Source organism: Sporosarcina sp. P1, assembly GCF_002743155.1.
Taxonomy (GTDB): Bacteria; Bacillota; Bacilli; order Bacillales_A; family Planococcaceae; genus Sporosarcina; species Sporosarcina ureae_B.
This window is the reverse complement of record NZ_PDYS01000001.1, coordinates 57549-115219: the sequence shown is the minus strand read 5'-3', so window position 1 is coordinate 115219 and position 57671 is coordinate 57549. Positions and strand designations below refer to the sequence as shown.

The 57671-nt window shown below is 41.7% G+C and carries 54 protein-coding genes and 1 other annotated feature (1 of these 55 only partly in view); of the genes, 2 read left to right on the top strand and 52 right to left on the bottom strand.

Annotated features, from left to right (window positions below):
* From recG to CSV73_RS00565, 3 genes are all read right to left on the bottom strand, one after another.
* On the bottom strand, nt 1-1874 hold the 5' portion of the coding sequence (gene recG, locus CSV73_RS00575) for an ATP-dependent DNA helicase RecG (RefSeq protein WP_099626354.1). The gene continues 166 nt to the left of window position 1, outside the view; only the first 1874 of its 2040 coding nucleotides appear in the window; it begins with the start codon at nt 1872-1874; its stop codon lies beyond the left edge, outside the window.
* A 117-nt stretch (nt 1875-1991) separates the two neighbouring features.
* Entirely contained in the window at nt 1992-3647 is a 1656-nt protein-coding gene (locus CSV73_RS00570; RefSeq protein ID WP_099626353.1) for a DAK2 domain-containing protein, read from the bottom strand.
* 18 nt (nt 3648-3665) lie between these two features.
* Nucleotides 3666-4028: an Asp23/Gls24 family envelope stress response protein gene (locus tag CSV73_RS00565; protein ID WP_029052333.1), complete on the bottom strand. Its 363-nt coding sequence runs from the start codon at nt 4026-4028 to the stop codon at nt 3666-3668.
* 215 nt (nt 4029-4243) lie between these two features.
* Between CSV73_RS00565 and rpmB the strand changes: the two genes are divergently transcribed.
* Entirely contained in the window at nt 4244-4432 is a 189-nt protein-coding gene (gene rpmB, locus CSV73_RS00560) for a 50S ribosomal protein L28 (RefSeq protein ID WP_029052334.1), read from the top strand.
* A 474-nt stretch (nt 4433-4906) separates the two neighbouring features.
* On the opposite strand, the gene spoVM is transcribed toward rpmB, so the two are convergent.
* The 13 genes from spoVM to gmk all read right to left on the bottom strand — a co-directional run bounded on the left by spoVM (nt 4907) and on the right by gmk (nt 17411).
* Entirely contained in the window at nt 4907-5068 is a 162-nt protein-coding gene (spoVM, locus tag CSV73_RS00555; protein WP_099626352.1) for a stage V sporulation protein SpoVM, read from the bottom strand.
* Between the two features lie 15 nt (nt 5069-5083).
* Nucleotides 5084-5737: a thiamine diphosphokinase gene (locus CSV73_RS00550; RefSeq protein ID WP_099626351.1), complete on the bottom strand. Its 654-nt coding sequence runs from the start codon at nt 5735-5737 to the stop codon at nt 5084-5086.
* Nucleotides 5734-6402, bottom strand: coding sequence for a ribulose-phosphate 3-epimerase (gene rpe, locus CSV73_RS00545; RefSeq protein ID WP_099626350.1), 669 nt, complete (start codon nt 6400-6402; stop codon nt 5734-5736). The genes CSV73_RS00550 and rpe overlap by 4 nt, the downstream gene beginning before the upstream one ends.
* Nucleotides 6403-6404: 2 nt before the next feature.
* Nucleotides 6405-7286 carry a ribosome small subunit-dependent GTPase A gene (rsgA, locus tag CSV73_RS00540; RefSeq protein WP_085133201.1) on the bottom strand — a complete coding sequence of 294 codons (882 nt, stop codon included), beginning with the start codon at nt 7284-7286 and terminating at the stop codon, nt 6405-6407.
* 12 nt (nt 7287-7298) lie between these two features.
* Nucleotides 7299-9293, bottom strand: coding sequence for a Stk1 family PASTA domain-containing Ser/Thr kinase (gene pknB / locus CSV73_RS00535; protein WP_099626349.1), 1995 nt, complete (start codon nt 9291-9293; stop codon nt 7299-7301).
* Entirely contained in the window at nt 9290-10048 is a 759-nt protein-coding gene (locus CSV73_RS00530; RefSeq protein WP_099626348.1) for a Stp1/IreP family PP2C-type Ser/Thr phosphatase, read from the bottom strand. Before CSV73_RS00530 ends, pknB begins: the two co-directional genes overlap by 4 nt.
* 28 nt (nt 10049-10076) lie before the next feature.
* Nucleotides 10077-11417, bottom strand: a complete 1341-nt coding sequence (rsmB, locus tag CSV73_RS00525; protein WP_085133198.1) for a 16S rRNA (cytosine(967)-C(5))-methyltransferase RsmB — start codon at nt 11415-11417, stop codon at nt 10077-10079.
* A complete protein-coding gene (gene fmt / locus CSV73_RS00520; RefSeq protein WP_099626347.1) occupies nt 11414-12352 on the bottom strand; it encodes a methionyl-tRNA formyltransferase in 939 nt (312 codons plus the stop codon). Before fmt ends, rsmB begins: the two co-directional genes overlap by 4 nt.
* The gene (gene def / locus CSV73_RS00515; RefSeq protein ID WP_099626346.1) at nt 12349-12840 is read right to left on the bottom strand and encodes a peptide deformylase; all 492 of its coding nucleotides are present in this window, start codon (nt 12838-12840) and stop codon (nt 12349-12351) included. Before def ends, fmt begins: the two co-directional genes overlap by 4 nt.
* Before the next feature lie 29 nt (nt 12841-12869).
* A complete protein-coding gene (priA, locus tag CSV73_RS00510) occupies nt 12870-15278 on the bottom strand; it encodes a primosomal protein N' (protein ID WP_099626345.1) in 2409 nt (802 codons plus the stop codon).
* Nucleotides 15268-16488, bottom strand: a complete 1221-nt coding sequence (gene coaBC, locus CSV73_RS00505) for a bifunctional phosphopantothenoylcysteine decarboxylase/phosphopantothenate--cysteine ligase CoaBC (RefSeq protein ID WP_099626344.1) — start codon at nt 16486-16488, stop codon at nt 15268-15270. The genes priA and coaBC overlap by 11 nt, the downstream gene beginning before the upstream one ends.
* 77 nt (nt 16489-16565) lie before the next feature.
* Nucleotides 16566-16790 carry a DNA-directed RNA polymerase subunit omega gene (gene rpoZ / locus CSV73_RS00500; protein WP_085133193.1) on the bottom strand — a complete coding sequence of 75 codons (225 nt, stop codon included), beginning with the start codon at nt 16788-16790 and terminating at the stop codon, nt 16566-16568.
* Nucleotides 16791-16793: 3 nt separating this feature from the next.
* Nucleotides 16794-17411 (bottom strand): guanylate kinase, encoded by a 618-nt coding sequence (gmk, locus tag CSV73_RS00495; protein ID WP_085133192.1) that lies wholly within the window; start codon nt 17409-17411, stop codon nt 16794-16796.
* Between the two features lie 331 nt (nt 17412-17742).
* Between gmk and CSV73_RS00490 the strand changes: the two genes are divergently transcribed.
* The gene (locus CSV73_RS00490) at nt 17743-19428 is read left to right on the top strand and encodes an Rqc2 family fibronectin-binding protein (RefSeq protein WP_099626343.1); all 1686 of its coding nucleotides are present in this window, start codon (nt 17743-17745) and stop codon (nt 19426-19428) included.
* A gap of 323 nt (nt 19429-19751) precedes the next feature.
* On the opposite strand, the gene pyrE is transcribed toward CSV73_RS00490, so the two are convergent.
* The 36 genes from pyrE to mraZ all read right to left on the bottom strand — a co-directional run bounded on the left by pyrE (nt 19752) and on the right by mraZ (nt 57622).
* Nucleotides 19752-20381, bottom strand: a complete 630-nt coding sequence (pyrE, locus tag CSV73_RS00485) for an orotate phosphoribosyltransferase (RefSeq protein ID WP_099626342.1) — start codon at nt 20379-20381, stop codon at nt 19752-19754.
* Nucleotides 20378-21091, bottom strand: a complete 714-nt coding sequence (gene pyrF, locus CSV73_RS00480; RefSeq protein ID WP_085133189.1) for an orotidine-5'-phosphate decarboxylase — start codon at nt 21089-21091, stop codon at nt 20378-20380. Before pyrF ends, pyrE begins: the two co-directional genes overlap by 4 nt.
* A complete protein-coding gene (locus CSV73_RS00475) occupies nt 21088-22002 on the bottom strand; it encodes a dihydroorotate dehydrogenase (protein WP_099626341.1) in 915 nt (304 codons plus the stop codon). The genes pyrF and CSV73_RS00475 overlap by 4 nt, the downstream gene beginning before the upstream one ends.
* A complete protein-coding gene (locus CSV73_RS00470) occupies nt 21999-22778 on the bottom strand; it encodes a dihydroorotate dehydrogenase electron transfer subunit (RefSeq protein WP_085133187.1) in 780 nt (259 codons plus the stop codon). The genes CSV73_RS00475 and CSV73_RS00470 overlap by 4 nt, the downstream gene beginning before the upstream one ends.
* Nucleotides 22775-25972, bottom strand: a complete 3198-nt coding sequence (carB, locus tag CSV73_RS00465; protein ID WP_099626340.1) for a carbamoyl-phosphate synthase large subunit — start codon at nt 25970-25972, stop codon at nt 22775-22777. Before carB ends, CSV73_RS00470 begins: the two co-directional genes overlap by 4 nt.
* Nucleotides 25965-27065, bottom strand: a complete 1101-nt coding sequence (locus CSV73_RS00460) for a carbamoyl phosphate synthase small subunit (RefSeq protein WP_099626339.1) — start codon at nt 27063-27065, stop codon at nt 25965-25967. The genes carB and CSV73_RS00460 overlap by 8 nt, the downstream gene beginning before the upstream one ends.
* Nucleotides 27065-28342 (bottom strand): dihydroorotase, encoded by a 1278-nt coding sequence (locus CSV73_RS00455; protein ID WP_099626338.1) that lies wholly within the window; start codon nt 28340-28342, stop codon nt 27065-27067. Before CSV73_RS00455 ends, CSV73_RS00460 begins: the two co-directional genes overlap by 1 nt.
* A gap of 1 nt (nt 28343) precedes the next feature.
* On the bottom strand, nt 28344-29222 hold the full coding sequence (locus tag CSV73_RS00450) for an aspartate carbamoyltransferase catalytic subunit (RefSeq protein WP_099626337.1): 879 nt from the start codon (nt 29220-29222) through the stop codon (nt 28344-28346).
* 56 nt (nt 29223-29278) lie between these two features.
* Nucleotides 29279-30565, bottom strand: a complete 1287-nt coding sequence (locus tag CSV73_RS00445) for a uracil-xanthine permease family protein (RefSeq protein ID WP_085133182.1) — start codon at nt 30563-30565, stop codon at nt 29279-29281.
* Between the two features lie 20 nt (nt 30566-30585).
* A complete protein-coding gene (pyrR, locus tag CSV73_RS00440; RefSeq protein ID WP_085133181.1) occupies nt 30586-31134 on the bottom strand; it encodes a bifunctional pyr operon transcriptional regulator/uracil phosphoribosyltransferase PyrR in 549 nt (182 codons plus the stop codon).
* Between the two features lie 227 nt (nt 31135-31361).
* Nucleotides 31362-32267 carry an RluA family pseudouridine synthase gene (locus CSV73_RS00435; protein WP_085133180.1) on the bottom strand — a complete coding sequence of 302 codons (906 nt, stop codon included), beginning with the start codon at nt 32265-32267 and terminating at the stop codon, nt 31362-31364.
* On the bottom strand, nt 32267-32743 hold the full coding sequence (gene lspA, locus CSV73_RS00430; protein ID WP_085133179.1) for a signal peptidase II: 477 nt from the start codon (nt 32741-32743) through the stop codon (nt 32267-32269). Before lspA ends, CSV73_RS00435 begins: the two co-directional genes overlap by 1 nt.
* Nucleotides 32744-32881: 138 nt before the next feature.
* Entirely contained in the window at nt 32882-35641 is a 2760-nt protein-coding gene (ileS, locus tag CSV73_RS00425; RefSeq protein WP_085133178.1) for an isoleucine--tRNA ligase, read from the bottom strand.
* Nucleotides 35642-35746: 105 nt separating this feature from the next.
* Nucleotides 35747-35967, bottom strand: a binding site (T-box leader).
* 42 nt (nt 35968-36009) lie between these two features.
* Nucleotides 36010-36576 carry a DivIVA domain-containing protein gene (locus CSV73_RS00420; protein ID WP_099626336.1) on the bottom strand — a complete coding sequence of 189 codons (567 nt, stop codon included), beginning with the start codon at nt 36574-36576 and terminating at the stop codon, nt 36010-36012.
* 99 nt (nt 36577-36675) lie between these two features.
* Nucleotides 36676-37452, bottom strand: a complete 777-nt coding sequence (locus CSV73_RS00415) for a YlmH family RNA-binding protein (RefSeq protein WP_099626335.1) — start codon at nt 37450-37452, stop codon at nt 36676-36678.
* 69 nt (nt 37453-37521) lie between these two features.
* Nucleotides 37522-37812, bottom strand: a complete 291-nt coding sequence (locus tag CSV73_RS00410) for a YggT family protein (RefSeq protein ID WP_085133175.1) — start codon at nt 37810-37812, stop codon at nt 37522-37524.
* Between the two features lie 65 nt (nt 37813-37877).
* Nucleotides 37878-38375, bottom strand: a complete 498-nt coding sequence (locus tag CSV73_RS00405; protein ID WP_085133174.1) for a cell division protein SepF — start codon at nt 38373-38375, stop codon at nt 37878-37880.
* Nucleotides 38372-39064: a YggS family pyridoxal phosphate-dependent enzyme gene (locus CSV73_RS00400; RefSeq protein ID WP_085133173.1), complete on the bottom strand. Its 693-nt coding sequence runs from the start codon at nt 39062-39064 to the stop codon at nt 38372-38374. The genes CSV73_RS00405 and CSV73_RS00400 overlap by 4 nt, the downstream gene beginning before the upstream one ends.
* A 66-nt stretch (nt 39065-39130) precedes the next feature.
* Nucleotides 39131-39376 (bottom strand): PRC-barrel domain-containing protein, encoded by a 246-nt coding sequence (locus CSV73_RS00395; RefSeq protein WP_158232258.1) that lies wholly within the window; start codon nt 39374-39376, stop codon nt 39131-39133.
* Between the two features lie 851 nt (nt 39377-40227).
* Entirely contained in the window at nt 40228-41013 is a 786-nt protein-coding gene (sigG, locus tag CSV73_RS00390) for an RNA polymerase sporulation sigma factor SigG (protein ID WP_085133171.1), read from the bottom strand.
* A gap of 104 nt (nt 41014-41117) precedes the next feature.
* Nucleotides 41118-41828: an RNA polymerase sporulation sigma factor SigE gene (sigE, locus tag CSV73_RS00385; RefSeq protein WP_085133170.1), complete on the bottom strand. Its 711-nt coding sequence runs from the start codon at nt 41826-41828 to the stop codon at nt 41118-41120.
* Nucleotides 41822-42670: a sigma-E processing peptidase SpoIIGA gene (locus CSV73_RS00380; protein ID WP_099626333.1), complete on the bottom strand. Its 849-nt coding sequence runs from the start codon at nt 42668-42670 to the stop codon at nt 41822-41824. The genes sigE and CSV73_RS00380 overlap by 7 nt, the downstream gene beginning before the upstream one ends.
* Before the next feature lie 179 nt (nt 42671-42849).
* On the bottom strand, nt 42850-44025 hold the full coding sequence (ftsZ, locus tag CSV73_RS00375; RefSeq protein ID WP_099626332.1) for a cell division protein FtsZ: 1176 nt from the start codon (nt 44023-44025) through the stop codon (nt 42850-42852).
* Nucleotides 44026-44074: 49 nt separating this feature from the next.
* The gene (gene ftsA, locus CSV73_RS00370; RefSeq protein WP_085133167.1) at nt 44075-45361 is read right to left on the bottom strand and encodes a cell division protein FtsA; all 1287 of its coding nucleotides are present in this window, start codon (nt 45359-45361) and stop codon (nt 44075-44077) included.
* Between the two features lie 100 nt (nt 45362-45461).
* Nucleotides 45462-45827 (bottom strand): small basic family protein, encoded by a 366-nt coding sequence (locus tag CSV73_RS00365; protein ID WP_085133166.1) that lies wholly within the window; start codon nt 45825-45827, stop codon nt 45462-45464.
* Between the two features lie 4 nt (nt 45828-45831).
* Nucleotides 45832-46551, bottom strand: a complete 720-nt coding sequence (locus CSV73_RS00360) for a DUF881 domain-containing protein (RefSeq protein ID WP_085133165.1) — start codon at nt 46549-46551, stop codon at nt 45832-45834.
* A 19-nt stretch (nt 46552-46570) separates the two neighbouring features.
* On the bottom strand, nt 46571-47296 hold the full coding sequence (locus CSV73_RS00355) for a DUF881 domain-containing protein (protein ID WP_232319166.1): 726 nt from the start codon (nt 47294-47296) through the stop codon (nt 46571-46573).
* Nucleotides 47271-48131 (bottom strand): cell division protein FtsQ/DivIB, encoded by an 861-nt coding sequence (locus CSV73_RS00350; RefSeq protein ID WP_158232257.1) that lies wholly within the window; start codon nt 48129-48131, stop codon nt 47271-47273. Before CSV73_RS00350 ends, CSV73_RS00355 begins: the two co-directional genes overlap by 26 nt.
* A 14-nt stretch (nt 48132-48145) precedes the next feature.
* Nucleotides 48146-49234 carry a putative lipid II flippase FtsW gene (gene ftsW, locus CSV73_RS00345; RefSeq protein ID WP_085133163.1) on the bottom strand — a complete coding sequence of 363 codons (1089 nt, stop codon included), beginning with the start codon at nt 49232-49234 and terminating at the stop codon, nt 48146-48148.
* A 57-nt stretch (nt 49235-49291) separates the two neighbouring features.
* On the bottom strand, nt 49292-50641 hold the full coding sequence (murD, locus tag CSV73_RS00340) for a UDP-N-acetylmuramoyl-L-alanine--D-glutamate ligase (protein WP_099626330.1): 1350 nt from the start codon (nt 50639-50641) through the stop codon (nt 49292-49294).
* Nucleotides 50642-51613, bottom strand: a complete 972-nt coding sequence (gene mraY / locus CSV73_RS00335) for a phospho-N-acetylmuramoyl-pentapeptide-transferase (protein WP_085133161.1) — start codon at nt 51611-51613, stop codon at nt 50642-50644.
* 46 nt (nt 51614-51659) lie between these two features.
* The gene (locus CSV73_RS00330) at nt 51660-53555 is read right to left on the bottom strand and encodes a penicillin-binding transpeptidase domain-containing protein (RefSeq protein ID WP_099626570.1); all 1896 of its coding nucleotides are present in this window, start codon (nt 53553-53555) and stop codon (nt 51660-51662) included.
* Between the two features lie 72 nt (nt 53556-53627).
* Nucleotides 53628-55817 (bottom strand): penicillin-binding protein, encoded by a 2190-nt coding sequence (locus tag CSV73_RS00325; protein WP_232319165.1) that lies wholly within the window; start codon nt 55815-55817, stop codon nt 53628-53630.
* A 32-nt stretch (nt 55818-55849) separates the two neighbouring features.
* Entirely contained in the window at nt 55850-56221 is a 372-nt protein-coding gene (gene ftsL, locus CSV73_RS00320; RefSeq protein WP_085133159.1) for a cell division protein FtsL, read from the bottom strand.
* Nucleotides 56222-56240: 19 nt separating this feature from the next.
* Nucleotides 56241-57173: a 16S rRNA (cytosine(1402)-N(4))-methyltransferase RsmH gene (gene rsmH / locus CSV73_RS00315; protein WP_085133158.1), complete on the bottom strand. Its 933-nt coding sequence runs from the start codon at nt 57171-57173 to the stop codon at nt 56241-56243.
* Nucleotides 57174-57190: 17 nt separating this feature from the next.
* Entirely contained in the window at nt 57191-57622 is a 432-nt protein-coding gene (gene mraZ, locus CSV73_RS00310; RefSeq protein WP_085133664.1) for a division/cell wall cluster transcriptional repressor MraZ, read from the bottom strand.
* Between the last annotated feature and the right edge of the window lie 49 nt (nt 57623-57671).

Below are 57671 nucleotides of genomic sequence, written 5' to 3'. Positions count from 1 at the left end.
TCTGGCATTCCACTTTGCTTCTTACCAAAAATATCTCCTGACCCGCGTAGCTCCAAATCTTTTTCAGCTAAAATAAATCCGTCGTTCGTTTCTGTCATCGATTGCATTCGCATCTTTCCTTCTTCTGTCGACGGATTAGCGAGCAATACACAATACGACTGATCTGATCCTCGTCCTACACGTCCCCTTAATTGGTGTAACTGAGCCAGACCGAATCTCGTGGCATCATAAATCAGCATGAAAGTTGCGTTCGGTACATTGACACCTACTTCTACAACTGTCGTGGAAACAAGGATGTTTAACTGTCCTTCACTGAATTCCCGCATGACTTGGTCCTTTTCAGCTGAAGGCAATCGACCATGCATCAAGCCTACAGTATAGCGACCACCGAAATAATTGTTCAATTCTGCATGCACCTCGACTGCGTTTTGGACATCCAATTTATCAGATTCCTCGATCAACGGACAAATGACGTACGCCTGCCTTCCTCCACGCAACTCTTTTTCCATCTTCTGTAATACAGGCAGTAAGGAGTCTTCTTTTAACCAATGTGTTTCAATTTCTTTTCGTCCTGCTGGTAGTTCATCTAAGATCGAAACATCCATTTCCCCAAATACCGTAATCGCTAATGTTCTTGGGATAGGAGTTGCAGTCATGAATAGTACATCTGGATTTAAGCCTTTATCTCGCAAGACACGACGTTGTTGCACTCCGAAACGGTGTTGTTCATCTGTCACGACAAAGCCCAGTTTATGAAACTGCACTTCAGGTTGGATGAGCGCATGCGTACCGATCAGCAAGTCAATCTCCCCAGCTTCTAAGCGTTCCAACAACTCCTTTCTGGCTTTCGCTTTCGTAGATCCAGCAAGAAAAGCAACAGTTACACCGAATGGTTCGAACCAGTTGGCTAATAATTCAGCGTGTTGTTCAGCTAATATTTCTGTTGGCGCCATCAATGCCCCCTGGAATCCTGCAGTAACCGCTGCATACAGAGCTATGGCTGCGACAGCTGTCTTACCTGACCCCACATCTCCTTGCAGTAAACGATTCATACGCAGTGGTGATTTCAGTTCTGCACATAATTCATTCACCACACGTTTTTGCGCATTCGTTAATTCAAATGGCAACGTACTGATGAACTTCTTTAGCAAATCCAAATCATATTGAATAACAAGTCCTTTTTCTTGTTCTTTGCGTAGTTTTTTCATTCCTTGAATTTTCAACTGAAAAAGTAATAATTCCTCATAAACAAAACGTCTTCGAGCATGCTTAACGTCTTCAGCTTTAGTCGGGAAATGGACCATCTCTAGTGCTTGGGCTATAGAAGGCAGCTTGTATACTTCCAGCATCTCACGCGGTAATGTCTCTTCTATGTCTTGGGCTGTTAAGTCTATTACTGTGCGCATATAACGACGAAACGTTTTTTGATGCATAATCCCCTTCAAACTATAAACCGGCTCAAAATCAGTTTGCTCACCGGCATGTAGACGATTCACCGTAATCGTCTGACGACCACGATCCCATGCTCCGGTAATACTTATTTGCATTCCCGTGTGCAGACGGTCTTTTAAGTAATGCTGATTGAAAAACACAGCTTTCACCAAGTGATGGCCGACCAATAAACGAACTTGCATTCTGGAGCGGTTTTTCCCTGAATAAAACACTGCCGGTTCGGACTCTACTCGGCCTTCTACTGTGACACGCTCACCATGCGGCGTTTCAGTCAAATCTCTCATACGAAAATCTTCATGGCGATACGGGAAAGTATATAACAAATCTTCAATCGTCAAAATTCCTAGCTTTTCGAATTGTTCAGTTGTTGTTTTCCCTATCCCTTTTACTGTACCTACACTATTTTTCAAGATGTTCTCCACGTGAAGAATACCTCCTTCCCATATCTCATTAGAAAACGAATGTTCTTCTTTTTAGTCTACCATGAAAAGGCGGGATAATAAAAACGTTGCCCCTACTTACAGGACAACGTAATGTATTTATTCAACAGAGATAATATATGGATAGAGCGGCTGTTTTCCTGCATACAATTCTATATCCACATGCTCGAATTGTTCTTCGATATAGCTACTAATCTTTTCTGCTTCTTCACGCGTTACATCTTCACCATAAATAATCGTGACGATCTCATCTTCCTCATCAATCATAGAAGAAATGAGGTTCTTTGTCACACCCTCTAATGAAGAATTGGAGCTAGTGATTTTCCCTTGTGCGATTCCCATGAAGTCATCTTTACGGATCGTTACACCATCAATCGATGTGTCACGAACGGCATAAGTGACTTGACCGGTTTTAATAGCAGATGCCGCTTGTAACATTGCTTTCGCATTCTTCTCTACTGTAGCTTCAGGGTTGAATGCCAAAATAGCCGCCAAGCCTTCCGGAACGGTTTTCGTTGCCACAACTGCCGCTTCAATTTCCAATACTTCAGCTGCTTGCTCAGCTGCCATGATGATGTTTTTATTATTCGGCAAGATCAATACTCGTTCTGCACCGATTTCCTGAATTGCTTTGACAATATCCTCCGTTGAAGGATTCATCGTCTGACCGCCCTCAATCACGGCAGATGCTCCGATACTTTTCAAAAGTTCTGCAATTCCTTCACCCATCGAAACCGTAACAATTGCGTATTTATGCTGGATAGGTTTTGCTATTGACGCTTCATCTCGTTCCATAATATCACTGTGTTGTTCACGCATATTATCGATCTTCATCTTCGTCAATGAACCATATTTTTTCCCATAAGATAAAGCATCTCCAGGTTCTTCAGTGTGAATATGTACTTTTACTACTTCATCATCTGAAATGACGAGCAGTGAGTCACCTAGTTCGCTTAAGTCTTGACGGAACGTTGCCTCATCAAATGGTTTGTCGAGCAACTTACCCGAATCCAATTTGACCATGAATTCCGTACAGTAGCCAAACTCGATGTCTTCTGAGTTCATGAAACCTTGTATACTGCGGTGATGCTCTGTCATCACTAAATCATCCATTGAGTGCATAACTACCTTCTCAGGTAAGTCCTCACCTTTTAGACATGCCAAAAATCCTTCATACACATATACGAGCCCTTGTCCACCACTATCTACTACTCCTACCTCTTTTAACACTGGCAGTAGATCAGGCGTCCGTTTCAGCGAAGCTTTAGCTTCTTGCACAATAATTTCTAGTAAGGCTGTTAAATCCGATGCATCTTCTACGTGCTCAACCGCCGCATTAGCTGCATCTTTGGCGACTGTCAAAATAGTTCCTTCTACAGGCTTCATAACAGCTTTGTAGGCTGTATCCACACCGTATTTAAGTGCTTCCGCAAATTGCTTTACGTTTACTTCCGATTCATTCTCAATTTGCTTGCTGAATCCTCTGAATAACTGAGATAAAATCACACCTGAATTTCCACGGGCACCCATAAGTAACCCTTTTGAAAATGCCTGTGCCGTCAAACCGATATGTTCTTGAGCATTTCTTTCTGTTTCCTTTGCACCGGATGTCATGGATAAATTCATATTCGTTCCCGTATCGCCATCTGGCACCGGGAATACATTTAAAGAATCCACATAATCCGCATTTTGATGAAGATGATGCGAACCCATTTCTACCATCTTCGCAAAATGCAATCCATTGATTGAAGTCATTGACTTAAAGGCCTCCTTTTACACGTTCGTTACACGAACTCCCTGAACAAAAATATTTATTGAACTTACTGATAAACCTAACGTGGTTTTCACTATATATTGCACTTTGGATTGTACTTGATAGGCCACTTCAGTAATTTTCGTGCCATAACTCATGATGACGTAGATATCGATATGGAATGCATCTCCCTCGTTACGTACAATCACGCCGCGAGAATAGTTTTCTTTGCGAAGAATTTCTGTAAGCCCATCGCGAATTTGGTGTTGGGAAGCCATCCCCACAATTCCATAACACTCGACCGCAGCCTCTCCGACTACTTGCGCAATTACATCATTTGTAATATCTATCGTACCATGCTCATTTTTCAGTTCGATTGACATTCCTCTTCTCCTCCCCATCTCTAGACACATCATACGTACATTATACGGGAAATCATCAGGAATGAAAGTATTGAAACCGTTAAAATATAGTGTAAAGGAAAAAACCTTGAAAGTATCAAAAAAAATTGTTGCATCGATACGATGCTTATGATAAAGTACTATGGTATGCGAATTGTAACGTGAATCGCTAAATAAATTCACGAGGAGGAACTAAAATGGCTAAACAATGTGTTATTACTGGACGTAAAGCACGTTCTGGAAACACTCGTTCTCACGCTTTGAACTCTAGCAAGCGCACTTGGGGCGCTAACCTTCAAAAAGTTAGAATCCTAATCGACGGCAAACCTAAACGCGTTTGGGTATCTGCAAGAGCTTTAAAATCAGGCAAAGTACAACGAGTATAATAATCTAAAGCTGAAGACGGCGTCTAGCCGCGACAGGCACTGGAAGGCTAGAAGAAAAAGGTGGTTTTTGCCTTTATCTTCTAGCCTGAAGTGTCCCGAGCGGTTGCCGTCTGAAGCTGGATGTAATCTAAAGCTGAAAGCGCCTGGGTAGCCTCGACAGATGTTGGAGGAATTACCAGAAAGGCGCTTTTTTGCCTTTCTGGTAATTTTGAAACATTCCGAGAGGCTGGCGCTTGAAGCTAGATGTAATCTAAAGATGAAGACGGCGTCTAGCCGCGACAGGCACTGGAAGGCTAGAAGAAAAAGGTGGTTTTTGCCTTTATCTTCTAGCCTGAAGTGTCCCGAGCGGTTGCCGTCTGAAGCTAGATGTAATCTAAAGATGAAAGCGCCTGGGTAGCCTCGACAGATGTTGGAGGATTTACCATAAAGGCGCTTTTTTGCCTTTCTAAAAACAAAAAAACACAAAGCACCTTATTAGGCGCTTTGTGATTTTTCTTTTTTGCGTTTTTTTGTCTTGGCGGCTTTTGGATTGGCAGCAACGGTTGTTTTAGTACGGCTGTCCTTTTGGAAAGCTACTGCGCACTTTCTTACAATGTTACTGACAAACTTCGGAAGCGTGAATGTGTATACTCGCAAATCCCCCAACTCCTTTCAGGAATCTGAACTCCTTACCATTAAGCATATGCCCTCACGGAAGGAGATAGTACAAACATCCGCCACTGTTTCATTACTTGTAAAACGTGTTACACCAATTTCTAATCGTTCGTTCACCGTTTCATATTTGAATCCTGTCAACGTCAACCCTGTCACGACGGGGCCGAACGAAAAAAAGGAAGTATACGGATAGCGTGAATCTTTCTTTACACGTCTTACACCAGGAAGCATGACACGGATATCATTCGTAGTATTGTGTATTTTGAACTTCACTTTACGATTTTCTGCTTGCATACGATACAATAAATGCAAAGCAGACTGTAAGTGATCCAAGCGACCACCTGTCACGCCAGTCAAGACGATATAATCGGGTGCATATGCAAGCGCTCGCTGTACAGCCAGTTCTGTGTCTGTCTCATCTTTATCTTCATTCACATGATGGACAATTTCTACGTTCGAGTGAATCTGTTCAAACTGCTCTTTCGTCACAGAATCAAAGTCGCCAACTGCTTCATTGGGCTGAATACCTTTTTCCAATAAATACAACGCACCGCGATCTACACCGATGTACACAGTATCTTCTTGATCGTATTCAGCTAAGTTAACCACTTCATCTATAGGGCCCGCTGCACACACGATGGCATATTTCATTTCGCCATCACACTTTCACCGGCTGCTTTAATAGCTTGAAGTGCTTTTGCACGGTCTTCTTTACCGTAAATTGCCGAACCTGCAACAAAAATAGTCGCACCCGCTTCCACACAAGGCTTAATTGTTTCTTCGTTGATCCCCCCATCGATCTCGATTTCAATAGAAAGATTTCGTTCTTTGATAATATCAGAAAGTTGCTTCACTTTTGGTAGCACGGAATGAATAAACGACTGTCCGCCAAAACCTGGATTGACTGTCATAAACAATACCATGTCAATATCTTCAAGTACATGCATGATTTGCTCAACCGGTGTATGGGGATTCAATACAACACCTGGTTTCGCACCTGTCGATTTAATCAATTGCAATGTTCTATGCAAGTGAGGGCATGCTTCTACATGTACAGTAATATAATCCGCACCCGCTGTCGCAAAGGCCTCGATATAATCGTCGGGATTTTCAATCATCAAATGGACATCAAGCGGTAGCCCCGTCAACGGACGCAACGCTTCGACGACAATAGGGCCCATTGTGATATTCGGTACGAAATGTCCGTCCATTACATCGATGTGAATTAATTCAGCACCTGCTTTTTCGACTTCATTCACTTCTTCACCAAGCTTTGCAAAGTTTGCAGCTAAAATAGATGGCGCAATTTTTATCATAATTAATACCTCGGCTTTCTATCCGTAATTTCTTGCAAGAACAGCAAATAATTCTCATAGCGACCTTCCAAAATTATGCCTTCTTCTACTTGGGCTTTCACTGCACAACCTGGTTCTTTCACATGAAGACATCCTCTAAATTTACAACCTTCACCAGCTTCTGAAATCTCCACAAAATAATCCCGCAGTTCTTCTTTTTCGATATGTTCGAAATCCAGAGAACTGAACCCAGGTGTATCAGCGACCAAGCCATCTGCCACTTCCAATAACTCTACATGACGTGTAGTATGTTTTCCTCGACCAAGCGCATCTGAGATCACACCGGTTTTTAGTTGCAGTTCAGGTAATATCGTATTCAATAACGTGGATTTTCCCACACCTGACTGACCTGCAAGTACGGTAGTTTTACCGCTAAAATATGGGCGAAGTGTTTCAAGCAAAGAATGCTTATTCTCTACATTACGTAGAACGGTATACCCGATATGTCGATAATATGCGAGATTTTTTTCGTTTTCTTCCAACGTCTTAGGGTTGGCGATATCTTCTTTAGAAATATACAAAATTGGTTCTAATTGATGTGATTCAATGACTGTTAAGAAACGGTCTAGTAAACGAAGACTCATATTTGGTTCCACTACCGAAAAAACCAGTAATACTTGATCTACATTGGCAATGGGCGGTCTAACTAACTCGCTTTTCCTCTGATGAACATCTGTAATCGTCGCATCATTGGCTCCGTCAGGTACATACGTAACGAAGTCTCCTACCAAAGGATTAATTTTCTTTAATCGAAAAACACCACGGCTTTTACATTGAATTAAATTCCCTTTATGTTCTACGTAATAAAACCCACTGATCGCTTTTCGGATTTGGCCTTCAGCCATCGAACTCCTCCTCTATTCTAAATCTGCATAGTTGAACTTATCTTCCTCAATCACTGTTTGATCGCGCATGATTTTATAACCTCCACGCTCTCCTTCTAGAAGTTCGATCGTAATCTTACGTGTCGTATCTTCAGTAATCTCAAATTCCTCCATAGGATCATTCATCGTGTGTGTGCGATCCTGTATATAAATCTGGACTTTCTGAGGAATGATTTCCGATTGAGGTTTTGGGTCTGTTTCTGAATCTATTTCATCTTCATCATTTTCAACTGTCGGTTCTTCGGGATAGTCATATGGAATCGTCACAGTCTTTACCAACAATTTAACCGGCTTGGACGCAGGCCCTTTCGAAACCACGACATCCACTCGTTGCCCTTTTTCCATTTTTTCACCTTTAGAAGGCTTTTGTGAAATAACATATCCTTTATCCACTTTATCCGAATGTTCTTCACTGACGATGTGGATCTTCAGTCCAGATGTATTCGCATAGTCTTCTAGTTGTTTAGCGGACATACCTGACAAATCATCAAGAGATTGCAACTCCCTGCCTTTACTTACAGTGAAGATCAACTTAGTTTCTTCCGGAATAACAGACTGTTCTGCTTCAGGTTGCTGGCTGAGAATTGTTCCTTTCGGCTCGTCGGAAAAGACTTCGACTGATTCAATAGGTAAAAATCCGTAACCATCTAAAAAGCGTTTTGTCGCTTCAAAGTTACGACCAGTATAATCACTAAGCACCATAGGATCTTTACCAGCGCTAATAAATAATTTCACGCCGTCTCCCTCTTTACGTTTCTTTCCGGCTTGAGGCACTGTTTTAATGACTTGTCCCGCTGTGTATTCATCGGATGTCTCTTCAAAACGTTCATCTATGACAAAGCCTTCTTTTTCAAGTATCTCTGCAGCAACAAGCTCTTCTTCCCCTACTACTTCAGGTACAATGATTTCTTTCGGTTTCATCATCATCACCAATAGCAGTGTCAGTAATGCTAGTAGCAACAGACTACCCGCTAAAACATATGGCCATTTCTTTTTTTTCTTTTTTACAGGTGCTAGCGGTTCAGGTTTTACGGGATCTACTTTCATTGTGTCTTCAATAACGGTGGATTTTGAAGCATCTTTAATGGCAGGAATAGCCATTGTCTTGTCATCATCAAACGGCAAGGCGAATTTACTTTCATTCAATCGGTCTTGAGATAGGACCGTTAGTAAATCATCATACATATCATCTGCAGACGCATAGCGATAGGATGAATCCTTAGCTGTCGCCTTTAGGATAACATTTTCTACACTTTGAGGTATTTCAGGAAATTGATCCCGGACGGATGGGGTCTCTTCTTGTAAGTGTTTTAACGCAATCGCCACAGCTGTCTCCGCGGAAAACGGTAACTGTCCAGTAAGTAATTCATAAAATACGATTCCGAGTGAATATATATCTGAGCGTTTCGTAGCCATGCCGCCTCTAGCTTGTTCAGGAGACAGATAGTGAACAGTTCCAATAACAGAGTTCGTCTTCGTATGTGCTGTAGAATTCAACGCCATGGCAATTCCAAAGTCTGTTATCTTCACATCATCCTCACCGTTCATCAATACATTTTGAGGTTTAATGTCACGATGAACAATACCGTTATGATGAGCGTGTGATATAGCAGATACAAGTTGCTTCATAATAGACACAGCCTGTTCTGCCGACAACGCGCCATGAGTATGGATATAGTCTTTCAGTGTTTTGCCGGCTATGTATTCCATCACCAAGTAATGGAGTTCATCTTCTTGGCCAACATCAAAAATATTTACAATATGAGGGTGTGTCAGGCTCGTAGCGGAAAGTGCTTCCCGCTGGAATCGTTTTTTTAACTCTTCTTCATTGGCAAAATCATAATGCAATACTTTGATTGCCACATCGCGGTCGAGGATTATATCGTGTGCCAAGTAAACTCTGGACATACCTCCGTCACCGATCACCCGAATAATTTCGTATCGTTTACCGATTCGCTTTCCAATCATACGGGATTCACCTCAATTTCGGGAATAGCCAGTAGTATGACAGTAATATTATCTTCCCCACCACGCTGGTTCGCTAAGTCTATGAACTCATCCGCTTTTTCTGCTAATGAATTTTCATTTAACATAATATCAAGCATAGTTTCTTTTTCGATTTTATTGCTTAAACCATCTGTACAAAGTAATAAAAACGAATGTGACAGTAATGAAAATGTGTAACGGTCAGGTACGATGGATTTCTCCGAACCTACCGCTTTCATAATCCAATTACGTTGCGGATGCACTTCGGCTTCTTGTTCCGTAATTTCTCCGCTATCAATCAGTACATTAACAAAAGAATGGTCTTTTGTAATTTGCCGAATTGCTTTGCCTGTCACTTGATAAATCCGGCTGTCTCCCACATGAAAAACTACACAGTGATCATCCAAGATCAATGCAAGGTCTAGCGTTGTTCCCATGCCTTTATACGTGTCATCTTCCTGCGCAGTAGTATACAAAAACTGGTTAATATCCACTATCGCATCATACAACAAGTCAATCCAATCCTGTTCCGTTACGACTTCTTTGTCGGCAGACATGAATAGCTCGCCTATCATACGCACCGCCGTAGCACTAGCATAATCTCCGCCCTTATGACCGCCCATTCCATCTGCTATGACTGCGAGTATCGTCTGCTTTTCAGAATGAACGAATACGGCTGCTTCGTCTTCATTCACAGTTCGTTTCTGTCCTGTATCTGAGCGTATTTCATATTCCATAGGCTACCCTCCATTCCAATGGGTCTGGTTAGTTGATTCTTTGTAACGTCGCTACAAAGAAACCGTCACTTTGATGGTCGTGCGGTAATATTTGCAAATAGCGGTACTCATGGTCGCCTTCAAGAATATGGAGTGGAACGAGTGCGAAGTCTGGCTGCTTTTTCAAGAACCATTCCACTATCTCTTCGTTTTCGGATTTATCAATCGTGCATGTACTGTAAACTAAGAGACCGTCTTTTTTCACCAACTGACAGGCAACTTCGAGTAGTTCTTTTTGAATGACTGTTAGATTTTCAATATCTTGTATCGTTTTCTTATATTTAATTTCAGGTTTTCTACGAATAACCCCTAACCCACTACACGGGGCATCTACTAGTACTCGGTCAAAAGATTGAGGTTCATATGTTTTTAATAACTCTCTACTATCTCCGCTATTTGTATGAATGGAAGTCAAACCGAGACGCTCTGCATTTTGGTCAATTAAACGTAATTTATGGGGGTGCAGATCATGTGCTTGAATTTCTCCTTCATCTTTCATACGTTCTGCAATATGTGTAGTTTTACCACCAGGAGCGGCACACATATCCAATACTCGCATACCTGGTTCCACTTGTAATGCGATAGCTGGAAGCATTGAACTCTCGTCTTGAATTGTCAGCAAGCCTTGTTTAAACACTTCTGTAGAAGCGAGGTTACCTGACTCTACTTGGATACTGCTATCAGAAAGAGTACCCGCTATTGCAGTAATTCCTTCTTTTTTCAGTAAGCCGATTACTTCGCCTATATTAGTTTTTGTTTTATTGATACGTGCAGTTGTGATCGGCGGCTGATTATTGACAACTGCCGCAGCGGTTGCTTGTTCCATGCCGTATTGCTCAATCCATCTTCGAATCAACCATTCAGGGTGACTTGTCTCAATAGACAAACGAGCGACAGGGTCTTCAATTTCATCTAAAGAAGGTACGCCTTCACGCAAAATTGAGCGCAGTATTCCATTGACCATCGATGAAACACCTTTATGTCCACGCTTATTGGCAATTTTTACTGCTTCATTGACAACGGCATGCTCAGGAATTTTAGATAGGTAAATGATTTGGTAAACGGATAGACGAAGTAGCTGTCGTACCCACGGTTGTAGTTTCCCTCTAACAAATGGTGCTAAATAATAATCCAGTGTCATTTGTTGTTGTAATGTACCGTAAGTTAATTCCGTCAATAATGCTCGGTCTTTTGGTTGAAGGTCATAGATTTCAATCGTTTTATGAAGCAATAAATTACTATACGCTTGCTCTTCTTCAATTTGCATCAACATGGATAATGCCGCATCACGTACATTGCCACGCCAAATTTTCTTTTTATAATTTGTCATTCAAACTTGTCTCCCACTTGCCATTTTGATCCGATTCCATTTAAGAATACGGTAGCTGTCATTCGTTTTTTTCCGGCTGGTTGTAAATCGGTAATTGCCAATGCACCTTCACCTGTCTGTACAATAATACGGTCCTTTTCTAGACCGATGATGTCTCCAGGTGACGCATTGGATGGTTGTTCTTCCATCTGAGTCCACCAAATTTTCACTTGATCACTAGCAAACTTTGTATAGGCAACTGGCCAAGGGTGTAACCCTCGTACTTGGTTATAGATCGACCTAGCTGAACTCGTCCAGTCAATTCGTTCCTGTTCTCTCGATATGTTTCTTGCAAACGTCACTTGTGTCTCATCCTGAACTGTTCGCTCATTCGTGCCATCAATGATAGAAGGTAATGTTTCTTTTAGTAATGTAGTTCCTGCTACAGATAGTTTTGTAAACATCGTCCCCGTATCGTCTGTTTCTTCAATTGGAGTGGTGACTTGTGAAATGATATCACCCGCATCCAGTTTCTCCGCCATGTACATGATCGTGACACCCGTTTCTTTCTTACCATCCATAACCGCCTGATGAATCGGTGCGCCGCCACGGTAGTTAGGTAATAAAGAAGCATGGACATTTATACAACCGAGTTTCGGTGCCTCGAGTAGTTCATTCGGAAGCAATTGACCAAATGCAGCTGTTACTATTAACTCCGGTTTTAGTTCGAGGATTTCTTCCAACTCTACAGAGCCTTTAAGCTTCTCAGGCTGAATGACGGGTAGACCTAAACGCATTGCTTCTTCCTTTACGGGAGGTGGTGTCAAAACACGCTTACGGCCAACGGGACGATCCGGTTGTGTTACGACAGCTAGGATTTCATATCCCTCATTATATAGCATCGTCAAAACACCTACAGAAAATTCAGGTGTTCCCATGAAAATGAGTTTTGTCATTCGTCATCCTCCTCTTCGTCTTCGAATTCAGATGGATCAACGACACGTTGAATCTTTTTATCGAATAGAACACCGTTCAAATGATCGATCTCGTGTAAGATGGCACGTGCTTCATAGCCTTCTGCTTCTAATTCATATAGCTTACCATTACGTTCTTGTGCTTCAATCCTTACATGGAAAGGACGCTCTACTTCTCCAAACAATCCAGGGAAACTTAAACATCCTTCAACTTCTACTTCAGATCCTCCAGTTGCCGTGACGACAGGATTGATCATTTCAATGATATCTTGTCCTTCATCGAAGTCTACAATCGCCACACGAATCGATTTACCGATTTGTGGTGCGGCTATGCCCACGCCGTCATGTTCCATCATCGTTTCATGCATATTATCAAGTAAGACACCCAATTCATCGTCAAATATAGTTACTTCCTTACATGGAGTCGTAAGAATAGATGATGGGTGCTTGATGATTTTCAATATAGTCAAAATAATTTCCTCATTTCTTCGAAGAAAGGTTAAAAGATCGATGTTGGTTCACGGTTAATCGACATGACCAAGCCGTCTTTTGCCCAACTCGTTTTGTAGTGTTTTAAAAGTTGTTGCAGAACCGGTATAAGTGCGGGTTCATGTTTGTATTTTATCAAACTTTGGTATCGATATCTATTGTTGAGGCGACTGATGGCAGCTGCTGTTGGTCCTATGATAACTGTACCTTGTGATAGTCGCTCCGCCATAAATTCAGTGCCTTTATGTGCATAGTCAGCTGCTTTTAATACATCTTCGTGACTAAACTGTACAACCGTCACGTAATAGTATGGTGGATAACCAAGTTGTCTTCTTCTACCCATTTCCATTTCATAAAAAGGGACATAATCCTGTGTTTTTGATAATTCAATCGCGTAGTGCTCCGGATCATATGTCTGAATGACCACTTCACCAGGCAATTGATCTCGCCCCGCTCTACCACTCACTTGTGTCAATAATTGGAATGTTTTCTCGGCGGCGCGGAAGTCGGCCAAATGAAGAGATGTATCGGCTGCCAATACCCCTACTAAAGTTATACGCGGAAAATCCAGCCCTTTGGCTATCATTTGTGTTCCAAGTAAAATGTCTGCTTTTCCTTCGCCAAAATCGTATAGCAAACGTTCATGAGCGCCTTTTGTATTCGTCGTATCGATATCCATCCGGATTACGCGGGCTTCAGGTACTAATTTATATAGTTCTTCTTGTGCTTTTTGTGTTCCAGTTCCGAAGAACCGAATATGCTCGCTTGTACATTCCGGACATTCGGAAGGTACTCGTTCTTCATGACCACAATAATGGCATTTCAAACTCTCGCTTGCTCGATGATATGTCAATGAAATATCGCAATTTGGACATTCGACAACTGTTCCGCAATCACGACAAAGAACGAAACTTGAAAATCCACGTTTATTAAGCAGCAGGACAATTTGTTCTTTTCGTGCCAATCGTTCGCGAATCCCTTCAGCCAGCGCTACAGAAAACATCGAACGGTTTCCTACTTTAAGTTCTTCTCGCATATCCACCACTTCCACACTTGGCAAAGCTTGATTCTTTGCCCGTTTGGATAGTGTTAATAATGAATACACTCCTTTAGAAGCCCGAGCATAAGACTCGAGTGACGGTGTCGCACTCCCTAAAATAACAGGACATTGATAGTATTCGGCACGCCAGATTGCAACATCCCGTGCATGGTACCTTGGTGATTCTTCTTGTTTATAGGTAGATTCATGTTCTTCATCGAGAATCAGTAATCCTAAATTTGTGAAGGGAGCAAATACGGCTGAACGTGCACCAATTGCAACTTTCACTTCACCCCGATGGATCCGGCGCCATTCATCATATTTTTCGCCTGCGGATAAACCGCTATGCAAAACGGCAACTAATTCTCCAAACCGTCCTTTAAATCTGGCCGTCATTTGAGGTGTCAATGCGATCTCAGGTACTAGCACTATCGCTTCTTTCCCTTGTTTCAACACATGATCGATAGCCTGTAAATAAACTTCCGTCTTCCCACTCCCTGTAATACCATGAAGTAAAAAAGTTTCCTGGATGTTGTTGTCACTCGACTGTTCAATAGCGGAAAGAGCGATTTGCTGTTCGTCTGTTAGATGCACCGGTTTTCCGCTATCTTGCATTTGGGGTGTTGCTAATTCACGGTACACTTCCACTTGCGATTGTTCGACTATCGCTTTATCTACAAGTGACTTCAAAACAGAAGCGGTAACGCCAGATTCATTGAGGATCTGACTCGCTTCTATTGATTCTGTCGGATGCAACAATAGCCAACGGAGTAGTTCTTGTTGTTTTTTTGCATTTGGATGTACTTCTTCCAAAGCCATTTCAAGTTGTTTCGCATCCGGCACGTGAATCATTCGAACTTTTTTCATTTTAGTTTTCTGCTGGATCGCCGTATCAATTTCGACAATCCCTAGCTCATTATATTTCTTTACTTCATTTAATAAATTCGCATCTTGAAGTGCTTTTAATGTGACGTGCTGGCGGTTCCCCAAAAATGCGCGGAATGAGTCATCAAGCTCTTCCGGTTTGATCACTGTCATGATCTTTTCATATTTGGCGCGCATAGCTGCAGGCAACATGACTTGCAGTGCATCGATTTCATAGGCAATCGTTTCCGTTGCCATCCACTTCGACAAGGCTAATAATTCTGCAGACAGCACCGGCTCTAAATCTATAATTTCTGCGAGCGGTTTAATTTTATTACGATCTAATTCGCTCTCTTCTTTGATACCTGTCACATAGCCCGCTACTTTTCGTGGACCAAAAGGAACCTTTACCCGTAATCCTGGCTCCATTACATGTTCCCAATCGATAGGAACTGCATAATCAAATGGCCGGTCAATTGGATAGGCTGCTACATCTACAATGACTTCAGCGATCATGCAACTTACTACTTTCATGCTGAAGTATGGTTTCAAATAATCGCTTTGCTAGTTGCACTTTTGGCATTGCAGAAAAAGGAATAGTTTCTCCTTCTCTAGATAGCAATGTCACGACATTTGTTTCACTACCAAAACCGCCACCAGGATCCGTGACATCGTTGACGATAATATAATCTAGATTTTTAGATTCTAATTTCTTTTGTCCGTAGGCAATCGCATCCGTCGTTTCAGCTGCAAAGCCAATCAGTAATTGATTTTCTTTGCGCTTTCCAAGTGTTTTTAAGATATCGGTCGTCCGTTCCAATTCAAGTACATCATCGCCATCTTTTTTCTTCATTTTTTGGTCATGTATGTTTTTCGGCCGATAGTCTGCAACAGCTGCCGATTTTACTACAATGGATGCATCATCATACTGACTGATTACAGCATCGAACATTTCAGCGGCACTTTCTACATTTATCACATGGACTCCAGATGGAACGGATAGCTCAACTGGTCCTGAAATTAGTACGGTATGAGCACCCAGCTGCTGTGCTGCTTCTGCCATTGCGTAGCCCATTTTGCCACTTGAAAAATTAGATACATAGCGGACAGGATCTATACGTTCACGAGTCGGTCCAGCTGTAATGACAACTTTCTTACCACGTAAAGGTTGATAGGATACTTCATTAAAATACTCGCTAATTAACTCGGTAATTTTTTCAGGTTCTTCCAAACGCCCCTTACCTACATAACCGCAAGCTAAAAACCCCTCTGACGGTTCGATAAATTGATAGCCATCCATATGTAATTGTTCAATATTACGCATAACAGCAGGATGGGCATACATATGTACATTCATTGCAGGTGCAATCCAAACGTCTGCTTGAGTTGCAAGTAAAATAGTCGTCACCATATTATCTGCAATTCCATGGGCAAGCTTACCGATCACATTAGCCGTAGCAGGCGCAACGACCACTAAATCTGCCCAGTCCGCTAAATCGATATGCGCAATAACGCGAGAATCTTTTTCATCAAATGTATCAAAATATACATCATTGCGTGACATGACTTGAAAGGATAATGGCTGTACAAATTCTTTCGCGGAATCCGTCATCACGACTTTTACATTCGCGCCGGCCTGACTTAATTTGCTGACGAGTGCAACAGCTTTATAAACCGCAATACCACCTGTTACGCAGAGTAAAATGTTTTTATTTTCTATCTTCATGGAACTCTCGTCCTTTCTAAAAATAATAAACTCCCTGAGAACGGTTGAATTCCAAGGGAGTTGTTTTTTATATCAAATCAAACTTCGTCTTCATAAATAATGGATTCGTCTGCCGCTACGTTGATCAAGACGCCCGCTGCTACTTCCTCGAGAGCCCTACCAACACTTTTTACTGACCGGTATGAATGAAGCGTTTCGTCATGTTTTTCTTGTAGTTCACGCGCACGCTTAGCTGCCAGTGTAACCAGTGTGTATTTAGAATCAACTTTTCCTTTTAGTGAATCAACTGATGGATATAACATAGTTTATTCTCCCTCCAACATTTGTAAGTATCTCTTTTCCACACGTTCTCTTCTGCAATGCTCTGCCGTAACAATCGCATTGATCCGATCACATGCTTTGGAGACCTCGTCGTTCTCTACTACATAGTCGTACAGATGCATCATTTCAAGTTCTTCTCTCGCTTTTAATACACGGTCTGCAATGATGTCAGATGCTTCCGTACCTCTCCCGATCAAACGAGTTTCCAGGTCACTTAAACTTGGAGGCGCTAAGAAAATAAACAGGCCGTTTGGTACTTTCTCACGCACTTGAGCCGCACCGACTACTTCAATTTCCAGGAATACATCACGACCCGCGTCGAGTGTTGCGTTGACGTAGTCGAGTGGTGTTCCGTAGTAGTTCCCTACATATTCTGCATATTCGAGAAGTTTTCCTTCTCCGATCATTTCTTCAAATACTTCTTTTGAACGGAAGAAGTAGTCAACGCCGTCAACTTCACCTTCACGCGGGTTTCTTGTCGTCATGGATATGGAGTATTCGTAGTTGGTGTCCGGACTTGAAAATAGTTCTTTTCGTACAGTTCCTTTTCCGACGCCGGATGGACCAGAAAGGACGATTAGGAGTCCTCGGTGTTTGTACATATAATCCCTCTTTGTTATGTATTCATTAGCACGTCATACTTGTTACGCACCGTTGATTTACGCTTCAGGCGGACGCTTTCCAGGGAAGCCGCTTCCCTCACTTCGTTCAGTCCAGGGTCTCAAGACGCATGCTGTTCCCTTAGGAGTCGCCACCTTACGCTTCAATCAACTAGTAACGCTTCCTAACATTTAACTTTAACAAGAAAGTCCAGAAGATACTAGAATTTTATAGTTAAACTGAAAAGGTCCATGTGTGCAATCTGTTCATATTATACCATAATCATACGATGAGTGCTAAAATGGAACAAAACGAAATGAAAGAGGAATCCGTATGGCATTTGATGGTTTATTTACAAAAGCAATAGTAAGCGAACTGCAGCAACTGAAGACTGGTCGGATTTCGAAGATTCATCAGCCGAATTCACAGGAAATCATTTTTCAAATCCGCGCCACTAATAGAAATCATAAATTATTAGTATCACTACATCCTTCATTTTCACGATTACAGTTGACTGATGAAGTGTTAACGAATCCTTCTGAGCCACCGTTGTTTTGTATGGTATTACGCAAACAACTTGAGGGCGGGATGATTACATCGATTGAACAGCATGAGAATGACCGGATTGTAAATATTCACGTTCAGGCTCGAAACGAGCTGGGTGACCAGATTGAACGGAAATTAGTCATTGAGATCATGGGACGACATAGTAATTTGATTTTACTCGACGCTTCACGCGATATGATTATTGACAGCATGAAACATTTACCGCCTTCTGTTAACAGTTACCGTACTGTTTTACCTGGACAACCTTATATTCCAGCACCTCCACAAAATAAATTAGATCCGTTTGAAGTAACCGAGGCAGAATTCAATACACAGGTAGGTGCACTGCAGGAACCGAAAGATGTAGTAAAACATTTCGCAGGCTTTTCACCATTAACAGCCGCGGAATTATTATATCGTTTAGATGATAATAACCAATCATTTACTGTGTGGCGATCGTTTCTTGAGAGCTTCAGCTCGGGTGCCATGAAACCAACTGTCATAGAAAATGATAGAAAAACTTTGTTTTCCGCAATTGAATTAACTCATGCACAAGGCATAACACAATCGTTCCCTACTTTAGGGGATTTGCTCGACAAAGTCTATTTTGCCAGAGCAGAACGGGAACGTGTAAAATCTCAGGCTATTGATCTAGAACGTTGGTTGTCTAATGAGATTGCTAAATTGGAAAACAAAACAAAGAAACTACAAAAAGAACAAGAAACAGCGCAAGACTTGGATACATTGAAATTATATGGTGAATTATTGACCGCCAACAGCTACATGCTGCATAAAGGCGATAAAGAAGTGACTGTAGAAAACTATTACGAACAAGGCACAACCGTCACAATTCCACTCGACCCAAGAAAGTCACCAATTGATAACGCACAACGCTATTTCTCACGTTACGCAAAAGCAAAAACTGCACTTATTCGGATTGCAGAACAGCTTGAAAAAACGAAAGACGATATCGAATACTTCGAAATGGTCAGACAGCAAGTATACCAAGCTTCTCCAATCGACATAGAAGAAATACGTCAAGAATTAGTAGAACTTGGATTCATGCGTGCTCGTAGAAGTAAAAAGAAAGTAAAACTGAAAAAGCCACAACCGGAAGCCTTCGTATCTTCCACAGGTATCCCGATCTCAGTAGGGAAAAATAACAAACAGAATGACTACCTGACATTCAAACTGGCGGCTCGGGATCACGTATGGCTACACACAAAAGATATACCAGGCTCACACGTCGTCATTCACGACATCGACCCAGACGCCCAAACAATCGAAGAAGCAGCCGGGCTATCCGCATACTTCAGCAAAGCACGTGAATCTTCTTCCGTGCCAGTCGATTACACACAAATCCGCCACGTCAAAAAGCCTTCAGGCGCAAAACCAGGCTTCGTTATCTACTTTGAACAGAAAACCGTGTTCGTTACACCTGACGAGGATTTAGTACGTAAATTACGGAAATAATGCACTGTATGGCTATATGTTTTGAACATCTTAAGACAGAAGTGAATTCCTATTATTATAGGTTTCTGTTCTGACTTTTTTTCTTTAAAAATGCATCATCGTTCCACATTAAAAAACGACACCAGTTGATCGTAAGTGGAAGGCGGCGACTCCCGCGGGAATAGCATGAGTTTGAGACCCTGGACTGAACGAAGTGAGGGAAGCGGCTCAAGCCATGCCCGCAGGAAAGCGTCCGCCTGGAACGTCGATCAACGTTGCCCACCCACTCACCACTCTTTCTTCTAGAAAGCAAAACGGCTCCCATTATGGGAACCGTTTTTTCATTACAGCGTACCAAGCTTCAACTTCGTATGCCATTCCATTAATTCATTCATTGACTCTTCCTTAACCGCGCCTTCTTCCTTCGCAACTTCAGCAAGCGCCACAAAGTTTGTCAAGCTATGGTAAGTTAGTTTCGCCTCCGCAAACTTCTCGTCAGCTTTTTGCAACTCATATGTAAAGATCGAGACGATTCCGCAAACTTCCACGTCCTCTGCAATCAATGCATTCGCTGCATTTAAGCTGCTTCCGCCTGTTGAAATTAAATCTTCAATAATAACGGCCTTCGCATTCGGCTCGATCTTGCCCTCGATTTGACGACTCTTACCATGTGCTTTAGCAGTAGATCGAATATAGACCATCGGCAACTTCAGAATATCTGCAACCCATGCTGCGTGCGGGATACCCGCTGTCGCAGTTCCTGCAATTACTGTAGTTTCAGGATAATGAACGCGGATTAATGCCGCAAGCCCTTCGGCAATTTCTTTGCGCCCTACCGGATCTGCCATTGTTAAGCGGTTATCACAATAGATAGGCGACTCGATTCCCGAAGCCCATGTGAACGGCTCTTCCGGATTAATTGCTACTGCTCCTACATTTAACAGGATGTGTGCAACTTCTTTTTCTCTAGTCATGATGTAATTCCCTCCCACAATGTCTTTACATGTTTGTATGCTTCAAGCGGATTATCGGCTCCTGTAATGGCACGGCCTACTACGATATGTGTAGAGCCTTCCTGCCTTGCTTTTGCCGGGGTTGCCACTCGCTTCTGGTCATGGACATCACCTTGTGCCAAGCGAATACCAGGAGTTACTTTGAAGAAATCCTTGCCGCATACTTCTTCAATAATTTTGGCTTCCTGTACCGAACAAACTACACCGTCCAAATGCGCAAATGAAGTCAGTTTTGCGTAATGCTCCACTGATTCACGAAGCGGTACACTAATTAATTGTTCTTCCTTCACTTGACGGTCATCCGTTGATGTCAGTTGAGTTACTGCGATTAATGCAGGTCGCTGAACGCCCATAGCAGTTCCAGCCTCAAGTCCTTCACGTGCTGCTTCCATCATCGTCTTCCCACCAGCCGCATGTACGTTGACCATGTCCACTTCAAGTGAAGCCAAGACTTTCATTGCCGATTTTACTGTATTCGGAATATCGTGCAATTTCAAGTCTAAAAAGATGGAATAGCCTTCTTCCTTCAATCGTGCAATCATAGCGGGTCCTTCTTTATAGTACAATTCCATTCCTACTTTGACATTGACCGAGTGATCAAATGCTTGTAGGAAATCGAATGTCTTTTCAGCTGAATCAAAATCTAAAGCGATAATTGGGGAGTGGTTCATACACGATGGCTCCTTCCAACCAATTCTGAAATATGATCGATTCCTAGTTCATCCAATTTTGCAGGTAGTTGCTCGATTATTGTTGGACAAACAAATGGGTCAACGAAGTTCGCTGTACCCACTGCTACTGCACTTGCGCCGGCAGACAAAAAGTCCACAACATCTTGGACACATGTAACGCCACCCATTCCAATGATCGGAATATTAACCACTTGGCTTACTTCATAGACCATGCGAATCGCAACTGGCTTAATAGCAGGTCCAGACAAGCCGCCTGTTTTATTCGCAATCACTGGCTTACCTGTCTTTTCATCCAGACGCATGCCGACCAATGTATTAATCATCGTAATTCCATCTGCTCCACCTGCTTCTACAGCCAATGCCATCGCTTTAATATCCGTGACATTCGGTGACAGTTTCACATAAACAGGTACAGAAGAAACAGCTTTTACAGCCGCTGTCAGTTCTTTTGCTATTTCGGGATCCGTTCCAAATAAGATTCCGCCACATTTTACGTTTGGACAGGAGATATTTAATTCAAGCGCATGAACGTTTGAAGCTTTTGAAATTTGTTTCGCCACTTCAACGTAATCTGCCGTTTCGGATCCGGCAACGTTCGCAATAATTGGAACATCAAATTTTTCTAACCACGGTAATTCATTAGTCAGCACGCCTTGTAGCCCAGGGTTTTGAAGTCCGATAGCATTTAACATACCCGAAGACGTTTCAGCTACACGTGGTGTCGGGTTACCATAACGCATTTCTTCTGTAGTCGCTTTAATCATGATTGCTCCAAGTTGGGACAAATCGTACAGATTACCGTACTCCTTACCAAAACCGAAACAGCCAGATGCAGGCATAATCGGATTTTTCAATTCAAGTCCTGGCAATGTAATCGCTAATCTATTCATATTTGCACCACCCCTGCTGGAAATACTGGTCCATCCGAACATACTTTGACATATGCCTGATCTGTCGCATTTTCATTCGTATGACAAACACAAGCAAAACAAGCCCCGATACCGCAGCCCATACGTTGTTCAAAAGATAAGAACCCTTTTTTATGCACATATGCTTTTTGCACAGCATCAAGCATCGGCATAGGTCCACAACTGTAAAACGTTTCAAAGTCATGGGATATCTCACTCATGACGTTCGTAACAAAACCTTGTGTACCGTTACTACCATCTACTGTTGCTATATGTGTTTCACCTAAAGCAGCAAATTTTTCTTCATAGAAAACTACTGGATCCGATTCGAAACCCAGTATATGAATACAGTTAACTCCTTTTGCAGTCAGCTGTTTCGACAACTCATACAGTGGAGGCACGCCGATCCCGCCGCCAATCAATACGGCTGTTTGACCCGCAGTAGTTTCTTCAACTGGGAAGCCATTTCCTAGTGGTCCTAGTACATTAACTGTATCTCCCTCACGTTTTTCAGATAAGAGCGATGTACCTCGACCTTCTGCGCGATAGATGATGGTCATTTCATTTTTCTCAGGATTAATTTCAGCAATTGAAATTGGACGTCGCAATAACGGTTCGAATGAATCCGATACTCGGATATGGACAAACTGGCCCGGAGAAGTAATTTCTCCGACCAGCTTGCCTGTTAATTTCATCTCAAAAATATTTTTCGCAATTTCTTGTTGCGATTCGACGGTCATCAAATCTTGGATGATCATTGAATCACCTGCGGCTGTGGCATTGCATCTGTCTGGAATGTCATGGACTCGATGACGGATAACATAGCCGCAGCTGTATCAATCGAAGTTAAACAAGGAACACCGTTCTCCACTGTTTCTCGACGAATTCTAAAGCCATCACGTGCTGGTTGTTTTCCTTTAGTCAATGTGTTGATAACTAATTGTGCTTGTCCTTTTTGAATAACATCGATCAATGTCGGACCTTCTGTACCAATTTTACCTACTGTTTTCACTTCGATATTTTCTGCTTCGAGTACTTTAGCAGTACCTTCAGTTGCCACAATACGATATCCAGTTTCAATGAAACGTTTCGCGATGTCTACAATTTCTTCTTTATCCTTATCAGAAACTGTCATTAACACCGTACCGTATTCTTTTACTTCCATTCCAGCCGCTACTAAGCCTTTATACAATGCTTTTTCCAATGTTACATCTTTCCCCATTACTTCACCTGTTGATTTCATTTCAGGTCCAAGTGTAATATCTACACGACGAAGTTTAGCGAAAGAGAACACCGGTACTTTGACATAGACACCTGCTGGTGCTTCTGCAAGTCCGTCGGTATAGCCTTGTTCTGAGATAGATTTACCCAAGATAGCTTGAGTTGCGACATTCGCCATTGGAATATTCGTGATTTTACTTAAAAATGGTACTGTACGGCTAGAACGTGGGTTCACTTCGATTACATAAACCTGTCCTTCTGAAATAACGAACTGGATATTCATTAACCCACGGATGTTGAGCCCAAGAGCCAAGCGTTTCGTATAGTCTGCGATCGTTTCAATCATGGATTGTGAAAGGTTTTGTGGAGGATAGACTGCAATCGAGTCACCCGAGTGAACACCTGCACGCTCGATATGCTCCATGATTCCAGGAATCAATACTGTTTCTCCATCGCAAATGGCGTCGACTTCGATTTCTGTTCCTGTTAAGTAACGGTCGATCAATACCGGATGTTCAGGACTAGCTTTTACCGCATTCTCCATGTATTGAAGTAATTCCTCTTCATAGTAGACGATTTCCATTGCACGTCCACCTAATACATATGACGGGCGAACTAGGACGGGATAGCCGATTTCTGTTGCGATAACGACAGCTTCGGGAACTGATAAAGCAGTCTTTCCAAGTGGCTGTGGTACACCGATTTCATGCAATGCGCTCTCAAATTTATCACGATTTTCTGCACGATCGATATCTTCAAGTGATGTACCAAGAATTTTCACTCCGCGTGCTTCCAATTCATCCGCCAGATTGATCGCTGTTTGACCACCGAACTGTACGATGACACCTTCTGGTTGCTCAAGATCTACGATATGCATGACATCTTCAATTGTTAGCGGTTCGAAGTACAACTTATCAGAGATCGAGAAGTCGGTCGAAACTGTTTCAGGATTGTTATTGACGATAATCGCTTCATATCCTGATTGTTGTATAGCCCATACACAATGTACTGTCGCATAATCGAACTCTACACCTTGTCCGATGCGGATTGGGCCTGAACCTAAGACGATCACGCTCTTCTTATCAGTTCTTACAGATTCATTTTCATCTTCGTACGTACCATAAAAGTACGGTGTATCCGATTCATATTCTCCAGCGCATGTATCCACTTTCTTATATACCGGAACTAAACCTTGTTGTTGTCTCCAGTCGTAGACATCACGTTCTGTTGTCTTCCATAACTTCGCAATCGTCACATCGGGGAAGCCAAGACGTTTTGCTTTATAACCAATGGCTGTATCGTATGGATTCTCTTTCAATATCTCTTCATAACGAACGATGTTTTCGAATTTACGCAAGAAGAATAAATCGATTGCGCTCCATTCATGTATGGTTTCGATTGTCACGCCGCGCCGTAATGCTTCTCCGATGAAGAATAGACGCTCATCGCCTGCTTTGCGGATTCGTTGTTCGATCCATTCATCAGACATTTCATTACCACCTGGAAGAGATAAATCGAATTGACCTGTTTCCAATGAACGAACAGCTTTCATGATGGACTCTTCAAATGTACGGCCCATCGCCATTACTTCACCTGTCGCTTTCATCTGTGTACCCAAGTTACGCTTCGCCGATTCAAACTTATCGAAAGGCCAACGTGGAATTTTCGTTACTACATAGTCTAGTGTCGGCTCAAAGCAGGCATACGTATTACCTGTTACTGGATTCATCATTTCATCCAGCGTCAAACCGACAGCAATTTTCGCGGCAAGCTTCGCAATTGGATAACCTGTTGCTTTGGAAGCTAATGCAGATGAACGACTGACACGCGGGTTCACTTCAATAATGTAATAATCAAAGCTATGTGGATCGAGTGCTAGTTGTACGTTACAGCCACCTTCGATTTTCAACTCGCGAATGATGTTCAATGAAACGTTACGAAGCATCTGGTTTTCACGGTCTGTCAACGTTTGACATGGTGCTGTTACGATAGAGTCACCTGTATGGATACCGACAGCATCGACGTTCTCCATATTACACACTACAATTGCATTATCTGCCGAGTCACGCATTACTTCGTATTCGATTTCTTTGAAGCCAGCGATGGATTTCTCTAGAAGACACTGTGTAACTGGGCTATATTTCAAACCACTTGCTACGATTTCTTCTAAATCTTCATCGTTATGACAAATTCCTCCACCTGTACCACCTAGCGTGAATGCAGGACGGACGATAACTGGATAACCAATTTCATTGACGAATGCATAGGCTTCATCAATATTATGGATGATTTCACTGTCTGGAACAGGTTCACCCATTTCATTCATTAATGTACGGAACAAATCGCGGTCTTCCGCTTTATGAATCGCATCAAGCTTTGTACCCAAAATCTCAATACCTAATTCGTCAAGGATCCCTGATTCATGTAATTCAATAGCCATGTTTAAACCAGTTTGTCCGCCTAATGTAGCGAGTAGTGCATCCGGGCGTTCTTTACGGATAATGCGGCTAACGAATTCAAGTGTGATGGGCTCGATGTACACTTTATCTGCCATTTCTGTGTCAGTCATAATAGTTGCAGGGTTCGAGTTGATAAGAATCACTCGGTATCCTTCTTCTTTAAGGGATAAACACGCTTGTGTACCTGCATAGTCAAATTCTGCTGCTTGTCCAATTACAATTGGACCTGAACCAATCACGAGGATGGATTTTATATCAGTACGTTTAGGCATTAGTATTCTCCTTTCGGTTGCTTGCAGTCATCAATTGAATGAAACGTTCGAATATATAGCTAGAATCTTGTGGTCCTGGCGATGCTTCCGGGTGGAACTGGACAGTGAATGCTTCAAACTTCTCACTTCGAAGCCCTTCAATACAATTATCATTCAATGCAATATGTGTCACTTCAAGACCTGTTCCTGCCAAAGAGTCTTCAAGCACTTCATATCCATGACTTTGTGAGGTTAGATCGGTACGATTCGTATTTACGTCTTTTACAGGATAGTTGCCGCCAATATGACTGTTTTTCATTTTCGCTGTTTTAGCACCGCATGCTAGTGCAAATAATTGGTGTCCAAGTCCGATACCGAAGATCGGCTTCTTGCCTAATAATTCTTTGATAGTTTCGACTGCCCCTTCTACATCCTCAGGATTTCCAGGTCCATTTGATAATAGAATACCATCTGGGAACAATGCTAATATTTCTTTTGCCGATATATCATATGGCACAACGATGACATCGCAATCTTTTTTATTTAATTCACGTAAAATGCCATGTTTAATACCATAGTCAATAACGACGACACGCTTACCTAAGCCTGGGCTTGGATATGGACGTTTAGTAGATACTTTCGCCACTAAATCTTTTGGCAGTTCGAATTGTTGAAGTTCTGCAACAGTTGAATCCGTATCGATCTCTTCTCCAGCAGCTGTCAATTTTCCGCGTAGAGCCCCTTTATCACGTAACAGACGCGTTAGTTTGCGAGTATCGATCTCCTGGATGCCTGGAATTCCTTTTAATACGAGCAAATCTCCTAGTGACATGCCGCTACGGAAATTTGAAGGCTCTTCTGTTAGTTCTCTAACGACTAACCCGTTGATAGCTAAGTCGATAGATTCATAATCATCTCGGTTAATTCCGTAGTTACCAATCAATGGATAAGTCATTACGATAATTTGCCCACAACCTGAAGGACTTGAAATTGTCTCCTGATAGCCTGTCATACCTGTTGCAAATACAGTTTCTCCTATTGAGGCATTTTCTGCTCCGAATGCTTTCCCTTCAAAAATGGAACCGTCTTCCAGTACTAAGTATCTTTTTGTCATCATTGACCATCCTTCCATACGATGTTCCCACCGAAAATTGTCATTACAGGCCATCCAACGCATTCTACTCCGTCAAATGGTGTATTCTTACCTTTTGAAACAAATGTCGTACGGTCGATTTTTTGTTGCTTTTCTAGATCAAGTAATACTAGATCCGCTTCAGCACCTACTTCAAGCTTACCGTATGGCAAGTTGAACACTTCCGCAGGCTTTACTGTCATCCAATTAAGAAGTTGTTTGAGTGTCCAATGACCTGGCTTGACGAAATTTGTATATAGTAAAGGAAATGCTGTTTCAAATCCTGTGATGCCAAATGGTGCTTTGGCAATACCTACTGCTTTTTCATCTGCTGTATGCGGTGCGTGATCAGTTGCGATACAATCCAATGTTCCATCCATCAGGCCTTCACGTAATGCATTGCGATCTTCGATGGCGCGTAGTGGAGGATTCATCTTCCAGTCCGCATCGTCTCCAGGTACATCATCTTCTGTCAACAACAAATGGTGAGGGCTGACTTCTCCTGTTACATGAATTCCAGCTTTTTTTGCATCACGGATTACGCGAACTGATTCTTTCGTGCTCACATGACAAACGTGGTAATGGGCGCCTGCCGCTTCCGCAAGTAAAATATCACGTGCAATATGTACCGATTCTGCAATGGAAGGAATTCCTGGCAAGCCCAGTTCTTTATTACGTTTTCCTTCGTGCATTGCGCCACCATAGATTAATGTATTGTCTTCGCAGTGCGCAACAATAGCCATGTCGATCTTCGCTGCATCTTGCATTGCTTCGTACATCATGCCCGCTTCTTGTACACCTACTCCGTCGTCCGTGAACGCGAATGCCCCGTGTTCTTTTAGTTCAGCGAGATTCGTACGTTCTTTTCCTGCTTCTCTGATCGTGATGGACGCATAAGGGAGCACACGAATTTTAGCATTGTCTTTAATCAATGTATTGATTTTTTCAAGATTTTCTTTTGTATCTGGTACTGGACGTGTATTCGGCATTGGACAAATCGTAGTATATCCGCCTTTTGCTGCTGAATGAGTACCTGTTTCAATTGTTTCTTTATGTTCACCGCCCGGCTCACGCAAATGTACGTGTACATCGATGAATCCCGGTGATACAAGTAATCCTTTACCTTCAATCACTTGATATCCGTCTGTCGCTAGCTGATTACCAATTTCCGCAATTTTACCTTCTACGATTTTAATATCTGTTTCGACGATTTGGCCTTCTTCATTTACCATTTGCACTTGTTGAATTAACGTGTTCATATTACTTCCGCCCCTTCAATATAAGTTCTAGAACGGCTGCCCGAATATAGACGCCGTTTTCTACCTGTTTAAAAATTCGTGATTGCGGACTTTCTATTAAACTATCTGCTATTTCTACATCACGATTCACTGGAGCTGGATGCATGATGATCGCATTTTTTTTCATTCTAGCTGCCCGTTCTACAGTGAGACCATATTGCTCGTGATAAGCAGCTTTCGTATACGCCATTTCTGTATTGTGACGCTCGTGTTGTACTCGGAGGAGCATGACGACATCACTCGTTTCAATAACTTCATCCCAGTTGTCGACACTGTCGAATTCTCCCGCCCATTCCGGTGGACAAAGGAACGTGACTTCAGCTCCGAGCTTCCGCAAAGCTTCTGCATTTGAACGTGCCACCCGACTATGTCCAATATCTCCCGCAATCAATACTTTCAGACCTACAAAATGACCGAACTCCTCTTGAATCGTGAAGATATCGAGCAGGGATTGTGTCGGATGCTGACCTGATCCATCTCCTGCATTAATGATTGCAACATTCGTTCGTTGTAGTAACTCTTCATAGAAACCGTCGGCTGGATGACGAATGACTAAGGCATCCAACCCTATTGCTTCCAACGTCCTAATCGTATCATACAAAGATTCTCCTTTTAAGGTACTCGAGAAACTTGTCTCAAAGGGGATGATTTGCGCGCCTACTTTACGCTCTGCCATTTCAAAACTTGTTTTCGTTCTCGTACTAGGTTCAAAAAACAAGTTGCAGACGGTATAAGTTCCAGGCAATTCCCTGAAGCCTAGCCGTTTAAAAATCGCTGCCCTATCTAGTATGAGCATGATTTCTTCCACTGTCAGGTCTTTCATTGAAACTAAATGTTCCATCAGATGTTCCTCCTTTACGAAATGCAAGTATTTCATGCACGAATTGCTTTTTGTTTCTATTCTTCCTTATCCATCAAAGTATCATCTGTTTTACCCGGCAATACTAGGTTCAACAGAACCCCGACAATTGCTGCTAATGCCATACCGCCGATTTGGAATGTTTCACTTATATTGATAGTCGCTCCACCGATTCCGATTACTAGGATGATCGATGCGATGACTAGATTTCGTTGATTATCAAAGTCAATCTTGTGGTCGATGAGCATCCGTATTCCTGATGAAGCGATGATACCAAACAACAGAATGGATATTCCGCCAAGTACTGCTGTAGGAATCGTAGCGATCAACGCCATAATTTTACCGATAAATGAGAAGATTATCGCAAATACCGCAGCTCCCAAGATCACATACACACTATAAACTCGTGTGATAGCGAGTACACCGATATTTTCTCCATATGTAGTTTTAGGTGGTCCTCCGACTAGTCCACTCATAAGTGTGCCCAGCCCATCACCAAGCAATGATCTGTGTAACCCAGGACTTTCAATATAATTCCGGTTTACGACTTTACCTAGTACCAACTGGTGTCCTATATGCTCAGAGATCGTGACAATCGCGATTGGCACCATAATGATCAGAAGTGTCGGTGTTACGACAAATTCATAATCCACACCCGGGATCAGCATATCTGGTACCGCAAACCATTTGGCTTCTACTACTTTACTGAAATCTAGAATGCCGATGAATGCAGAGTAGATGTACCCAACTACGATTCCAATAAGAACTGGCATTAAGCTAATAATTCCTTTAAAGAACATTAAGCAAAATACTGCAGAAGCAAGTGTTACTAGAGCCGCGGAAAAGTGTAAGCCGCTATAAACATCCGCTCCGTCAACATTGATTGTGCTCGCCATATTTATGGCTGTCGGTGCGAGCGCCAATCCAATTACCATAATGACCGGTCCCACTACGATGGGTGGTAGTAACTTCATAATCCAGTGATAACCGGTTTTATAAATCAGTAACGATATGATGGCATAGACCAATGCTACGAACATACTACCTATCATCGCACTGCCGATCCCACCAGATTGTGTCGCCATCTGAATTGGTACAATAAAAGCGAATGAAGAGCCTAGATAGGCAGGGACTTGAAACTTCGTCACGATAATAAATACGATGGTGGCGATCCCACTCGTTAATAACGCGATAGCAGGACTTAAGCCTACAAGTTGTGGTACCAAAATTGTGGCGCCGAACATGGCAAACATATGCTGCAAACTTAGTGCCAGCCAGCGAATAGGCTGCGGTTTTTCATGTACATCTAATACTTTTACATTCATCTATCATTTCCCCCAGCTACTTATAATGTACGTGTGTGAATCTTGACTCCATCCGTTCCGTCTTTTTCTATCATACTGACTACTACCCGCTCTTCATTTGAAGTCGGGATATTTTTACCAACAAAGTCGGGACGAATCGGTAGTTCTCGATGACCTCGATCTACTAATACAGCCAGCTGTATGGAAGAAGGTCTTCCTAAGTCCATAATGGCATCTAATGCAGCTCGTACTGTTCTGCCTGTATACAGAACATCGTCAACCAAGATGACTTTTTGGTCGGCTACATCATGTTCGATGTCGACCTGTTGTACGAAGGCTTCCCCTTGCTGATTCTTTAATTGAAGGTCATCTCGGTACAATGTGATATCCAATTCACCGGTTTTGATAGGTTTACCTTCAATTAGTTCAATCTTATCTGCTAAGCGTTTTGCCAAGATTGCCCCTCTTGTTTTAATGCCAACGAGGATGCAGTGATCAATACCCCGATTTTTTTCAATAATTTCATGGGCAATTCGTGTGACCGCCCGTGTGATTGCTTGTTCGTCTAGTATTTCTGCTTTTTCCGTCATATCAATAAGTCCCCTTTCTTTTTTACCTTTTTTCTATAAAAAAACCCTCCAGTCAGAGTAGACTGGAGGGCGGACGTGCAGAAAAAAGCATACATCGATACTTACCGCAGTAAGCAATCATGTAATTCCGTGCAACCTTCCCAGCCTCACAGGACTGACGTTAAAGGTATCGCTATTCAATTTCTTACTAGAGTATACATCTCTTAATAAGCGTTTGTCAACGCCTATTAAGCACGCAACTCATTTAGCAACTGTTGGTAATTTTCAGGCAACTGGGCAGTAAACTCCATATATTCATCCGTTGTAGGGTGATCAAAACCAACAGTTCCCGCATGCAGTACTTGACCGCCAAAATCGATTGTTTTTCTCTGACCGTATTTTGGGTCACCTACAAGAGGGAAACCAATATATTTCATATGCACACGAATCTGATGAGTTCTCCCTGTTTCTAAGCGGCATTCAACCAATGTATAGGCGCCAAAACGTTCAAGGACCTTAAAGTGTGTAACAGCATTTTTCCCATCATCCACGACCGCCATTCGTTGACGATCACGCTTATCACGCCCGATCGGTGCATCTATTGTGCCGTTATCATGCGGAATATGTCCGTGAACTAATGCAGTATATACACGATTCACTGATTTAGCAACGAGCTGATTAACTAATGAGACATGCGCTTTATCATTTTTCGCCACCATCAATAATCCGGAAGTATCTTTATCGATACGGTGCACGATACCAGGTCGCATAATACCATTGATACCTGATAAATCTTTCACTTGGTACATCAATCCATTGACTAACGTTCCACTTACATGACCGGCTGATGGGTGAACCACCATTCCGACAGGTTTGTTAACAACCAATACATCTTGATCTTCATAAACGATTTCAAGATGTAAGTTTTCAGCTTTGACATCATACTCTTCGATTTCTGGCTGCTCAACAGTGACCTTATCGCCTGACTTGACTTTATAGTTCGGTTTTATTGCAATGTCATTCACCTTAACATGTTCTTCTTTCACCCATTGCTGGATTTGTGTACGTGACCAATCCGGTTGAAGAGTAGCCAATGCTTTGTCTATTCGATTGCCTGTAAGTTCTTCAGTTATTTCATATTCAATTCTTTCCATTACGACACCTTTTTCTTTTTCTTTTTTTCATCAAGCACTACGTGTAACAAAATAAGTATGACAGCGATTGTCAGTGCGGCATCCGCCACATTAAATATCGGAAAATCATAATTTATAACAGGAATCAAGACGCTGATGAAATCCACTACTTCTCCCCTGACTAGTCGATCGATAAAGTTTCCAATCGCACCGCCCAGCAATAGCATTAAACTCATACCTAGTAATCGGTCCTTTTTACCTTCTGTATGGAAAAAGTAAATGATAGCTACTACTACTACAATGGTCACTATAAAAAAGAGCCACATCTTCCCTTCAAGCATACCCCATGCAGCACCACGGTTACGGTGAGATAGCAATGCAATATAGGGATCGAGAACAGAAATATGTTCTCCTAACTCCATATTTTTTACGACTAGCCATTTCGTCAACTGATCCAAGCCGATGACCAGTGCTGCGATTGCATAATAAACGATCACTTCATTACCCTCCATCCAGCTAATTTCTTCTTTAGTTTACCACAAAAACACGTCTTCCATTGTGTTTGTTAGTTCCACTATGCAAAAAAACCATCATCATCCACGAGTGAATGATGATGGCTACGACATCAAAATTGCTTACGCATAGTTTTCTTTCACAACAGTCGCGCATCGTGTACATAGTGTTGAATGTTCTGCATCTTCTCCAACTGTTTTAGAGATTGTCCAGCAACGCTCACATTTCTCACCTTCAGCAGGTTCAACCAAGACCGTTGCATGATCCAGTTTCAATGCATTTGGTAACTCTGCATCTGTACTCTCTTCAAAGTCCGAGACGATGAAGAATTGTGCAAAATCGATATCTTCTGCTTGCAATATGCCACGTTGAACTTCAGGCAACACAACAGTCACTTTTGCCTCCAATGATTTCCCAATTACTTTCGCGTTTCGTGCTTCTTCGAGAGCTTTCAAGACATCATCACGAATCTCCATCAAATTATCAAAGCGCTCACGAAGCTTGTCCGCAAGTTCACCTTTATGATCAGCTTCAGGCATATCCGTCAATTGGACACTATCTTCTTCAACGTACTGAATATTTTTCCACATTTCATCTGCTGTGTGTGGCAAGATTGGTGTGATGAGCTTGACTAGTGTAATCAATGTATCATACATCACCGACTGCATTGCACGACGATCTGGGTGATTCGCAGCTTCGATATAGACTACATCTTTCGCAATATCCAAGTACAGTGAGCTTAGTACGCCTGTACAGAAATTATTGATTGCGTGGTAGACCGTAGGGAACGCATACTGCTCGTAAGCTGTAAGAACTTCCTCAATCAAATCCTGCAACTTCACATAGACGTACTGATCAATTGCACGCATATCATCAAATGCTACACGATTTGTAGTTGGATTAAAGTCGGCTACGTTCCCATGCAAGAAACGAATCGTATTACGGATCTTCCGGTAGACTTCTGATACTTGCTTAAAGTTCGAATCAGATACACGAACATCTGCTGTATAATCTACAGACGATACCCATAGACGGACGATGTCTGCACCAAGTTGATTGATGACTTTCGAAGGAACGATGACATTCCCTAAAGACTTACTCATCTTACGGCCATTTTTGTCCAATGTGAAACCATGGCTCAAGATGCCTTTATACGGTGCAATACCGTTGATGGCTACGCTCGTTGTCAATGAAGAGTTGAACCAACCGCGATATTGATCGGAACCTTCAAGATATAAATCTGCTGGGTAACGAAGATCATCACGTTCATCTAGTACTCCTTGATGAGTAGTACCCGAGTCGAACCAAACATCCATAATGTCCGTTTCTTTCGTGAATTCGCCATTCGGGCTCCCTTCATGTGTATAGCCTTCTGGCAATAGTTCTTTTGCAGAACGTTCGAACCAGACATTTGATCCATTCTCACGGAATAAATCTGCTACATGACTGACTGTTTCATCTGTAAGAATCGCCTCTCCATTTTCCGCATAGAATACCGGAATGGGAACACCCCATACGCGCTGACGGGAAATACACCAGTCACCACGGTCACGCACCATATTAAATAAACGTGTTTCACCCCAAGCTGGTGTGAATGTAGTAGTTCGGATTGCTTCGAGTAAATCATTTCTGAAAGATTCAATAGAAGCGAACCATTGTGCAGTCGCACGGTAGATGACTGGCTTCTTCGTACGCCAATCATGCGGGTACGAGTGAGTGAAGAATGACAACTTTTGAAGTGCCCCGACTTCTTTCAGCTTTTCAGTTACCGCTTTATTCGCATCCTCATAGAACATACCTGCGAAAAATGGTGCTTCCTCCGTCATGACACCTCGATCATCAATTGGAGATAATGCATCGATTCCATATTGCTTACTTACGTAGAAGTCATCTTCACCATGGCCTGGTGCTGTATGGACACAACCTGTACCCGCATCTGCCGTAACATGCTCACCTAACATAACTAATGAATCACGGTCATAAAATGGATGTCTCGCAACGATTCGGTCAAGATCTACACCTTGAATTTCTTTTTCGATTGAGTACTCTTCCCATTCCAATTCTTTTGCCAAATACTCGATTAAGTCTTTTGCTACTACAAATTTCTCATTCTGAACCTTTACTACTGCATACGTAAATTTAGGATGAACGGAAATTCCTAAGTTTGCTGGAATTGTCCAAGGTGTTGTTGTCCAGATCAGGAACTTCTCATCATGCTCCAGTACACCTTTCCCATCCGAGATTGAGAAGCTGACGTATATGGAGGGAGATTTCTTATCCTGATATTCAATTTCCGCTTCTGCCAAGGCAGTTTCACTTGAAGGAGACCAGTAGACAGGTTTTAGTCCTTTATAGATATAGCCTTTTTTAGCCATTTCACCAAATACTTGTATTTGACGTGATTCAAATTCAGGCTTCAGCGTGATGTATGGATTATCCCAATCTCCACGAACACCTAAACGCTTGAACTGCGTACGCTGATTGTCAATTTGTTGAAGGGCATACTCTTCACACATTTTACGGAATTCAGCGGTACTCATTTTTTTGCGATCAACCTTTTTATTTACAAGTGCTTGCTCTATTGGTAAACCGTGTGTGTCCCAACCCGGTACATAGGGTGCGTGGAACCCAGACATTGATTTATAACGAATGATAAAGTCCTTTAGTACTTTGTTAAGTGCGTGACCCATGTGTAAGTCACCGTTTGCATAAGGCGGTCCATCATGCAAAATGAAGAACGGACGGTCCGCAGTACGTTCTTGAACTTGCTGATAGATATTCTTCTCATTCCACTCTTCCTGCATTTTCGGCTCATTATTTGGCAAATTTCCACGCATAGGGAAATCAGTTTTCGGCATAAGTAATGTATCTTTATATTCCATTATAATTCCTCCTTAAAATATGTGTGATTCAATTTATTGTTTAAGAAATGAAATCAGCTAGATCAAGCGCTCTCTTTCTTGAGAAATCAGAAAAACCCCATCCCAAAAAGGGACGAGGTTCATTCTCGCGGTACCACCCTACTTGCAATTGCATAACGCAATTGCCGCTTAGACACTAGTAACGACAGTGTGAGGCCGAGAACCAAGATCTACATAAAGGTTCTAGCTCAGGAGTGATTTTCGTTTCTGATTTACCACCGGGCTTACACCATCCCCGGCTCGCTATGGGCAAAATCAGAAAGTACTTTTTCCGTCAACGCTTCTTCGTTTCAATTTACTTTTCATTATAAAAATGTGTTCGGAAGTTGTCAAGCTTCTTTCGTCTTCGTAACTAGTTCTTCATCCAGACTGTCTACATTCGGAATATCCAACTCTTGCTCAGCTGCACTTTCAACGCTGGATGTATCCAACTCATACTTCAACAAGTCGTTCCAGTCTTCAGTGTTGATCATATCAAGCTGCGCTTCTACCATCATCTTGAAACGGCTTTTGAATACTTTTGACTGCTTCTTCAACACTTCGACTTCTAGTGCAATCTTTCTTGCCTGTGCGAGTGCGTCGTTAACAAGGCGGTCTGCATTCTTTTCTGCTTCAGAAATGATTAACTTTGATTCTTGAATAGCATTTTTGCGAACATCTTCTGCAGCTTCTTGTGCAATCAGAATAGATTTCTGCATCGTTTCTTCTATTAAATTAAAGTGAGTAATCTTAACTTCATTATCAGAAACTGTTTTTTCAAGTTCTTCATTTTTCTTCAGAACGTTTTCGTAGTCTTTCATCAATTGTTCTAAAAATCCATTCACTTCATCTTCGTCATAGCCACGAAATTTCGTGTTGAATGTTTTGTTATGTATATCCGTAGGGGTTAAAGCCATAATACGCTTTCTCCTTTCAGTATGCTTACATAGTTTACAGTGTGATTGTGTTTACTACTTGATTAAACACTACTTTTCTTAATTTATCAAGGATTCTATTCAGACTAGCGCACCGATCATCACGCGAATTTTATCTTTCTTTGTACGCCCTTCGATACTCATAATTCTAAAGCGGCCAAATCCTCTAATTGAGAGTACATCATATTCTTCCACTTCAAATGCTTGTTGATCAATCATAGCCCAATTCACTTTTACTTTTTCCGCCTTAATAAGTGAAGAAGCTTTAGCTCTTGAACTGTTTGTTAATGCTGCTACAACTACGTCCAAACGCAATGAACTAACGATATGCAGTTCTTCCGTCCACTCTTCTTTTACATTAATAAAGTCTTCCGTGGTCAAAACTGGCTCTACTGAAACTTTCACTTTACCGACTTGCGTGAAATGGACATGGATGTATTCAGATACTTCCTCAGCAACCGCAAATTGCACCGCTTCTTCAGTTATTTGTATATCACCAAACCGTGAACGTTCAATTCCAACAGACAGTAAAGATCCAAGGAGTTGGGAATGTTTCATCGTAACGAATTTTTGCGGATAATTCACTTTATATATACTGATTTGAAAATCCTCTTTAATCGGGGTGTAATAATCAGGGTAGATGAGTACACGCTGTCGTTCTGCATCATTAAAGCCACCTTCAGCTGTCAATGTGAGATCTGAATTTCTCACGATTGATTCTGTTATGAACCGCTGACGTGGATCCATAAACTCTGTTAGCTTGGGCGCATATGTATCTTCTACTTCTTTCACCCAACTATTCACTTTTTCAATAAACGGTTGTTCTTCTTTACGAAAATGTTGAAATATTGAATCCATTCTATTTCTTCTCCTTATATAAAAAAATCCCCACCTTGTGAGGATTTCCAAATTCAGTTAAGGTTATACTTAATTTACTAATGCTTGGAAGATCATCAAATAAATCTGTCCAATCCCTCTGCTGATTAATTGTAAGGACAGCAATGCGACGATCGGTGAAAAATCAATCATGCCGAATGGAGGTATGAACTTACGGAAAAAGCCTAAATAGGGCTCTGCTATCTTTGCTATCAGCTGCCCAAATTTTGTTTCTCTAGTAGATGGAACCCATGACATTAAAATATAAATGACCAATAGGATTGAATAGATTTGTAACGCTCCGGATATTAATAAATAAGAATTGTTTAATAATGCGATCATAATAACATGTACACCTCATTCAAATTGTTCAACTTTCAACTATTGAAAGTTCTAAGTTGTGTAGCCTATCGTTCTTGTTGTTCAGATAGAAACTCCGTTATTTTACCGGCTACTTCTACGTTGTCAGGTGCACATAGAAATATATCTGCGCCAATTCGTTGAATGTCGCCACCGAGGGCATAAACTGTCCCACTTAAGAAATCAATGATACGAAATCCTTGATCTCGCTCTATCTGCTGTAAGTTCACAACGACAGAACGGCGATTCTTCAAATGTTCTGCAATATCCTCTACTTCAGCATAAGAACGCGGCTCGAGTAGAATGACTTTTGATGATTTTTGAAGACTTTGTAGGCTAATCACTGGGGCTTGTGTAGATGAAGGTTTTTGCGGTGAGGCTTGAAGTCGACTATTGACAGCCCGTTTCTTCCCTGCTAGCTTCTTCATCTCTTTGCGAGCCATTGCTTGTTCACCTTTTGTTGGTTTGCTTTGGGGTTTCGGTTGTTGAACTAAATCTTCTTCCTGTACCCAAAACATTTTTTCCAATCGTTTTTTGAGGCTCATTCAGTTTCCTCGCTTTCTGATCCGGCCAATGCAGTGCCGATGCGTATATGAGTTGCACCTTCTTCTATTGCAATTGTAAAATCATTGGACATACCCATGGACAGTTTAGTACACGGTGCGTAGGATAATCCTTTTGTTGCGATTCTGTCTCGTAGTTCACGTAAAGAACGGAATGTGTTGCGAACTACAGATTCATCATCCGTGTTTGGTGCCATCGTCATCAGTCCAATTACATGAATGTTTTCGTAAGCCGCTAATTGTTCAAAGAATACATCTGCTTCATCGGGAGTAATACCCGATTTAGATTTTTCACCTGAAACATTGACTTGTACAAAACAATCTAGCGGCTTACTTGCCCGCTTGTTCACTTCATTCGCAAGGCTCATACGGTCAAGCGAATGAAGGCAGTCAATCGTGTCGACTAATTCTTTTACTTTGCGTGTTTGTAAGTTACCAATAAAGTGCCAATTGACTGGACCTACAATCGTTTCTTGCTTATCAAGCAATCCTTCGAGACGATTTTCCCCTAAGTTCCTAATCCCAATATCTAGTAGGGATTGGGCTCTAGCGGAAGATACTTGCTTCGTGACAGCTATTAACGTGATATCATCCGAGCTGCGATTTGACGTTTCACATGCTTCGTTTATTTGATTTTGTATAGTGGCTAGTCGTTGTTCTACTTGTTCCATATTATCACTACTTTTCATTAGCTTTATTTCATTGTATCAATTTGGGCACTATATATCAACGATAAGTCATTTATTGAGCCGTTTATTCTCAATCAAGATAATATCTTTTCCAATCGTCATGACGTCTTTGTAATTGATTTTTTGGACACCTTTTGACTTGCTGTCTGAGAAGAATGAGCGTTCAAGTTCGCCTATATGAAGTTGAGCAATTTCTCCTTTTTCGATGTCGATTGTGGCGTCTTGAACAAAACCGAGGAAAGACCCTTTTTTCAGTTCAATGACTTCTTTTTTCTGTAAGCTGGAAAAACGCATAGTTTCCCCTCCTTCTTTCATACTATGCATAGTGAGTTTTAATGAGAACGTGGAAAAATGCTCGACGAATTAGAAAGTGCCTAGAGAGGGAGACATTGGATAGTGGTTTGGGATTTCCGTTGCAGAAGTGGATGCTTTCCGGGGGTAAAATCTTGAGCCGCTTCCATCGCTACGTGCAAAGATGTGCTCCTAACGCTTCGCTTTTACTCGCAAAAGCCGTACTTCGCAACGGCTCTCGCTCAGTCTAGGATCTCAAGATCGTGCTGATCACCAGGTGTCGCCACCTTTTCCACTACAATCCTACCGTGAGATTGCGATTAGTTTTAAACGTCATTGTTATTGGCAAGTGACTTAGTGGCGCTTTATTACTTATTTAAATTCAAAATCTGTAAAGTCTTGAAGCTCAATGAGCGCTTACAAAGCAAGTATGATCACTTAATTGCTTCTAAGAGCGTTTACCCAATGAATATGATCGCTTGTTGAGATCATTGAGCGGTCGTGAAGTTGCTATGATCACTTAGACGAATCTATGAGCGCTTGCGTATTGGGTTTGGGTTTGGGTTTGGGTTTGGGTTTGGGTTTGGGTTTGACTATATCTCCTCCCATCTATATCCAGAAAAACAAAAGTGAATCGTAGTGGAAGGCGACTCGGGGAGGTTCAGCCCGACAGGTGAGACAACCAAAGGGAGCTACGCGACCTGGTTGGCTCACCGCGGGCCCGCCCGAACGCGTCCGCCTGGAACGCAAAGTAACGTTGCCTTCCCCTCACCCACTCACTTCGCCAACAAAAACAAAAACTGTCCCCCCACGTTTATGTGGAAAGGACAGTCTTTGTATATCAATCGCTATCATTATTTCTTCTGCTCAATTCCAAGCCGAATCTGCTCCATCGCATGCTTTTCAATTCTTGAGATTTGAGCCTGTGAGATTCCGAGCTCCTTAGCAATTTCGGTTTGCGTCTGACCGAGGTAAAATCGTTTGGAAACGATAAGTTGTTGACGTTCGTCCAGCTCGCTCATTTTATCTTTAATGGACACATAGTTCATCCAACGATCCTCTGATACTCTCTGGTCATGTAGCTGATCCATCATATAAATCGGATCGCCGCCATCGCTGTTCATTGGCTCATGCAACGACATAGGGTCCTGTATGGCATCTAAGGCGAAGAGTATATCTTCTTCCGGTATGCCGGTAATCTTCTCGAGATCTGAAATTCTTGGTTCGTGTTGATGTTCGTTGACATATTGTTCTTTTGCCCTGATGGCTTTATAAGCGATATCACGTAACGATCTGGATACACGAACAGCATGATGATCACGAAGATGTCGTTTGATTTCTCCAATAATCATCGGCACAGCGTAGGTGGAAAACCGGACATTATGTTTTAAGTCAAAATTGTCTATGGCTTTCAACAACCCAATACAACCAACCTGGAATAAATCATCAGCCTGCTCTCCACGATAGTTAAAGCGTTGAACAAGGCTAAGTACGAGACGTAAATTCGCAAATACCAATTCATCTCTAGCAAATTCGTCACCGCTTTGCAAACGGATGAATGTCTCTTTCATCACATCGGCAGTTAATAAAGGCAGCTCGGACGTATTGATCCCACAAATTTCTACTCTTGTACGTACCATTGGCTCTTCCTCCGCATTCTATAGGTGAGTGTACAGAGTAGTGTGTCCTCAACTCTTTAGAATATGCGAATTCACGAATCGCCAATTTCTGCCGATAAGCCCAGTTATGAAATTGGTTGATTTAGTCGATCTCGGAGCTCAGAAATTATTTTCTTTTCCAATCTAGATATATACGATTGTGAAATACCGAGAAGATCCGCTACTTCTTTTTGTGTCATTTCATTCGTGCCCATTAGTCCGAATCGTTGTTCCATAATATAACGTTCTCTTTCATCTAAAACTGAAATGGCATCGATCATATATTGACGCTCTAGCTTTTTCTCGACATCGTCTATAATAATGTCTTCATCTGTCCCTAGGATATCCGATAGAAGTAACTCATTACCATCGGCATCCGAATTTAACGGTTCATCAAATGAGATCTCCGAACGAATTCGATTCGTTTTACGCAAATGCATTAAAATTTCATTTTCAATACAACGAGAAGCATATGTCGCCAGCTTAATATTTTTATCTGCTTTAAAAGTTTCTATTGCTTTGATCAAGCCGATAGTTCCTATACTAATGAGATCTTCAATATTCGTGTTCGTATTATCGAAGCGCCTTGCGATATAGACAACGAGACGTAAATTTTTTTCAATTAATGTATCACGCGCAGCAGCATCGCCATTCATTAATGCCGCAATCATTTTTGCTTCCTGCTCCTTATCGAGTGGCTTAGGAAGAGACTCATGTCCACCAATATAAAATATGCCGCTTTTTTGTCTAAAGAATCCCACAATATAAGAAACCCATTTTTTTACTTCTATCAACATATAGCCGTTCTCCCTTCTTCTTTTAGTACATCCATCGCACTCATTTGCAAAATAGCCGCTGCACCTTGAGGGTATTGATGCTGTTCTTTCGTCAAGACGATGTATCCTACAGGCAATAACTCTCCTTCGAGCAACCAGCTATCATACTTGATTCCAACAGCCCACGAAGCACCTTGAACAGTCTGCAATCGTATTAAACGAAGATTCTTTTGATAAGTAGCAGGGAAACTCGCCAAGTCTGGAGATTTTTCAGGATTCCAGGACACTAGTGCTGAAGCGAAGTCGTCTGGCAGCTGATCTTTGATTGCCTGATAGCCAATAAAATGCACAGGATCTCCTGATAATGGTTCTACGCAATGATTACCCGTATCGATGAATACCTTAAGTGGAATGGAATGTCCCCATAAATTCAATTCTGAGTCCAGCGTGAAACTCATTAACTTATTCATCATGCGTGTGTCAATCCATTTATGCTTCACGATGTATAACGACAGATAGGTTAGACCAATCGCTACGAATAAAAAGCGTTGATTTACGCTGATACTAATCTGTGCATAGATCAAGGTCAACATTCCACCTGCGAAGAAAGCCGCAATCAGTACAGCGAGAATCGAACTTTTCCAACTCCTAAACGTTTGTCCAAATGCGATATACGTCATTCCTAAAAAAGTGAAGATCATCGCTGGCAAAGAATACGGGAACAACGTAATAAAGAAGGCACCGAGAAATGCTGCGCTCCATAACCTCCTTTTGCTCGTTTGATGATTTCCAACTTTATTAGTGAATGATAGGATGGCGTAGTTAAAGAGCATGTTGATCCCTATCATCAGTTCTCCATACATATGCCGGCCTCCTTACAAACAGATTATCATGGCTTTAATGAAAAACCTGTCGGGCTTTGGATGGTTTCCTATAAAAACTTCGACATATTTTTAAGTGCGTATAGTCATCGCGCTATGACGAAATCAAAAAAGCTTCCCGCATGAGAATTTCATCTCTTGCGGGAAGCTAGTTCTATTTATTATTTACGACGCGTACGATTACGTAAGAACGTTGGGATATCCAATTGTTCTTCGTGCTGATGCTGCTGATTAACCTGTGGCTGTCTCGGCTCAGCTTGTTGTTCGTAACGTGGTTGCTCTTCATATCTGCTCTGTTGTGCTGGCGGTTGCTGTTGTACAGCTCTTTGTGGGCGAACGCCACCCGTTACCCCAGCACCACGTTGTCTTGATGGAGCTAATTGTTCTTCGTTAAATCCTGTCGCGATGACTGTGACGATGATTTCATCTTTCAAGTCGTCGTTGATAACAGAACCGAAGATCATGTTAACGTTTTCGTCTGAAGCAGTGGCAACAATATCAGCTGCTTCCTGCACTTCAAACAAGCTCAAGTTCGAACCACCTGTAATATTCATTAAGACACCTTTGGCTCCATCGATTGATGTTTCAAGCAACGGACTAGAAATAGCTTTTTTCGCGGCTTCCGCTGCACGATTTTCACCAGTAGACATACCGATCCCCATCAATGCAGATCCTTTGTTGTACATGATCGTTTTCACGTCAGCAAAGTCGAGATTGATCAATCCAGGTACTGCGATCAAATCCGAGATACCTTGAACACCTTGACGCAATACATTGTCAGCTTCTCTGAACGCTTCAAGCATTGGAGTGTTTTTATCCACAATCTCCAGCAACTTGTCATTTGGAATAACAATTAGCGTATCGATTGCTTCTTTCATGCTTGCGATACCGCCAGCTGCTGAAGTAGATCTCTTTCTTCCTTCAAAAGTGAACGGACGTGTAACCACACCTACTGTCAATGCACCAATATCTTTAGCGATTTGAGCGATAACTGGTGCTGCACCCGTACCAGTTCCGCCTCCCATACCAGCTGTAACGAAGACCATGTCTGCTCCACGTAGAGCTTCTTCGATCTGCTCTTTACTTTCTTCAGCAGCTTTTTTACCTACCTCAGGGTTAGCGCCTGCGCCAAGTCCTCTAGTAAGCTTCTCACCGATTTGTAGTTTGATTTCAGCCGATGATAATTTCAATGCTTGAGCATCCGTATTTACCGCGATAAATTCTACACCTTGCACTCCATGTTCAATCATACGGTTGACCGCATTGTTTCCGCCGCCGCCCACTCCAATAACTTTAATTACCGCTAATGCATCTATATTCGTCTCAAATTCAAGCATTGATTTTCCTCCTCTAAATTATCTGTAATTCCCTGTTCAACACAATGGTTTACTCAAAGAAATTGTCGAATACTTTTTTAGCGCGTTTCATGAATCCTTGACCTTTTTCTTTTTTCGGCTTAACTGGTCTAGCTACAGGTTCCGCAACTTCATAAATGGAGTCTGATGATTGAGGTGAACCAACCGGCTCTTCTTCATAACCAAAGAACACATCTTCCATATATGCATAGCGAATCAAGCCAACCGCAGTAGAATACATTGGCTCACGGACACCAATATATTCTGGTGTGTATAATCTAGCTCTTGTTTTAAAGACATCACGAGCCAACTGTAAAATCCCGTCCAATTTAGCTGTACCGCCTGTGATGACGATACCGCCAGGCAAGTCACGGATACCTGTTGCATATAAGTCTTCGAGAATCAATTCGAACAATTCTTCAAGACGTGAACCGATAACATCAGAGATATAACGCTGGCTATATTGATCTTTTGCATCTGACCCTACTACCGGTACTTCAAATAATTCTTCATCTGAAGCATCATCATAATAGGCGTGTCCATACTGATGCTTAATCATTCTTGCTTGTTCTGTAGGTGTTTTTAAGACGATTGATAAGTCTTTTGTAATATGATCTCCGCCAACAGGTAATACAGACGTACTAATCAAACGATTTTCAGCGAACACCGAAACCGTAGTTGATCCTCCACCAATATCGATAAAGGCAGTTCCATGATACATTTCATCTTCAGATAATGCGAATGTACCTGCCGCCAATGGCTGCAAATAAATTTCGCGTATTTGTAAACCAGCTTTTTCTACACAGCGTAAAATGTTATGTAGTTGAGTTTTGGACGTCGTAATTAACGTCGCGTCCATTTCCAATCTTACTCCCATCATACCACGGGGGTCTGTGATTTCATCATAATCATCGACAATAAATTGCTTTGGCACTAAATTGACGAATTCTCTTTCCGGTGGAACATTCATTACTTGTGATGATTTCATAACTCTTTCTAGGTCATCATCTGTGATTTCACGATTTTCAGAGTTCACAGCCACAACACCTTTGACGTTTTGGAACTGAACGCCATTTGCAGGTATGCCAAGAACTACTTCTTCAATTTTCAAGCCTGTCATTCTTTCAGCCTGTTCAATCGCTTTACGGATTGACTGGACAGTGGCATCAATATCAATAATTGTTCCTTTGCGAATTCCAGCAGATTGTACATTTCCTACACCGATTACATGCAGGGCATTTTGATCCATCTCCCCAATTAAGACTTTAATTGTGGATGATCCTATATCAAGTGATACGTAATGATTTGATTTACTCAATTATTGACACCTCCTTAATGTAACTAGTAACTTCCATTCTATTGTATTATGACTGCTTTGTCTAAATATTTTCAACACCCTCTTCTAAAAACATGTAATATTACGCATTTGTGTCGGAATTTTTGTTTCTACCCGTCCATTTTGCGAGCAAGATTCTTCTGATGACCGCGATGTTTTGGAATAATCGTACACCAAAAGCGAAAACTGCTGCCAAGTATAAATCTACACCTAAGTGTACACCGATAAAAGCAAGTGCTGCTGCTAATAGTATATTGAAGAAAAATCCGCTGACGAATATTCGGTCGTCATACACTTGCTGAAGATAGGCTCTGATTCCACCAAATAGTGTATCAAATGCAGCGAGAATCGCAATAGTTAAATAGTTATTATATACTTGCGGGATCTGTATATCCGAGAGCAAACCTAGTGAAACGCCAAGGAGGAGCCCAAGTAAGGGTAGCCACATATTGTCATTCCTCCTTTGTTTGTTCTTTTAAAAACCGATTTTCAAAACCGCCCGTCCAGCCTTGTAACGTAATGTCATCCGTTGGTTCACTAATTGTCAGTATTAAGTCGTCCAAATAAAACTCATCTTGTATGGTAGTTGTCAATAATTGATTATACAACTTTTCACTTTCTTCCTTCGTAGGAGAAACGACTTTAATATTGAACGGTGGTGTGGAAACCACTTCCCCATTGACGGTCAGATTACCATTGATATCCCGGATCCAACTCAATGTAGTAAAACGCTTGCCATCAATCTCCAACTCATTACCTTGTTGTTGATTCACCACATTAATAAACCAAGCCAGCAGTTCAGACGATACTGGCTCTATTTCATAACCGAACGCAATACTTTCAGGGGATGGCGCGACTTCTATTACAAATCCTGGACCAGTGGTCGGCATGAATCCCGCTTGTTTATACAGTTTATCCAACGTGTCTTGCAACACACTTGCTGCATTGGCTTCGGGTGATGCATTATAAGCAACAAGCGTCTGGTCAATTCCCCTGATTTCTTCTAAAAGTTCAGAGTGGATTTTTCTTTCACTCGATAATTCTTTACGAATAGCCCATAAATCTCGAGTGTCTCGTGGAGATGTAGTATTCATTGTGTTGTATTGTAAAGCCAATACAAATCCCACTATACCGAGAATCAACGTGAACTTCCAGTGTATTTTTTGCTTCACTCTACCCCCCCACAATCCCTCATACTTCGTCACGAATCGCAGGTAGTTGAACTTCCTTCATTTCTTCCAATGTGACGACGATATTATCTCGCAACAAACCATCTATAACACTGCCTTTTAAATGTAGCGCTGGAGTTAGCACTTTCGGATCTCCTACTGCTTCTATAATAAAAGGTGCTGGAAACGTTCTGCCATCAACCATAATAACAGGGCCTGTACATTTTATGTACGAATTCGAATTAATCCGTTGCCCATTGATTGTCATTCCTTGCGCACCTGCGATTTTCAATTCATTAATTACACGTAAAACGTGACTTTCATGGACGATATAATCATTCGGATTTTGTATTGAAGGATCATAAGCTGCATCTTCCAGTGTTACTTTTACTCCTGCACCTTTTGACGGAATATCGCCAAGCAATAATCTTAAATCTCGAGCTTTTTCCACAAGAACCGCATGATTTTTTTCTTTATCGGAGAACTCCTGCTCAAACGAATGCACTTTTTTCTGTTTCTCCAATAATTCATTTGTCAATTCCTTATTTCTCTCTTGCTGATCGATTAAATCGGCCCGATACTGTTCTTCTTGCTGAAATAAATTGGTTTGCTGTGAATCCAACACTTGTTGCTTACTGCCAATTGTACGGTAGGAAAATGCAAGCATGAAGCCCAAGACTAGAAATACGATGGATAGCACCAATTGCTTGCCGCGTTTTTCTCTAGTTTTCTTCAGTGTTTTGCTCACTTTTTTCCTCCTTATTCATTTCTACTTCGACCGGCTTGCCCTTTGTTGTGGCTGACTCTTCAGTGGGCTGTGGAATTTCCACATCTATCGGTACTGGTTCTTTGTAGAAATCTGTATATGTTTTAAAATACACGCCAATTTCAATATCTAGCACGCCTTTTTCTTCTTTTGGCAATTGAGCGATGATATCCGGATAGTAGGACATTTTATCAGCGAAACCTAAAATCACTGCATGTACCTCATATCCATCACTCATAAATACGTCAATTTTTTCTTCTCCTTGATAACGAAGCTCTGACAGGAGTTCAAAAACTGTACTATCCATCATTTGTAGTTCACCGATCATTCGTTCCGTAACTTCAGGATCGGTAAAACCAGATAGGATAGGCGCATGAGAAAGGATATCAGGATCGGTAGTTTCTAGGCGATCACCATTTTCCAACAATAAATTATATTGTCCTTGATTCTCTATAAAGGCAACCGGTTCCCACTCTGTAACATGAATGGAAACATCATTATAAAAATCACGACTCACCGTGGCATCTTTCACGCCGGGAATTTTCTTGATATTTTTTTCTATATCTTTAGCACGGAAACCCCATAGTGATTGCCCCTTATACAATCCACTCTGATCTTTATACTCCTCACTTTTGTGTAAAACAGTCTCATTAATGGATATATTCGATACATCGCTTAATGAAGATTGGAAATACAATAAGGCAAGAAGAACAAGGACGAATATCACGACGAGTAGAAGAAAGCTCATATTGGCCTTTCTTCTGCGTTTTTTACGCATAGATGGAATCCGATCTTCAATATCTATTATTTTTTCCACATCCTGTTCTCCCTTCATCCTGCCCTTTTATTCGCAGAGTAGTGTAAAATTGTTCCAACAGCAAGCCAAGTGGTCAACAGCGAGGATCCTCCATAACTTATGAAAGGCAACGTCACCCCTGTCACAGGCAGCAAACCTGATACGACTCCCATATTTAAAAACGTTTGGAAAGTGATCATGGACACCATACCGGTGACAATTAAAAACGAATTCCAGTTGTTCAGCCGAATCGCTATGCCGAATGCAGAAGCGAATAACAAGATAAACAGCAATACGATAGACGCTGCACCGATAAAGCCTATTTCTTCTGCTATAATCGAAAAGATAAAGTCATTTTGAGGTTCAGGCAAGTACAAAAACTTTTGACGACTATTCCCAAAGCCATGACCGAATAATCCACCAGGGGCAATTGCGAATAAGGATTGAATACTTTGGAACCCCGTACCGAGAGGATCGTTCCACGGATCAATATAGGATTTAATTCGATCCAAACGGTACGGTGCAGCTAGAATGAGTGCGATAAAAGCACCGAGTCCTGAGACGAAAAGAAAGATAAAGAATGACAATGGATAGCCTGCCAAGAAAAGAATGACAAAAGCAGATACTATCATGATGACGGCAGAGCCGAGGTCAGGTTGCAACATGATCAAAGTTGCGGGTAATAAAATCCATGCAAAGTGTTGCCACTGCCAGGACTTTTCTTTATGTTTCTTCATACCGCTTGCTAATTTTCCAAGCAAAGCCACCTTAACGAATTCCGCCGGTTGCAAACTAATGGGGCCAAACGCGATCCAGCTTTGAGAACCATTTCGCACCGCTCCAATACCCGGTATCAATACTGCTACCAACATTAAAATTGAAGCGATATAACAATAGGTCCAAAATTTAGGATGGGATGTTAACGGACTTTTGACCAGCACATAAGCGACAGCCAAGGAAATCATCATATAGATGCCTTGCTTGACGATAAATGGAGAAGAATCTTGATAATGTACTTCTCCCCAATAAGATCCTGCCGATTGCACAAATACTAATCCAATCAGCGACAATAATAGGGCGGTTGTCAAAAAGATTATTCGGTAGGTTCTTTCCAGCGTTCGCATCCTTCCTCAAATTAATCGATCATTCCCTCACTTTACTCTCTAACTATTACAACGAATTTACAACTTCATGACTGCATCAATAAATTGATCTCCACGAATTTCAAAGCTCTCGTATTGATCCCAACTTGCACAGCTCGGTGACAATAAAATCACATCGTCTTCACAGCTACACGCATATGCCTTCTGGACGGCTTCCTGCATAGTCGATGCTTGGATTGTCTCTGTTACACCACAAGACTTCGCAAACTCTGCAAAACGCTCTGCTGTCTCCCCTATCGTCACGACAGCACGGACATTTTTCATATAAGGGCGTAATTCTTCAAATGAATGGCCTCTGTCAAGTCCACCTGCAATCAAAATAATTGGCATCTTAAATGAGGAAAGTGCACTTTTTGTCGCTAATGTATTTGTCGCTTTTGAATCATTGTATATGGTACGACTTTTTACTTCGCGAACAAATTGCATTCGGTGACGAACACCAGTGAAAGAACTTAAGACATTTTCTATCGCTGTTTTTTCACACCCTGACAATATGGCTGCTGCTGTCGCTGATAAGATATTCTCTAAATTATGGCGACCCGGTAATTTTATATGCTTAATTTCTATGAAAGGTTCGCCTAACCAATAAATCCATTCCTCATCTGCTGAGATACCCTCATCGGCTTTTCCTAGTGCTGTGAAAGGAACTTTTTGAGATTTAAATGATTCTACTGCCTCATTAATTAACTTTTGATCAGCATTAAAAATCAAGTATTCTTCTGAAGTTTGATTGCGTGCCACTTGCAACTTTGCATCCAGATACTCTTGCATCGATCCATGATAGTCCAAATGCGCTTCGTATAAATTCGTAAAAATTGCAATTCGCGGGACAAAACTTTCTGTTCCAGCCAATTGGAATGAAGAAGCCTCAAGCACAATCACTTCATTCGCATGAGCTTTTTCCGCCACTGTACAAGAAACCGTTCCAATATTGCCGGCAATCAACGGTTTTTTATTGGCCATATTGAGCATGTGATAAAGCAATGTTGTGGTTGTTGTTTTACCGTTTGAACCTGTAATGGCAATAATCGGTGCTTCACTGAGAATACCTGCTAATTCCACTTCGGTCCAAATTGGGATATTTTGCTCAACAGCACTAGCTATCAATGAATTGCTATAAGGAATCCCCGGATTTTTCACGATGAAGTCGAAATTTTGATCCAGCAAATCATTTGGGTGTCCCCCACCAATGACTTCGATTCCTTGTGTTTGAAGTTCCACTGCCTCTTCATTGCCTTCTAGCGGTTTGGAATCATTGACTACAACTTCAGCGCCCAGACGCTGAAGCAAACCTGCTGCTGCCACTCCACTCTTCGCAAGACCGACTACGAGTATTTTTTTACCTATGAATTGTTCAGTATTCTTCATCTACATGACCTCCAAGAAGACCGGTACGAGGGCGGCAAGCAATGCCACACCCCAGAACACAATCACTACTTTCCATTCAGACCAGCCCGATAATTCAAAGTGATGATGAATAGGGCTCATTTTGAAGACACGTTTTCCAGTCATTTTAAAACTGATGACTTGAATGATGACAGAAAGGGTTTCTACTACAAATACAATTCCGATGATCAATAACAATAATTCCTGCTTGATCAATACTGAAATCATAGCTAGCGCGCCACCTAATGCCAATGAACCTGTGTCTCCCATAAATACTTTTGCTGGTTTGATATTGAATAGTAAAAAACCAAGCATTGCACCTGCTACTACAAATGCGAATAACGCGATATCGTTTTGCTCATATGCTAAAGCAAATACACCAAATGCCGAGAATGCGATAGTTGATGTACCGCCAACTAGTCCGTCCAATCCATCCGTTAAGTTGACTGCGTTTGAAAAGCCAACGAGCCAAAAGACTAAAAATGCCACATAAAATACACCTAGATCTATTCCCATTTCTGTGAAAGGAATCATTACGGTCGTTTCGAATGGTCCGAGTTTCAGTAAGAAAAAGGCAACAATTGCAATAATGATCTGCCCGATTAATTTCTGAAGTGATGTCAACCCTAAGTTGCGCTTCGCTACGATGATAATAAAGTCATCTAGGAAGCCGATGATTCCGAAACCAACCAGCACGATTAATAGCACAATCGTATGAGTAGTTAATGTGTCGTTTATGTAAGATAAAGTGAGTGTTGAAATTAATATGGAAAGAAGGAAGATGAGCCCGCCCATCGTAGGCGTTCCCGCTTTCTTCAAATGCGCTTGCGGGCCCTCTTCCCGTATGCTTTGACCAAATTTCAACCTTCTAAGTAATGGGATGATGATCACCCCGATAATCGCTGATACGAAAAATGCGACAGCGATTATCGTGACTGTGGTGCCGAGTGTCATGGTAAGTTCTCCTTCTACTATCAATTGCGTGTCAGTGAAGCACTGCTTATTCTGTGTACAAATGAATCGTGTCTTCCACGGTCATCAAAGTATGGGGAGCAGGCAACTGTCGAATGACTTTCTTGCCTTTTCCATGCCACTTAACTTTGAACGTGTAATTTTGTGACAGTAATTCTTTTTCATTCATTCCAAGTAAATCGGGTGAACGGAATGTGATCGCGTCTCCCCATCGGTATTCTTTTTCCAACTGTTCTTTTCTTCTTTCAATGTTAGCAATCGGGGCAATTTCTTCAATAATCCGTCCGACAATTGGTGCAGCGATGACTCCTCCGAATTGAATGGAGTTCTTCGGACTATCGATAGCTAGATATACGAGTAGTTCTGGATCATCTGCAGGCGCGAAGCCGATGAAGGAGACGATATAATCACCATCTTTATAGCGACCATTCTCCACTTTCTGTGCCGTCCCTGTTTTACCACCGATACGAAGTCCATCTGCAAATGCATTACGCCCCGATCCATTTGCCACCACAGATTCAAGCGCGTGCCGTACTTCGGCTGATGTTTCTTCGCTGATTACTTGTCTTTTCAATTCAGGTTCGAATTCTTTTAACGTCTTACCTTCAGAGTCCTTTATCGATTTGACGATATAAGGCTTATAAAGTTTACCGCCATTAATAGCTGCGGCAACTGCTTGCACTTGTTGGATTGGTGTAACAGAGATTCCTTGCCCGAACGAAGTGGTTGCCTGTTCTACTGGTCCAAATGCTTCTTCAGAAAACAAAATACCTTTTGATTCTCCAGCAATGCCTGATTCTGTCGAGCTACCAAAGCCGAATTCACGAATATAGCGATCTAATTTTTCGCTACCGAGTCGCTGACCCATCGTAATGAAACCAGGGTTACATGAGTTTTCTACAACTTCCAAAAATGTTTGATCTTTATGCCCTTCCCGTTTCCAACACCGTAATCTGGCGTTTGCAACGACTTTATAACCAGGGTCATAAAAATTTTCATTCTCCAAATCGATGACGTCTTCTTCCAAACTTGCCGCCAATGTAAGAATCTTGAATGTGGAACCAGGCTCGTATGTCATCCATACAGGCAAATTCCGGTTATAGATAGTGGAATCCGCTGATTGGTATTCCCGTGGATCAAAACCAGGTACGGATGCCAGTGACAATAATTCTCCTGTTTTCGGATTCATTATGATTGCCAGTGCCTGTGTTGCATCATACTTCTCCATTGCTTGGATCAGTTCGCGTTCCACAATTTGGTGCATCTTCAAATCGATAGTCAGTTCCAACGTCGAACCGTCTTTTCCATGTTCGAAACTATCCTCTACATGGGGCAATGCAATTCCTTTGGCATCCGTGAACAGTCGTACTTTGTCCCCTGTTCCATTCAGAATTTCATCATACGCATACTCAATACCCGCCAAGCCGTTGCCATCATAGCCAGTAAAACCGATCAAACGTGCTAATAGATCATCATATGGATAATGGCGAACGAAATCTACACCTACATACAAACCCGCTACTTGTAGTTTAGTAATTTCATCGCCCTGCTCTTTCGTGATGTTTTTTCCTTCCGGAGCTAATTTCACCATATATGTTTTTTTCTTCAGTTTTTCTTCCAACGCTTCTGGCGGCATGTTAAGGATTTTTGCAATTGCTGGTATATCGCTGGAAATGTCAGGATTTTGAGCTGGCATGAAATACAACGTGGGTGCTAGTTTATTACCAACAATTAACTTACCACTTCGGTCGGTAATATTTCCACGCATGGCACCAAAAGGAATTTCAATATCCCAATTTTCTTCTGCTTTTTCTTTAAGCCATTCATGCTTGACGATTTGGACATGAAATAGTTTACCTATAACAAGTAGTAGGCAAATAAGAAAGCATAAGAAAGCTGCACGTAAACGTTTTTTGGACTGCATATCAATAAATGAACGCAATGACTCACTACCTTTTTTTCTATTAAGGTATGCTGTGAAATCGTGCGCTATACATTAGCCGCCCATGATTTGCTCCTCTTCGTTCTCTTCCTTATCTTCATTACTTTTCTTTTTATTATACTGCTGCTCAGGCGTCCGAAGTTCAACGACGATCGGATCTTTTTTGTTTACTGACGTTCCTTCCGTTACGCTTTGTCCCACAACATAACCTTCTCCGTTGATTCGAATGTCCAACTTTGAAAGGTTCATAAAGGAAAGTACCATTTTTTTAGACCAACCTGTCATGTCTGGGAATGTCGTATCCCCTTTTGTTTCCAACAACACAATCGCGTCCTCCGGTAATTTCGTGTCAGCTTTTGGTATTTGTTTAGTTACTTTGCCACCTTCTCCGATTAGTACGGTTTGGAAGCCATCCTCGACTGCCAAAGAAGCTGCCGTTTCTGCATCTTCTCCTTCATAGTCCCCAACTTCTTTTACAGGAATCACTTGTTCATCATCAGGAGCAATGTTCAAATATTTCAAGCTGTTTTCCATAATCGGATTAAACACTTTTGATACAGGGTCAGAACCTAATTCACCTGCTTTTAATTCAGGTTGCTGAACAGTTACATAAATCAGAAGCTGCGGATCATCAATCGGTGCCATTCCAAGGAACGAGTATAAGTAGTTCCCATAGCCAGACATATAACCTTTTCCATCTGTTTTAGGAAGTTCGGCTGTACCTGTTTTACCGCCTACTGCGTAGTTTTCCAAATGATACTTTTGTGCAGTACCATGTTCTGAAGTCACTGTTGTCGCAAGGATTTCACGCACTTCTTTGGCTGTTGCTGCGGAAATCGGCGTTCCATTTTCTTCAGGTTCATGGTTCTCCAGCACTTCTTTCGTATTCGGATCAATGATTTGATCAATTACATATGGTTTCATCATGACACCGTTATTTGCAATAGCAGAAGCAGCCTGTATCATCTGTAATGGCGTCACTGTAGAACCTTGCCCATAAGAAGTCGTCAGTCGTTCAGCCGGATAATTATCCAATACTACTCCCGGTGCTTCATTTGGTAAATCGATTCCAGTTTTCTTGCCGAAACCAAATTTATGAACATATTCAATGAATTTCTTGTCGCCAATTCTTTCCAGTAAGTATGCCATTCCCACGTTAGAGGAACGTTGCAAACCTTCCATAAAAGAAATGGTGCCCCAGCCATTCACGTTAACATCACGAATCACCCGGTCGTAGATTCGATAAGATCCAGATTTGAAGTAATCGTCCGGTGCCCATTTACCTTCTTCCACTGCCGCGGCCAATGTGAACATCTTCATAGGAGAACCTGGCTCAATCGTCTGCTCAACTGCATCATTTAACCAGTTTTCTGTTAACCCTTCTCGCGTCATCGGGTTAAACGTCGGTCGCTGACTCATTGCCAAAATTTCACCCGTTTTAGGATTAGACACAAGCACAAGCATTTTCTTAGGAGAATATTCTTCTTCTACTTGATCCATCGCTTCTTCTACGAAGTTACTGATCGTCTTGTCCAATGTAAGCTTAATCGTCTGGCCATCTTTGGGTTCCTCAATTTGTTTGCTAGCCGTCGGCAATAAATATCCCCAACCATCTGATTGATAATTTACTTTTCCATCAACACCTGTTAGTTGCTCGTTATATGTTTTTTCAAGCCCCATCTTGCCTTTGGTGACAGTTAGATTATTTTCCAATTCTTCTTTTTGGGCGAAGCCCACTAAGTAAGAAGCGAATCGACCGTTAGGATAGAATCGTTTTTTACCTTCTACAAACAAAATACCCGATAAACCTTTTCTATCGAGTTCTTCCTTCATTTTCAATACCGTTTCACGATTCAAATCTTTGCCCGCGCGACCAAACTCAATTTGCCATGCGCCCTCTCTAGCATTTTCCATTTTATCGTAAATTTCACGTTCTTTTAGCGGTAAATACTTGGCCAGTACTTTCGCCGTCTCTTTATAATTGGTTACGTGATATTTTTTTTTGCTGTTTTTACTTGCAGCTTCGTTCACTACAGCAACCACATGGTAACTCAATGTATCTGACGCAATCGGCTCGTCGTTTCGATCAATAATAGATCCACGACTAGCTTGTAAGACGGCATTTTTTTCATATTGGTTCGAGGCGATTTTCGCTAACTCTTTACCATCTACTTGGCCTGTCATCTGAATAAAAAGAATTCTGCCGAATAATATGAAAAAGAGCCCTCCGAATACTACTAACATTAGAAAGGCTCCCCATTGAAAGCGAAACTTCTTCATCGTCCTGGTACAACCTTTACGTTACTTTCGTTAAGGTTCAAACCACTCTCTTGTGCTTTTTTCCAAATACGTTCGTACGTGGATTTGTCACTCACTTGAATGGACAATTCATTATTTTGTTTTGCAGTATCTTCAATTTCAGAGTTCATCAACTGCACTTCTTTATTTACAGCGTTTATATCTGAATGTGTCTGTAAAAGCATTGAAGAAGATCCAATTGTAAATGCCGCAAATAAAGTGAACAATATCTTTTCGCCTTTAGAAAAACGTTTTTTTACACGGCGGACAACCTGTGGCTGATTTTGATCAATATGCTGTCCTATCTCCGGTGTCTGTGACGTATTTAAGTTCCGTTGTTCTAGTCCCATTTGGCTCGATTCCCCTTTTCTATTTTCTCTCTATAATTCGTAACTTTGCTGATCTGGCACGTTTATTATGCTCTATTTCTTCATCTGTAGGGATGATCGGCTTTCGTGTTATAAGACGGAAATCCGGATCCATGCCCTCAGGTATAATAGGTAAGTTTGGCGGCAACTCCGGCATGGAAGAAGCTTCCTTAAAAATAGTTTTACATAAGCGATCTTCCAGTGAATGGAAGGTAATTACGCTGATCCGACCATCTCCACGCAATAACGTGAGGGCATCAGTTAAAGATTGCTCAGCCGCTCCTAGCTCATCATTTACCGCAATTCGTATAGCTTGGAAAACACGTTTCGCAGGATGGCCTCCGGTTCTTCTGGCAGCTGCTGGAATGCCCATTTTAATAAGTTCAGCTAGTTCACCTGTTGTACGTATAGGCGCATCTGCGCGTGCTTCTTCAATTTTACGAACGATTTGCTTCGAGAACTTCTCTTCACCATAACGGAAGAATATCCTCACTAAATCTGAATACGACCATTCATTGACTACATCATAAGCCGTTAATGGCGCAGAAGTATCCATACGCATGTCCAACGGTGCATCATGATGGTAACTGAAGCCTCGCTCGGGTGTATCCAATTGTGGAGAAGAAACTCCAAGGTCATATAAAATCCCATCTACATGAGAGATTCCTATTTTCGCCAATTCATTTTTCAAGTCTTTAAAGTTTGCATGGACGAAGTGTACTTGTGCAGTATAGTTCGATAGTTTTTTTTGCGCTGCTTCAATAGCTGTCATATCTTGATCGAAGCAAATTAGTTGTCCTTCAGATGATAGAAGTTTGACAATTTCTTCACTGTGACCTGCACCACCAAGTGTGCAATCCACGTAAATGCCATTTTCTTTTACATTCAAGCCTTCGACGGCTTCATGCAGTAATACTGTTGTGTGGTTAAACATGGTTATTCCGCCTGCTTTCAAAATTCAAAATCAATTAGGTTTTCTGCAATGTCATTGAATGATTCTTCAGATTCCTCGTAATACGCTTCCCATAGTTCTGTAGACCAGATTTCAATCCGGCTGGATACACCGATAATCATACAGTCCTTTTCAATCTTCGCAAATTCCAGTAAGTTTGCGGGTATATTTACTCTCCCCTGCTTATCCAGACTTGCTTCGCTTGCTCCTGAGAAGAAAAAACGAGTGAATGCCCGAGCATCTCTTTTTGTAACCGGCAACGCTTTCAATTTTTCTTCAAGCTTTTGCCATTCATCCAGTGGATATCCAAACAAGCAATTATCCAGTCCACGGGTTAAAATAAAGCCTTCTGCTAATTGCTCCCGAAATTTCGAAGGAACGATCAGTCGACCTTTCATATCGATTGAATGCTGATACTCACCCATGAACATATAATTCACCCCACTGTATGAAATAATGTACCACATCCCCCCACTTTCC

What these genes read in the sequence shown, in the direction of transcription:
- CSV73_RS00570 (WP_099626353.1), bottom strand. Translation starts at nt 3,647, where the DNA reads ATGACTTCAATCAATGGATTGCATTTTGCGAAGATGGTAGAAATGGGT.
- CSV73_RS00565 (WP_029052333.1), bottom strand. Translation starts at nt 4,028, where the DNA reads ATGTCAATCGAACTGAAAAATGAGCATGGTACGATAGATATTACAAAT.
- rpmB (WP_029052334.1), top strand. Translation starts at nt 4,244, where the DNA reads ATGGCTAAACAATGTGTTATTACTGGACGTAAAGCACGTTCTGGAAAC.
- CSV73_RS00550 (WP_099626351.1), bottom strand. Translation starts at nt 5,737, where the DNA reads ATGAAATATGCCATCGTGTGTGCAGCGGGCCCTATAGATGAAGTGGTT.
- rpe (WP_099626350.1), bottom strand. Translation starts at nt 6,402, where the DNA reads ATGATAAAAATTGCGCCATCTATTTTAGCTGCAAACTTTGCAAAGCTT.
- rsgA (WP_085133201.1), bottom strand. Translation starts at nt 7,286, where the DNA reads ATGGCTGAAGGCCAAATCCGAAAAGCGATCAGTGGGTTTTATTACGTA.
- pknB (WP_099626349.1), bottom strand. Translation starts at nt 9,293, where the DNA reads ATGATTGGAAAGCGAATCGGTAAACGATACGAAATTATTCGGGTGATC.
- CSV73_RS00530 (WP_099626348.1), bottom strand. Translation starts at nt 10,048, where the DNA reads ATGGAATATGAAATACGCTCAGATACAGGACAGAAACGAACTGTGAAT.
- rsmB (WP_085133198.1), bottom strand. Translation starts at nt 11,417, where the DNA reads ATGACAAATTATAAAAAGAAAATTTGGCGTGGCAATGTACGTGATGCG.
- fmt (WP_099626347.1), bottom strand. Translation starts at nt 12,352, where the DNA reads ATGACAAAACTCATTTTCATGGGAACACCTGAATTTTCTGTAGGTGTT.
- priA (WP_099626345.1), bottom strand. Translation starts at nt 15,278, where the DNA reads ATGATCGCTGAAGTCATTGTAGATGTAGCAGCCTATCCAATTGACCGG.
- coaBC (WP_099626344.1), bottom strand. Translation starts at nt 16,488, where the DNA reads ATGAAGATAGAAAATAAAAACATTTTACTCTGCGTAACAGGTGGTATT.
- rpoZ (WP_085133193.1), bottom strand. Translation starts at nt 16,790, where the DNA reads ATGTTATATCCATCAGTTGATTCACTAAAAGGAAAAGTTGATTCTAAA.
- gmk (WP_085133192.1), bottom strand. Translation starts at nt 17,411, where the DNA reads ATGTACAAACACCGAGGACTCCTAATCGTCCTTTCTGGTCCATCCGGC.
- CSV73_RS00490 (WP_099626343.1), top strand. Translation starts at nt 17,743, where the DNA reads ATGGCATTTGATGGTTTATTTACAAAAGCAATAGTAAGCGAACTGCAG.
- pyrE (WP_099626342.1), bottom strand. Translation starts at nt 20,381, where the DNA reads ATGACTAGAGAAAAAGAAGTTGCACACATCCTGTTAAATGTAGGAGCA.
- pyrF (WP_085133189.1), bottom strand. Translation starts at nt 21,091, where the DNA reads ATGAACCACTCCCCAATTATCGCTTTAGATTTTGATTCAGCTGAAAAG.
- CSV73_RS00475 (WP_099626341.1), bottom strand. Translation starts at nt 22,002, where the DNA reads ATGAATAGATTAGCGATTACATTGCCAGGACTTGAATTGAAAAATCCG.
- CSV73_RS00470 (WP_085133187.1), bottom strand. Translation starts at nt 22,778, where the DNA reads ATGATCATCCAAGATTTGATGACCGTCGAATCGCAACAAGAAATTGCG.
- carB (WP_099626340.1), bottom strand. Translation starts at nt 25,972, where the DNA reads ATGCCTAAACGTACTGATATAAAATCCATCCTCGTGATTGGTTCAGGT.
- CSV73_RS00460 (WP_099626339.1), bottom strand. Translation starts at nt 27,065, where the DNA reads ATGACAAAAAGATACTTAGTACTGGAAGACGGTTCCATTTTTGAAGGG.
- CSV73_RS00455 (WP_099626338.1), bottom strand. Translation starts at nt 28,342, where the DNA reads ATGAACACGTTAATTCAACAAGTGCAAATGGTAAATGAAGAAGGCCAA.
- CSV73_RS00450 (WP_099626337.1), bottom strand. Translation starts at nt 29,222, where the DNA reads ATGGAACATTTAGTTTCAATGAAAGACCTGACAGTGGAAGAAATCATG.
- CSV73_RS00445 (WP_085133182.1), bottom strand. Translation starts at nt 30,565, where the DNA reads ATGAATGTAAAAGTATTAGATGTACATGAAAAACCGCAGCCTATTCGC.
- pyrR (WP_085133181.1), bottom strand. Translation starts at nt 31,134, where the DNA reads ATGACGGAAAAAGCAGAAATACTAGACGAACAAGCAATCACACGGGCG.
- CSV73_RS00435 (WP_085133180.1), bottom strand. Translation starts at nt 32,267, where the DNA reads ATGGAAAGAATTGAATATGAAATAACTGAAGAACTTACAGGCAATCGA.
- ileS (WP_085133178.1), bottom strand. Translation starts at nt 35,641, where the DNA reads ATGGAATATAAAGATACATTACTTATGCCGAAAACTGATTTCCCTATG.
- CSV73_RS00420 (WP_099626336.1), bottom strand. Translation starts at nt 36,576, where the DNA reads ATGGCTTTAACCCCTACGGATATACATAACAAAACATTCAACACGAAA.
- CSV73_RS00415 (WP_099626335.1), bottom strand. Translation starts at nt 37,452, where the DNA reads ATGGATTCAATATTTCAACATTTTCGTAAAGAAGAACAACCGTTTATT.
- CSV73_RS00410 (WP_085133175.1), bottom strand. Translation starts at nt 37,812, where the DNA reads ATGATCGCATTATTAAACAATTCTTATTTATTAATATCCGGAGCGTTA.
- CSV73_RS00405 (WP_085133174.1), bottom strand. Translation starts at nt 38,375, where the DNA reads ATGAGCCTCAAAAAACGATTGGAAAAAATGTTTTGGGTACAGGAAGAA.
- CSV73_RS00400 (WP_085133173.1), bottom strand. Translation starts at nt 39,064, where the DNA reads ATGGAACAAGTAGAACAACGACTAGCCACTATACAAAATCAAATAAAC.
- CSV73_RS00395 (WP_158232258.1), bottom strand. Translation starts at nt 39,376, where the DNA reads ATGCGTTTTTCCAGCTTACAGAAAAAAGAAGTCATTGAACTGAAAAAA.
- sigG (WP_085133171.1), bottom strand. Translation starts at nt 41,013, where the DNA reads ATGGTACGTACAAGAGTAGAAATTTGTGGGATCAATACGTCCGAGCTG.
- sigE (WP_085133170.1), bottom strand. Translation starts at nt 41,828, where the DNA reads ATGTTGATAGAAGTAAAAAAATGGGTTTCTTATATTGTGGGATTCTTT.
- CSV73_RS00380 (WP_099626333.1), bottom strand. Translation starts at nt 42,670, where the DNA reads ATGTATGGAGAACTGATGATAGGGATCAACATGCTCTTTAACTACGCC.
- ftsZ (WP_099626332.1), bottom strand. Translation starts at nt 44,025, where the DNA reads ATGCTTGAATTTGAGACGAATATAGATGCATTAGCGGTAATTAAAGTT.
- CSV73_RS00365 (WP_085133166.1), bottom strand. Translation starts at nt 45,827, where the DNA reads ATGTGGCTACCCTTACTTGGGCTCCTCCTTGGCGTTTCACTAGGTTTG.
- ftsW (WP_085133163.1), bottom strand. Translation starts at nt 49,234, where the DNA reads ATGCGAACGCTGGAAAGAACCTACCGAATAATCTTTTTGACAACCGCC.
- murD (WP_099626330.1), bottom strand. Translation starts at nt 50,641, where the DNA reads ATGAAGAATACTGAACAATTCATAGGTAAAAAAATACTCGTAGTCGGT.
- mraY (WP_085133161.1), bottom strand. Translation starts at nt 51,613, where the DNA reads ATGACACTCGGCACCACAGTCACGATAATCGCTGTCGCATTTTTCGTA.
- CSV73_RS00330 (WP_099626570.1), bottom strand. Translation starts at nt 53,555, where the DNA reads ATGCAGTCCAAAAAACGTTTACGTGCAGCTTTCTTATGCTTTCTTATT.
- CSV73_RS00325 (WP_232319165.1), bottom strand. Translation starts at nt 55,817, where the DNA reads ATGTTAGTAGTATTCGGAGGGCTCTTTTTCATATTATTCGGCAGAATT.
- ftsL (WP_085133159.1), bottom strand. Translation starts at nt 56,221, where the DNA reads ATGGGACTAGAACAACGGAACTTAAATACGTCACAGACACCGGAGATA.
- rsmH (WP_085133158.1), bottom strand. Translation starts at nt 57,173, where the DNA reads ATGTTTAACCACACAACAGTATTACTGCATGAAGCCGTCGAAGGCTTG.
- mraZ (WP_085133664.1), bottom strand. Translation starts at nt 57,622, where the DNA reads ATGTTCATGGGTGAGTATCAGCATTCAATCGATATGAAAGGTCGACTG.